This is a genomic window from Flavobacterium degerlachei (genome assembly GCF_900106645.1).
In the GTDB taxonomy this organism is placed as follows: Bacteria; Bacteroidota; Bacteroidia; order Flavobacteriales; family Flavobacteriaceae; genus Flavobacterium; species Flavobacterium degerlachei.
Genome location: NZ_FNMV01000011.1, coordinates 115,343 through 156,458 on the forward strand (window position 1 = coordinate 115,343; position 41,116 = coordinate 156,458).

The following is a 41,116-nucleotide window of genomic DNA, read 5'->3' on the forward strand; positions in this document are numbered from 1 at the left end:
GGATCGATTAGTATATGTGATTCTAGTGCAACTCCTATTGATTTATTTAGTTTAATTACTAGTGAAGACTCTGGTGGAAGTTGGACAAGAACCTCTGGAACAGGGGGGAATTTTAATGCCGGAGCTGGTACTTTTATACCAGATTCAGGTGCAACCACTAGTACTTTCATATATACAGCAACAGCACCTTGCAGCGATAGTAGTCTGGCAACAATTAATATTAATCCAAACTTACCAGCCAGTGTGATCATCGAAGCATCGGCTACTACAATTTGCGACGGTACTAGTGTAACGTTTACGGCCATACCAACAAATAGTGGTTCCGATCCATTATATCAATGGCAAATTAATGGTTTAAATACTGGGGCAAATAGTTCTGGGAATACTTTTTCATCTTCTAATCTTACCGATGGAAATGTCATATCTGTTGTTTTGACTTCCAATGCAACACCCTGTGTATTGGGAAGCCCAGCTACAAGCAACTATGTTACCCTTACTGTTAGTCCTATCCCTAATGTAGTAGTTACAAACCCGTCAGCAGTATGTGCAACTGCAACGGTAGATCTAACTTTGGCAGCAGTAACATCGGGATCGACAGCTGGCTTAATCTATTCTTATTGGTTGAATGCAGCCGCTACAATATCATATGATACACCTACAGCTACGACTACCGGCACTTATTACATTAAGGGTACGACCGCAGCTGGTTGTTATGAAATAAAGCCTGTAACGGTTACCGAAAGTCCCTTACCTACAGTAGTAACCAATAATCCAACGTCAGTATGTGCACCATCAACCGTTGACTTAACAGTCACAGCGGTAACTGCAGGATCGACAGCTGGCTTAACCTATACTTACTGGACAAATGCAGCTGCAACTATTTTATATGACACACCAACAACAGCGAGTACAGGAACTTATTATATTAAGGGGACAACAGCAGCAGGTTGTTACGACATCAAGCCTGTAATGGTTACTATAAATACCTCACCTACAGTAGTAACCAATGATCCAGCATCAGTATGTTCACCATCAACCGTTGACTTAAGTGTCACAGCGGTAACTGCAGGATCGACAGCCGGCTTAACTTATACTTACTGGACAAATGCAGCTGCAACTATTTCATATGACACACCAACAACAGCGAGTACAGGAACTTATTATATTAAGGGGACAACAGTAGCAGGTTGTTATGACATCAAGCCTGTAACGGTTACAGTCAATCAATCACCAACTGTTGTGATTACCAATCCTCCAGCAGCATGCTCCCCATCAACAGTTAACCTAACGGCCACAGCGGTAACTGCAGGGTCAACAGCCACTCTAACTTTTACATACTGGACTGATGCAGCAGCGACTGTTTCCTATGCTACACCAACTGCAGCAGTTGCGGGTACTTATTATATTAAAGGAATAACAGCTTCAGGTTGTTTCGATATCCAACCTATAACCGTTATTATCAATCCAACACCAACTGTCGTGATCACCAATCCTTCAGCAGTATGTTCGCCATCAACAGTTAACCTAACGGCCGCAGCGGTAACTGCAGGGTCAACAGCCAGTCTAACTTTTACATACTGGACTGATGCAGCTGCAACTATTTCATATGACACACCAACAATAGCGAGTACAGGAACTTATTATATTAAGGGGACAACAGCAGCAGATTGTTACGACATCAAGCCTATAACGGTTACAGTCAATCCATCACCAATTGTTCTGATTACCAATCCTCCAGCAGCATGCTCCCCATCAACAGTTAACCTAACGGCCGCATCGGTAACTGCAGGGTCAACAGCCAGTCTAACTTTTACATACTGGACTGATGCAGCTGCAACTATTTCATATGACACACCAACAACAGCTAGTACAGGAACTTATTATATTAAGGGGACAACAGCAGTAGGTTGTTACGACATCAAACCTGTAACGGTTACAATCAATCCATCACCAATTGTTCTGATTACCAATCCTCCAACAGCATGTTCGCCATCAACAGTTAACCTAACGGCCGCAGCGGTAACTGCAGGATCGACAGCTGGCTTAACCTATACTTACTGGACAAATGCAGCTGCAACTATTTCATCTGCTACACCAACTGCAGCAATTGCGGGTACTTATTATATTAAAGGAATAACAGCTTCAGGTTGTTTTGATATCAAACCTATAACTGTTACTATTAATCCCAAACCAAATGTTGTGATCACCGATCCTGCAGCAGTATGTTCGCCATCAACAGTTAACTTAACAGCCACAGCGGTAACTGCAGGATCGACTGCCAGTTTAACCTATACTTACTGGACTGATGCAGCAGCAACTATTTCATATGCCACACCAACAACAGCGGGAACAGGAACTTATTATATTAAGGGGGCAACAGCAGCAGGATGTTATGACATTAAACCTGTAACGGTTACCGTCAATCCAACGGTAATACCATCAGTTTCAATATCTTCTTCATCAACGACTATTTGTTCAGGTACTTCTGTAACTTTCACAGCTACACCAACTAATGGAGGATCTGCTCCCTCTTATCAATGGAAGAACGGAGCAACTCTCGTGGGAACAAATAGCCCCACTTATACAACCACAACTCTCGCTAACAATGCTACCATATCAGTTGTAATGACTTCTAATGCTATTTGTCCATCCCCTTCCACAGCTACAAGCACCACTATAGTTATGAGTGTTTTTACTGGAAATCCTAGCGGATGGAACGGTAGTACCAGTATAACAGTTTCAAACCAATCTATCTGTCCCCCCGCTACTGTTACCTTATCAGTTCCAGCAGCTTCAAATGCTCAATATTACCAGTGGAATTTACCAACAGGTTGGATAATTACCAGTGGTAATTTGACTAACTCCATTACTGTGTCTGTTTCTTCATCAGCTGCACTAGGAAATCAAGTTATTACGGTCAAGGCAATTAATCCATGTGGTAGTGAAAATACCACAGTATCTACCCCTTCAAATGGCAAAGACCGAATCATTGTAAATTCATTTAATGGTGTAACTGTTTCACCTTCATCTCAGACTGTTTGTGCAAACAGCTCCATTATAGTAACTGGAGTACTAACTGGAAACGCAACTTCAGGCAATTGGACTGCAACAAATGGTAATATTACATTACAATCTCAAGTTGGATCAACTATTACTGCAATCTTTACTCCTACAATTTCCGGAGGCTCTGCCACAGCAACCATAACCACCAATATACCAACAGGAAGTTGTCCCAATACTCCGGCCACCGCAACAGTGGCAGTAACGGTAAATCCTTTACCTCTTGCAGCAGGCATAATAAACGGTTCGGCAACAGTATGTCAGGGAGAAAACAGTATAGCCTATGCAGTTCCCGCTATTACCAATGCAACTGGGTATAGCTGGTCTTTACCCACAGGAGCTACCATAACTAACGGAGCAAATACAAACAGTATTACGGTCAATTATTCTAATACAGCAACTTCAGGAAATATTGCTGTCTATGGAACTAACGCATGTGGTAACGGAACAGTCTCTGCAAAATTTGCTGTAACGCTAAATCCTTTACCTCTTGCAGCTGGTATAATAAACGGTTCGGCAACAGTATGCCAGGGAGAAAACAGTGTAGCCTATACAGTTCCCACTATTACCAATGCAACTGGGTATAGCTGGTCTTTACCTACAGGAGCTACCATAGCTAACGGAGCAAATACAAACAGTATTACGGTCAATTATTCTAATACAGCAACTTCAGGAAATATTGCAGTCTATGGAACAAACGCATGTGGTAACGGAACGGTCTCTGCAAACTTTGCTGTAACGCTAAATCCTTTACCTCTTGCAGCAGGCATAATAAACGGTTCGGCAACAGTATGCCAGGGAGAAAACAGTGTAGCCTATACAGTTCCCACTATTACCAATGCAACTGGGTATAGCTGGTCTTTACCTACAGGAGCTACCATAGCTAACGGAGCAAATACAAACAGTATTACTATCAATTATTCTAATACTGCAGCTTCAGGAAATATTGCAGTCTATGGAACAAACGCATGTGGTAACGGAACGGTCTCTGCAAACTTTGCTGTAACGCTAAATCTTTTACCTCTTGCAGCAGGCATAATAAACGGTTCGGCAATAGTATGCCAAGGACAAAACAGTGTAGCCTATACGGTTCCCACTATTACCAATGCAACTGGATATAGCTGGTCTTTACCTACAGGAGCTACCATAGCTAACGGAGCCAATACAAACAGTATTACGGTCAATTATTCTAATACAGCAACTTCAGGAAATATTGCAGTCTATGGAACAAACGCATGTGGTAACGGAACGGTCTCTGCAAACTTTGCTGTAACGCTAAATCCTTTACCTCTTGCAGCAGGCATAATAACTGGTTCGGCAATAGTATGCCAAGGACCAAACAGTGTAGCCTATACAGTTCCCACTATTACCAATGCAACTGGGTATAGCTGGTCTTTACCTACAGGAGCTACCATAGCTAACGGAGCAAATACAAACAGTATTACGGTCAATTATTCTAATACAGCAACTTCAGGAAATATTGCAGTCTATGGAACAAACGCATGTGGTAACGGAACGGTCTCTGCAAACTTTGCTGTAACGCTAAATCTTTTACCTCTTGCAGCAGGCATAATAAACGGTTCGGCAATAGTATGCCAAGGACAAAACAGTGTAGCCTATACGGTTCCCACTATTACCAATGCAACTGGATATAGCTGGTCTTTACCTACAGGAGCTACCATAGCTAACGGAGCCAATACAAACAGTATTACGGTCAATTATTCTAATACAGCAACTTCAGGAAATATTGCAGTCTATGGAACAAACGCATGTGGTAACGGAGCGGTCTCTGCAAACTTTGCTGTAACGGTAAATCAGCCACCGTTAATAAATACTCAACCAAAACCTTCTCAAACAGTTTGTTCTGGCTTTCCTATTAGTTTTTCAGTAATAGCAACAGGAACAGGGCTTACTTATCAATGGAAAAAAGGAGGGACAAATATTATAGGGGCAACATCTAATACGTATTCAATTCCTAATGTGAGTACAGTGGATGCAGGAAATTATACTGTAGTTGTAAGTGGAACTTCAGCTTGTTCATCAGTTACTTCAAATGAAGCAGTACTAATTGTAAATCAAGATATAGACATAACTAACCATCCAAGTGCTCAGGTAAAATGTGAAGGTCTTAATGCCACGTTTTCAGTAACGGCTATAGGTACTATTTCAAGTTATGTTTGGAGAAAAAATGGAATTCCTATTTCTAATGGTGGTAATATTTCAACAGCTACAACCTCCACTATTACTTTTACTGGGTTGTTACTTAGTAATGCTGGAAGTTATGATGTGGTAGTAAGTAGTCCTGGAGGTACATGCTCACAAACTATTTCAAATCCTGCTATCTTAACAGTTACACCAACAGTAACCATCAATGCATTTTCAGCGGCAACTTCAACACGTTGCCAAGGGGCAGGAACGGTAACTACTACAACGACTGCTAGTAACTCAACGGGAATTACATACAGTCTAGATACAGCAAGTTTAGCAGCTGGAAACACGATTATTGCGGCTACATCTGCAGTAACTTATGCTGCAGGATGGAGCGGAACAACAACCATTACAGCAAGTGCAGCAGGATGTAACGGCCCAGCAACTACCACTCACGTTGTGACAGTAACTCCAACGGTAACCATCAATTCATTTCCATCGACAACTCCAATACGTTGTCAAGGAGCAGCATCTGTGACTACCACAACAACAGCAAATAATTCCACAGGTATTACTTATACACTAGATACTGCCAGCTTAACTGCAGGGAACTCAATTGTTGCCACTACAGGTACCGTGACTTATGTGGCAGGATGGAGCGGTACAACAACCATTACAGCAAGTGCAGCAGGATGTAATGGTCCAGCATCTACTATGCATGTTGTAACAGTTACGCCAACAGTCTCCATAAATTCATTTTCACCGACAACTTCAACACGTTGCCAGGGCAATGGATCTGTGACTACCACAACAACAGCAAATAATTCCACAGGAATTACTTATAGCTTAGACACAGCCACTGCTGCTTTTTCGGGTAATAATATCGATTCTAGCACAGGAGTTGTAACTTATGCGGCGGGATGGAGCGGAACAACAACAATTACAGCAAGTGCGGCAGGATGTAATGGTCCTGCAACTACCATGCATATTGTAACAGTTACACCAACAGTAACCATCAATGCATTTTCAGCGGCAACTGCAACACGTTGCCAAGGGGCAGGAACGGTAACTACTACAACGACTGCTAGTAACTCAACGGGAATTATTTACAGTCTGGATGCAGCAAGTATAGCAGCTGGAAACACGATTATTGCGGCGACAGCTGCAGTAACTTATGCTGCAGGATGGAGCGGAACAACAACCATTACAGCAAGTGCAGCAGGATGTAACGGCCCAGCAACTACCACGCACGTTGTGACAGTAACTCCAACGGTAACCATAAATTCATTTCCATCGACAACTTCAATACGTTGTCAAGGAGCAGCATCTGTGACTACCACAACAACAGCAAATAATTCCACAGGAATTACTTATAATCTAGATACTGCCAGCTTAACTGCAGGGAACTCAATTGTTGCCACTACAGGTGCCGTGACTTATGTGGCAGGATGGAGCGGTACAACAACCATTACAGCAAGTGCAGCAGGATGTAATGGCCCAGCATCTACTATGCATGTTGTAACAGTTACGCCAACAGTCTCCATAAATTCATTTTCACCGACAACTTCAACACGTTGCCAGGGCGCCGGATCTGTGACTACCACAACAACAGCAAATAATTCCACAGGAATTACTTATAGCTTAGACACAGCCACTGCTGCTTTTTCGGGTAATGGTATCGATTCTAGCACAGGAGTTGTAACTTATGCGGAGGGATGGAGCGGAACAACAACAATTACAGCAAGTGCGGCAGGATGTAATGGTCCTGCAACTACCATGCATATTGTAACAGTTACACCAACAGTAACCATCAATGCATTTTCACCGACAACTTCAACACGTTGCCAAGGGGCAGGAACAGTAATTACTACAACGACCGCTAATAACTCAACAGGAATTATTTACAGTCTGGATGCAGCAAGTATAGCAGCTGGAAACACGATTATTGCGGCTACAGCTGCAGTAACTTATGCTCCAGGATGGAGCGGAATGACAACTATTACAGCAAGTGCAGCAGGATGTAATGGCCCAGCTACAAAATCACATACAGTAACAATCACTCCTACTTCCATTGGAGGAACTTTAGCTGGTTATGCAACTGATCAGTCGGGCAATCCATATAATAATCCAATTATTTACAGCAAAAACCTTCTAGCCTGCTTATCAACAGATGGTTTGTTAGTTTTAAGTGGATATACTGGAAACATAATTCGATGGGAATATTCAATCAATGCTGGAATAAATTGGAATACACTTAGCAATACAACTAACAGTTATGCCTATTCTAGCATTCCACAAACAAGAATATACAGAGCAGTTATTCAGAGTGGAAACTGCGCAATTTCATACTCTAATATCGTAACCGTAAGTGTGGTACCACAGGATATTAAACCTACACCTGTTACTACATCAAAAACAACAATGTGTTTAGGTGAAACCACTGTATTTAATGCAACTAGTGGTTTTGCCACAGGACAAAACATAGAAGGAGGAGGTTTTAATACTGGGCAATTTCCTGATAAGACTAATCCTGACAAATGGCGGTTAGATGGAGTTGCTGTGGGAACTGCTTGGACAGCTTCAGCAAACAATACTAAACCTAACAATTGGGCGGGAACAAACGGTCACCCTTTTGGAACATATCCAATTTTTTATGATTCATCAGACAAAAAATTTGCCATATCAAATGGAGATCTATTAAATACATATTATGGTGGAACTAGGGACAACACTACACTAGAAACTCCAAGGTTTAACACTTTCGGACTTTCAACTGCAACTTTTGATGTTCAACTGGCTTGGAATTTAGAAATAAATGATTATGCTAAAATTGAATTATCACTTGATGGAGGTGTAAATTATAATATTATGCTTTTCAGTAAAGTAGGAAAAACAGCCTCTGCAATTTTCAATCCATTGCAACAATTTTCATTTGATTTATCAGACTATGTTGGACAAAAAGATCTGAGAATAAAATTTACATTCAAAGGAACTACAATAAATAGCGCATGGGCTTTAGATGAAATAAAAATACCATCTCCTCCTGCAGGTCCGGGTATTGTATGGACAGATGAAAACCATAATATCATTGGAACCACAAACACTCATTCAGAAACTCCTGTATCTCCAGGGGTTTATAACTTTGCGGTTACATCATTTTTAAATGGATGCATATACGACATTACGCCTAGCAATACTGTCTATGTACCTGTAAATGTTAATTTAGCATATGCTGGAAAAGACGTGGCTATCTTACCCGTTGATTGTGGTAATAATTTTGTGAAGCTTAATGCTTATGACAATAGAGAAACAGCAGATAAAAATATCGCTAATGGTGCTTTTGACAATAATTATCAACCCGGAACACAGCCCGGAACTGGAGCGACAGGAAAATGGACCATTAAATCAACTAGTACATGTGGAACGGGAACTTTTTCTCCAAATGATGCAGACCCTAGAGCGACTTTTACTGGCGAATCTGGAACCTATGTGTTAACTTGGACCACTGGAGGCTGCTCTGATGATGTACAAATTATATTTACAGATTGTAAAAGTATTAATTTTGATGGTGTAAATGACAATATAACCTTTAAAGGCAACTACGATTTAACCAATTCATTTAGTATTGAAGTTTGGGTAAAACCTAATTCAATAACCGGAGCTCAAACTATTTTTTCAAAACGCGATGCCAATAATTCTGCGACTGGATATGATTTAAAATTAGCAGGAAGTATCGTTTCATTTAATTGGAATTCTACTGGAACTATTCAATCAAATTATTCAATTAGTACAAGCAGGTGGTATCATATTGCAGTTACTTTTAATGGTACAACTTATAGATTATATATTGATGGTATAGAGGTGAGTAACCCATCAGGTATCACTGGTACTAAACCAATCGATAATGATTTTGATTGCATTTTAGGAGCAATGGATCAAACAGGAAGTCCACCCAATAAACCCGTTAAATATTTCAATGGGTGGATGGATGAACTTAGAATTTGGAATACATCACTGACACCTGAACAATTGCATCAAATGATGAATCAGGAAATTATAACTAGCCTAACTGTAGCTGGTAATGTACAAGGAGCAATAGTGCCAATAGACGTTAATGGTTTATCTTGGACAACTAATTTATTAGGATATTATCAAATGAATTCTATTAGTTGCGGTTATCTTTATCCAACAAAAGGAACAGCTATAGGTAAATTAAGAAACATAACAACAGTAGAAGATCAGACAGCTCCTATTCCATATACCTCAAAAACAGATGGAAACTGGACCGACACAACTCTAACAACCCCTTGGACCTATGGAAATTCTGTATGGGATTATCCAAATAGCACAGGTTATAATGGAACGCCTATAGATTGGAATATTGTAATGGCATCACATAACATTAATTCTGGAAATAAGGACATAACATTATTGGGATTACTCTCAACTGCTGGAAAAATAACGATAGCAGACCCAGTAGTGACTAATCCTATTGAAAAAAATGATGGTCAATTGCTATGGATAACTTACTACTTAAAATTGAATGGTAACATTGATTTAGTGGGTGAATCACAATTAGTAGAAAAAAGATACACTACAACTCAATTTAGTGAAAGTATTTTAGATCCAACAAGTACAGGATTTATTAAAATTGATCAACAAGGCAAAAAAAACAGTTTTAATTACAATTACTGGTCTTCACCCGTTAGCCTAATTCAAGGGATTTCGAATAATGTGCCGTATATAATTAAAAATATTTTAAAAGATGGAACAATTTCCAATAGTCCAAAAATAATATCTTTTGGAACCACTTTTAATTACGCCGATACGTATTCAGACCCTATAAAAATCACGGACCGTTGGATTTGGTCTTATAACTCTCAAATAATAGACGGAGATGACTGGGGAAATTATTACAAATGGAATCATATTACAAGTAACGGCACGATAAAAACTGGCGAAGGGTTTACTATGAAGGGAACTGGTGGGGCAGCTGACACAACAGCCCTGCAAAACTATGTCTTCGTTGGAAAACCAAATTCGGGAACCATTTCACTCAACCTAATTAAGAACAATAGTTATTTGATAGGAAACCCCTATCCGTCTGCTCTTGATGCAGATGAATTTATAAAAGACAATATCAAAGAAACAATAAATGGTAATATTGGCAGAAACACTGAAAATAGATTCAATGGCGTACTCTATTTCTGGGATCATTTTGGCTTATCAAATAATCATTTATTAGCAGAATATGAAGGCGCTTATGCCACTTATACTTTAATGGGAGGTGCACCAGGAGTTGGCAGCAGTCCTTTAACCGCTGGTGGGACTGGAACCAAAATTCCAGAACGTTATATAGCGGTGGGACAAGGATTTTTTGTAAACGCATCATTAGACTCCGCTGTAGGTACAACAGCAGAAATAGTTCAAGGAGGAACTCTTAATTTTAAAAACAGTCAAAGAAAGTTCGAAAGAGAAAGTTCTGGAAATTCACTATTTATGAAAGCAGCTGAAAACACCAAATTAAAAGAAGACGCAAAAGATACAAGATTAAAAATCAGACTGGGATTTGACAGCACTGTTGGCACACATCGCCAACTATTAGTTGGCGTTGATAAAAATACAACGAATCAATTTGACATTGGTTATGATGCCCCTATGTTTGGTAGTAGTAGCAATGATATCTATTGGGAATTAGCTGATAGTAAGTTTGTAATTCAAGCAGTGGCTAATTTTAATGATGATCAAATAATTCCTTTTGGGCTAATTGTCGCAAACAAAGGTACCGCAACTATCAAACTTGATAAGCTAGAAAATATACCTCAAAGCTTACAAATTTATTTATATGACAACCTGACTACTACTTATTATGATATAAAAAATAATGCCTTTACAATACCCCTCGATGTTGGAGAGTACAAAAGTCGATTCTCTTTACGATTTTCTGAAAAAACACTCAACGTAGATGAATTTAATTTGTCCGAAGGTATTTCAGTTTACTATACAAATAATAATAAAATACTAAACATAGAAAACAACTTTATCGAAGAAACGGTCGATAAGATTTTCCTTTTTAACATGTTGGGGCAATCCATTGCAAATTGGGATGTAAAAGAAAGAAAACAAAATAACATTCAAATCCCGATAAAAAACATGCCTTCAGGGGTGTATATTGTAAAACTCAAAACTTCAAATGGGGATTTTAGCAAAAAAATAATTATCCCCTGAGCTTTCAATAAAAGTTCTTAATAGAAAGAAAACTGTCTAAAAAGGCAGTTTTTTTTTGAGCTTATTTCTAAAAGAAAAAACTATTTTTGTAAGAAACTAAGACTATCAAATCGAGTAGTTCATCGATTAAATATTCATTTTATCGATTAAAAAAAAAAAACAAACAACAACCATTTTAAAAAGCTATCTTTTAGGCAGATAAGCCTTATGATTTATATTTAAAATGTATTAAAAACGCTTTAAATAAATAAAAATTTTATTCCTTTTTAGTAAAAAAAAGGCGTTTAAATAGATTTTCATACTGCTTCATTTTTCCTTAACGGAAATAATATATCTTCAATAAAAGATCATTATAACGATGAATTTATCATAGATTTTCTATGATAAATTCAAGAAAATACTGGTTTTTTTTTAATTCAAAAGTGACACTTTTATGGAAAAAAAATACTTTTTTATACTCTTACTATTTATAAGTTTTCTATACAGCTACGGACAAAATACAGGCGATTTTCGTTCAAACAACAGCATTACTTCCGGTTGGAGTTCCAATACTTCTTGGGAAACTTATGATATTGCAACAAATTTGTGGACGACAGCTTTATCATACCCAGGAGAAAACCCAGGAACTTATTCTGTTACTATATTAATAGGGGATGAAATAACAATTTCATCCAATCTTTCTACGGCGTCTATGGGGGATTTAACTATCAATGGAATTCTAGATTTACAAGGTGGAACAAATCCAAAGCAAATAAGTATTGATACAAAGCTTTTAAATATCTCCTCTACTGGTGTCTTTAATTTTAGTAATCAAAAGACAGAGTTATATTTACCACAGAATGCTGTAATTAAAATAGATTCTGGAGGCGATATTTCAGGAGCATGCTCCAATAACACTAAAATATATATCGATAATGAACTCATTGCAGTATGCAGTGGAGTAGCTGGAAACGTATCAACATTTGGAGAAGTAGGTGCCGGTTCTGGAATACTCAACGCAAACATCACAACTCCAATAGACTATTCTTCAACCATTTGTAATGGAATTGACATACAACTAGATGGAAGAGAGGAAGGTTCAACAACTGGTACCGTAAACTATCTTTGGTCAGTAAAGGACTTTAATTATAATGATGTTACTATCTCCAACAACACTTCAATTTCAACATCTTTTACTCCCTCAATTGCAGGAGAATATTCGATTTCATTTACTGTTAGCGATGGAAACTATTCAAACACCGAAACAAAAACAGTTACTGTACAGGATTTAATAACTGAAGGCGCCATAGGTACCTCACAAAACATTTGCTATAACAGCGCTCCGGGAACACTTTCTTCCGTATCCGACGGTACCGCAAGTGGAACAATATCTTACGAGTGGCAAACTGATGCAAGTGGTAGTTTTACAACAATCCCTAGTGTTTATACAGAATATTACTCTCCCCCAACTTTAACAAAAACAACTAATTATCAAAGAAGAACTATTTCAACACAAAATGGAGTGAGCTGTTATTCTGGGTATACAACTCCTGTAACTATTACTGTTGATGATATTGAACCAGTATTCACGTTATCTCCAGCGAGTCTTACCATAGAATGTTCCGCAAGTACTTTGCCTGCTGACACCAATGGACCAGCTACTGCTACCGATAATTGCGCCACTCCTACCATCGCATCTTCTGATGTCGTTGTTAATGGAACTGGAAACAATAAAACAATCACCAGAACTTGGACTGCTACCGATGACAATTCTAATGTGAGTTCGTATGTTCAAACCATAACTGTTACAGACACAACTAAACCAGTATTCTCTTTATCTCCAGCGAGTCTTACCATAGAATGTTCCGCAAGTACATTGCCTGCTGACACCAATGGACCAGCTACTGCTACCGATAATTGCGCCACTCCTACAATTGCATCTTCTGATGTCGTTGTTAATGGAACTGGAAACAATAAAACAATCACTAGAACTTGGACTGCTACCGATGCCAATTCCAATGTGAGTTCCTATGTTCAAACCATAACTGTTACAGACACAACTATACCAGTATTCACTTTATCTCCAGCGAGTCTTACCATAGAATGTTCCGCAAGTACTTTGCCTGCTGACACCAATGGCCCAGCTACTGCTACCGATAATTGCGCCACTCCTACCATTGCATCTTCTGATGGCGTTGTTAATGGAACTGGAAACAATAAAACAATCACCAGAACTTGGACTGCTACCGATGCCAATTCTAATGTGAGTTCGTATGTTCAAACCATAACTGTTACAGACACAACCAAACCAACGCTTACTGCAATTGCAAATAGAGACGAAAATGTGGGGGCTTCTTGTAGCTTTAGCATTCCTGATTATACTAGTTTAACTACTGCTGCTGACAATTGTACTGCTGTGGGAAGTATAGTTAAAACTCAAGTGCCGATTGCAGGAACTGTGAGTAGTGGTCACAACACGGCGCAAATCATTACCATTACAGCTAATGATGGAAATGGTAACACAGAGACTACAACTTTCACCATTACTTTGAAGGATGCAACGCCTCCTGTAACTCCAACTTTAGCAGATGTGAACGTGGGACAATGCACAGGAACGCCTAATACTCCAACAACTACTGATATTTGCGCAGGAACTATCACGGGTACTACAACAACTTCTTTTCCAATCACTACCCAAGGGACTACCGTTATAACTTGGAATTTTAATGATGGAAATGGAAATTCAACTTCGGCCAATCAAAATGTAATTGTCGATGATACAACTAATCCAACGCTTACTGCAATTGCGAATAGAAACGAAAATGTGGGGGCTTCTTGTAGCTTTAGCATTCCTAATTATACTAGTTTAACTACTGCTGCTGACAATTGTACTGCTGTGGGAAGTATCGTTAAAACTCAAGTGCCGATTGCAGGAACTGTGATTAGTGGTCACAACACGGCGCAAATCATTACCATTACAGCTAATGATGGAAATAGTAACACAGAGACTACAACTTTCACCATTACTTTGAAGGATGCAACGCCTCCTGTAACTCCAACTTTAGCAGATGTGAACGTGGGACAATGCACAGGAACGCCTAATACTCCAACAACTACTGATATTTGCGCAGGAACTATCACGGGTACTACAACAACTTCTTTTCCAATCACTACCCAAGGGACTACCGTTATAACTTGGAATTTTAATGATGGAAATGGAAATTCAACTTCGGCCAATCAAAATGTAATTATTGATGATACAACCAAACCAACGCTTACTGCAATTCCGAATAGAAACGAAAATGTGGGGGCTTCTTGTAGCTTTAGCATTCCTAATTATACCAGTTTAACTACTGCTGCTGACAATTGTACTGCCGTAGGAAGTATCGTTAAAACTCAATCACCTATTGCTGGAACTGTGATTAGTGGTCACAATACTACCCAACTTATTACCATAACAGCTAATGATGGCAATGGAAATACAGAATCTACAACTTTCACAATTACTTTGAAAGATGCAACACCTCCTGTTACTCCAACACTAGCTGATGTAAACGTTGGAGAATGCTCGGGAACACCAACTGCTCCTACTACTACTGATATTTGTGCGGGAACAATTACAGGAACTACTTTAACAGCATTTCCAATTACTACCCAAGGAACTACTGTTGTAAACTGGACTTTTGCCGATGGTAACGGAAATTCAACAACAGTAAACCAAAACGTAATTCTTGATGATATTACTAAACCAACTCTTACTCCTATTGCTGAAAAAGATGAAAATATAGGGGCTTCTTGCAGCTTTAGCATTCCGGATTATACAAGTTTGACTACTGCTGCTGATAATTGTATTGCTGTGGAAAGTATTGTTAAAACACAATCTCCTATTGCTGGAACTGTAATTAGCGGACATAACACAGCCCAACTTATCACCATTACGGCTAATGATGGAAATGGTAATACAGAAACTACTACTTTTACTATTACTTTGAAAGATGTAACAAAACCGATCATAGCTTGCCCAAGTAATTTAACAGCTAATGTTGCTGCTGGTACTTGTATCGCTTCGGTAACGATAATAAGTCCTACAACGGCAGATAATTGTAGCGTAACCAAATTAACTTGGACACTTACCGGAGCAACCACTGGTGCTTCTGCAGCAACTGGTATCAATAATGTAGGAACTAAAGTCTTTAATTTAGGTCTGACAACTGTAAATTATAGAGTTGAAGATGCGGCAGGTAATTTTGCTACCTGTTCCTATACTGTAACGGTACTTGACAATATTATACCAACTATTTCCTGCCCAAGTAATTTAAATCCGAATGTCGGGACTGGAACTTGTACTGCTTCGGTAGCTACATTAAGTCCTACAACGGCAGATAATTGCACCGTAACTAAATTAACTTGGACACTTACGGGAGCGACCACTGGCGCTTCTGCAGCAACTGGTATCAATAATGTAGGAACTAAAGTCTTTAATTTAGGTCTGACAACTGTAAGTTATAGAGTTGAAGATGCGGCAGGTAATTTTGCTACCTGTTCCTATACTGTAAACGTTGCGGATAATATTGTACCAACTATTTCTTGCTCAAGTAATTTAACAGCTAATGTTGCTGCTGGTACTTGTAACGCTTCGGTAGCTACAATAAGTCCTACAACGGCAGATAATTGTAGCGTAACTAAATTAATTTGGACTCTTACCGGAGCAACCACTGGTGCTTCGGCCTTAACTGGTATTAACAATTTAGGAACTCAAATATTTAATTTAGGTCTGACAACTGTAAGTTATAGAGTTGAAGATGCGGCAGGTAATTTTGCTACCTGTTCCTATACTGTAACGGTACTTGACAATATTACACCAACTATCTCCTGCCCAAGTAATTTAAATCCGAATGTTGGTACTGGTACTTGTACCGCTTCGGTAACGACAATAAGTCCTACAACGGCAGATAATTGTAGCGTAACCAAATTAACTTGGACACTTACTGGAGCAACCACTGGTGCTTCTGCAGCAACTGGTATCAATAATGTAGGAACTCAAATATTTAATTTAGGTCTGACAACTGTAAATTATAGAGTTGAAGATGCGGCGGGTAATTTTGCTATTTGTTCCTATACTGTAAACGTTGCGGATAATATTGTACCAACTATTTCTTGCTCAAGTAATTTAACAGCTAATGTTGGGACTGGTACTTGTAATGCTTCGGTAGCTACAATAAGTCCTACAACGGCAGATAATTGTAGCGTAACTAAATTAATTTGGACTCTTACCGGAGCAACCACTGGTGCTTCGGCCTTAACTGGTATTAACAATTTAGGAACTCAAATATTTAATTTAGGTCTGACAACTGTAAGTTATAGAGTTGAAGATGCGGCAGGTAATTTTGCTACCTGTTCCTATACTGTAACGGTACTTGACAATATTACACCAACTATCTCCTGCCCAAGTAATTTAAATCCGAATGTTGGTACTGGTACTTGTACCGCTTCGGTAACGACAATAAGTCCTACAACGGCAGATAATTGTAGCGTAACCAAATTAACTTGGACACTTACTGGAGCAACCACTGGTGCTTCTGCAGCAACTGGTATCAATAATGTAGGAACTCAAATATTTAATTTAGGTCTGACAACTGTAAATTATAGAGTTGAAGATGCGGCGGGTAATTTTGCTATTTGTTCCTATACTGTAAACGTTGCGGATAATATTGTACCAACTATTTCTTGCTCAAGTAATTTAACAGCTAATGTTGGGACTGGTACTTGTACTGCTTCGGTAGCTACAATAAGTCCTACAACGGCAGATAATTGTAGCGTAACTAAATTAATTTGGACTCTTACCGGGGCAACCACTGGTGCTTCTGCAGCAACTGGTATCAATAATGTAGGAACTAAAGTATTTAATTTAGGTCTGACAACTGTAAATTATAGAGTTGAAGATGCGGCAGGTAATTTTGCTAACTGTTCCTATACTGTAACGGTAATTGACAATATTCTACCAACTATTTCTGCTCCCACAAACATAAGCGCAACAACTAACACAGCTTGTACAGCCACTGCTGTAGTACTTGGAACTCCAACAACTGGAGACAATTGCTCCGTTGCTTCTGTGACCAATGATGCCCCGACTGCTTTTCCAATAGGTAACACCACTGTGACGTGGACAGCAACTGATGGAAGTGGAAATACAAAAACAGCTACTCAATTGGTAACCGTAACAGATAACATTCTTCCAATTGCACGTTGCAAAAACATTTCTATTGTTTTAGATAATACCGGTAACGCTTCAATTACTGTAGATCAAATTAATAATAATTCTTCTGATAACTGCGGAATCTCTTCTGTAGTAGCTTCAAAATTACTATTCAATTGTGGAAACCTAGGCAACAATTCGGTAACACTAACAGTTACAGATAACAGTGGTAATAAAGCTAGCTGCATAGCAACAGTGACAATTACAAATCCTGCAGCAAATGCAACTATTAGTATCTCTGCTTCACCTAATACCGCTATATGCGTAGGAACGAATATTACATTCACTACTTCTACTACTAATGCTGGAATTAACCCGCATTACCAATGGTACAAAAACGGAACTCCAGTTGGAACTGATAGCGCTACATACTCTAATACTACTTTGTCAAATGGAGAAACAATATATGTCGAATTAAGATCTGGCCCATGTTCCACCTATGTTACCAGTAATACATTTACAGCTGTAGTTAATGATTTACCAATTGTTAGTGCCCCTTCAAAAATATGTATGGGCTCTACAGGTTCTCTATCACCTACAACTGGTGGAACTTGGGTCAGCAACAATACATCAATCGCCACGGTTAGTAATGGCGGAGTTATCACAGCAGTTGCACCTGGTACAACGACTTTTAGATACACCAAAACCTCAACAACTTGTAGTAATACAACGATTCCAGTTACTATTTATGCTCTACCCATTGTAAGTTCTCCAACACAAATTTGTGTTAATGAAACAAAAGTTCTTTCTCCTACAGCAGGAGGAACTTGGACTAGTAGCAATACTTCTGTAGCTACTGTTAATAATGCTGGTGTTATAAGTGGAGTTGCTGTAGGAAATGCAACTTTTACATTTACAGATGGTATTTCAGGCTGTAGTCGCACAACAACTTCAGTATCAGTAAAAGCAATTCCTGTAATCTTATCAGCTAGTGCAACTCCACCCACGGTTTGCAGTGGAGAACAAAGTACTTTAGATGTTTTAGTCCAAGGAGCATCAAGTCCAGCAACAACTATTGTAAATTATGATTTCAATACTGGAAGTTCCTACGGAGCCTTAGTCTCAAATGCCGTAGCAGGCATTACGAGTGCCATTTCAAGTACTGATATAAGTTTTGGCACTAGTAATACTGGAGTCATTACTACAGGAACTGCATTTACAGCAAATAATACAGCTGGAAAATATCTAATTGCTGATAGGCCAGGTCGATCCTGGGTATTCACTCTTGGTGGTACTGATTTACCAAACTACACTTCATTTAAAATATACTTTCAAGCTCAAAGAGAAGATACTAAAAATACAAAAACAGTCAAGGTCTCCTATAAGAAAAATGGAGCTGCTTCTGCAATTATCGGTTCTGTATCCTTAACTAGCAACAATAGATGGTATGTAGGGACATTTACATTACCTGCGGGAGCAGCTAATCCTAATAGTCTAGAAATCACTTTGGACATTTCAGGAAAAGGGAAAAATAATGTTAGAATCGATAATTTTCAAATACAAGGAATTAAATCGGGAGCAAGTTATTTATATTCATGGGTTGGATCTCCAACTGCTACGGCTGGACTTCCAGCCAATGCGAGCGTACCATCTGTAAGCAACAAAACGATACCTGTCTACCCTACAGTTACTACAGAATATACTGTAACTGTAGCAAATACTGATGGTTGTATAGAAACAAAAAATGTCACCGTAAATGTCTATCCAGACCCTAAATTAGAAATAACAGCCGATTATTGCTATGGTCCAAATCAAGTGAGATTATACGCGAACTCTTCCAGTCCTATCGGAAATTTAGTGTGGAGTACAGGAGAAACAGGCCCAAGCATAACTGTAGATACTGCACAATATGTTGAAATCGTTGGAACCACACCTGAAGGTTGTACTTATGTTGCCTCTTTAGAAGTTGCTCAAGAACTAGTTACAAATGGAAGCTTTACAGATGGAAATACTGGCTTTACATCTGACTATAATTATAAACTAGATGGCCCGGGTAATACTGAATTAGTAAATGACACAGGTAAAAATGGTTATTCCATTACAACAAATGGTCAAAATGTACATAATAATTTCTGGGGAGAAGACCACACCGATAATACAGTTGGAGATAGAAATTTTATGGCAGTGAATGGTCATGGAACCACATTAGTAGTATGGAAAGAAACAGTAACAGTTCAACCAAACACCACTTATTATTTTTCAGCCTATGCGATGAGTTTAAATAGTGCAGGAAATAATGCTCAATTGCGATTTCAAGTTAATGGAACTCTAGTAGGAACTACTGCTGTTTTAGCGAATCATGGTCAAAGTAATTCCTCTACAGATAATTGGACCCGCTTTTATGGTACTTGGACATCTGGAACAAATACCACTGCTGATGTTAACATTAGGGATTTACAAAGTGCGCTCTCTGGTAATGATTTTGGATTAGATGACATCTCTTTCGGTACATTATCGCCATTTTTAACACTCACTTCGGCAACTGGAACAGACTCTCAAACTGTCTGTCAAGACAATTCGATTACAGATATTACCTATTCTGTAGGTAGCGGGATTAGTGCTCCTAATGTTACTGGACTACCTTCCGGTATAACTTCATCTTTTAACGGAATTACTCTTCTATTTACAGGTATACCAACTGCTTCTCCAGGCACATATCTTTATACCATCAAAACAACTGGATCATGTGGTGCGCTAACCGCAACAGGAACAATTAAAATTAATCCCACAGCAACTGTAAATGCAGGGACAGATATTCCAGTTTGTTCTACCGTAACGAATGTTACTATGGCAGCAACACTTGGAGGAAGTGCAACTTCTGGAACCTGGAGCGGAGGTTCAGGAAGTTTTAGTAATAATTTACCAAATGCTATTTACACTCTTGGCACAGGCGATTTAGGAAAAGTCACCCTTACTTATACTTCTAATGACCCTGATAGCACGGGGCCATGTCAAGTAGTTTCTGACACAGTAGATCTTATTATTACCCCAAATTTTGCTGCTTATGCAGGTATAGTTAACACAACTTCAAATTGTGCCGATACCACTGTAACACTAGCCGCAAACGGCGCTATTGGCCAATGGACGGTAACTTCAGGCCAAGCAGCTGGATCATATAGTTTTTCTAACGCAAGCAGTCCAACTTCTAGTTTTACGGGAGAAAGTGGTGAGACTTATACTTTATCTTGGACAATAACAAACCTTTCTCCGTGTCCTCCTTCTGTAGATACTGTAACTTTCACAATTGCGAATTGTCTTAATATCTATTTTGATGGGGTAGACGACAATATAGATTTTGGCAATAATTTTAATTTAACCAATACTTTTAGCTTTGAAATTTGGGCAAAACCAAATGCTCTTAATGGATTTACTAAAACAATACTTTCAAAGAAAGATATAACTGACGTGAGTACTGGGTATGACTTAAGATTAGAAAACAACTCCATATCATTTTATTCCAATAATTCTAAAGTGCTAACCCATAACGGAATCAACAGCGACCGATGGTATCATATTGCCGTAACATTTGACGGAGCTACGTACAAGCTTTATTTTGACGGAATCGAAATGGATTCTAAAAACGGAGCGGTTCCAATTGCAAATAATTACAATTTTCTAGTTGGGGCAGTGAATAAATCAGGTAACAAAGCCGTAAATTATTTTAATGGTTCATTAGACGAATTAAGAATTTGGAATATTAGTTTAACCAATGAACAAATTCGCCAAATGATGAATCAGGAGATTATCAAAAATGGTAATAATGTAGACGGGGCTGTTATTCCTTTACCAATTTCAGGTTTAACTTGGACTAATTTGGCCGGTTATTATAAAATGAATCAAGGAACCTCTGATGTTCTTGGAGGAAAATTAAATGGGACAGGCTTTGTTTCCGGAAGATTACTTAAAATGACACAACCTCAAGAACAAACGGCTCCGCTCCCTTATACAACAAGAGCAGATGACCAAGACTGGAGTACAGACGAAACTTGGACAAATTATCCCGTATGGAATTATCCAAATAGCTTAGGTGTAAATGGAGACCCCATAGATTGGAATATTGTAAAGTTATCCCACAATGTAAAATCTGGAAATAAAGACATTACTTTATTGGGTTTGATAATAGATTCCGATAAAAAATTAACAATAGCTGACCCCAATCAAGCTTTAGACGAAAAAAACAATGGTCAAGGTTTATGGGTTACACATTACTTAAAATTAAACGGGGCAATCGATTTGGTTGGAGAATCTCAACTTGTTGAAAAAAGATACACCCTGACTCAGCCTAGTGAGAGCATATTAGATGAAAGTAGTTCGGGTTATATTAAGCGCGATCAACAAGGCAAAAAGAGCAGTTTCAATTACAATTACTGGTCTTCACCAGTTACTAAACAAAATCGGGCAAATAACGCAGCATACTCAATTACAGAAGTTTTAAGGGACGGTACAGCTTCCGCGACTCCTAAAGCAATAAATTTCGGCGACGGAGCATATTTCGCAGACGGACCGGTAACTGCCCCTATAAAAATAAGTAAACGATGGCTATATTCTTATAATTCGCCGACCCCGGGTTCCAATACGGCTTTGCAAAATTACTACCTCTGGAATTATATTGGAAATAGTATTTCATTACAGGTCGGAGAAGGATTTACCATGAAAGGAACAGGCGGACCTGCTTCTATTTTAGCAACACAGAATTATACATTTATAGGAAAACCAAACTCCGGAACTATCACTCGATATATTCCAATAGGGCAAACCTATCTGCTGGGAAATCCCTATCCATCAGCTCTAGATGCTGATGAATTTATAAAAGATAATTTGGAAGGAAGAGCAGGTCACAACGTAATTAATGGAGTGCTTTTGTTTTGGGACCATTTTGGAACTTCAAATAATCATAATTTAGCACAATATGAAGGAGGTTATTCCACCTACACACTAATGGGGGGTGTTGCAGGAATTAATAATAGTCCATTAACATCAAATAACCTTGCGCAAGGACTTAAAGCACCTGAACGTTATATCGCTGTGGGCCAAGGTTTCTTTGTTACTGCATCTTTAGACCCTGGAATAAAAGGAACAACTGCGACAGTTGATGGCGGAGATATCAGCTTTAAAAATAGTCAAAGGACATTTGAACGAGAAGCAGCTGCAAGTTCGCTCTTTATGAAACTAAAAGCGACCGACAAATCAAGTATCGCCAAAAAAGACACAAGATTAAAAATAAGGCTGGGATTCAACTCCACTGCGGGTGCACACCGACAAATACTAGTTGGAGCAGACGCTAACGCTACGAATCAATTTGATATTGGATATGACGCTCAAATGCTTGACACGAATGACAATGATATGTACTGGCAGTTTAGTGATCGTCAGTTTATTATTCAGGCAGTTCCCAATTTCAACGCTGACCAAATAATTCCTTTTGGCATTAACGCCACTAAAGCAGGTGACGCCACTATAAAAATTGATGCGTTAGAAAACATACCTAATGATCTCGAAATTTATTTATATGACAACGTTAATGGAATTTATCATGACATAAGAAATAATGTTTTCCCAATTTCACTTGCTGCTGGAAGATACGATAACCGCTTCTCTATACGTTTTGCCAATAAAACACTTGATGTGGAGGATTTCAATTTACCAGAAAGTATCTTGGTGTATTATACTACTAAAGAAAAAATTCTAAACATTGAAAACAACTTTATCAACGGAACTGTAAATGAGATATACTTATTTAACATATTGGGCCAAGCAATATCTAATTGGGATGTTAAAGAACGTAAACAAACTAACATCCAAATTCCAATAAAAAATGTCTCATCAGGAGTATATATCGTGAAGCTCAAAGCGACTAACGGGAACTTTAGCAAAAAAATAATCATTCCGTAAGCAAAAAAAAGCAGCTCTTGTTACACCTTGGTATATATTCAAAATACGCAAGTAAAAAGTAACATTCATTTAAGAAAAACACAAATGATTTTTATTTATATTTGATAATAATTTAAAACAAAAAATGATGAAAAAGATAATTACATTAATAGCAATTGGCCTCTTTACAATAAATGCTACTGCACAAGACGGAAAAAAAGTCGTTAAAAAGGAAGCTAAAAAAGAATCTTGTTGTTCTGCAAAAGCTGATGACCACAAAGCAATGACTGCTGATGCGGTAGCTAAATGTAAGGCAAAATGCAAAGCTGAAGGCAAAAAATGTGATGCAAAAATAGTGGCAACTGAAGAAAAAAAGTGCTGCGCTAAGAAAGCATAATTTACTTTTAAAAATATAAACGCCACTAAATTTAGCGGCGCTTATTTATTAAATCCAAGTTTTACTAAAACTAGATTTTATTTTTTATTTAGCTCTGACGCTCCATTCAAAATCCATTTCTGAAACCTGTTCTCCTTTTTCATTTGTTCCAATAGATTTCATCCAGAACGTTTGCCCCTCCCCTGTTGCCAAGGTCTCTTGAATGGCCTTTTCTATTAGATGTCCATCTTTACAAACAAATGTTATTCTTCCCGTTGCTTTTTTTGTAAAAGAAGATTTATTATTGGCAACTAACATCGAAATCTTTTTTCCGCTTTTTTGAATTTGGTATATTACCAAAGCTCCTGTCGACAGTTCGGCAGCCATTGCCTGAACAGCAAAATACATCGAGTTAAATGGATTTTGATTAATCCAGCGGTGCTTTACAGATACCACACATTTATTCTCACCTACTTCCTTTACTCTTACTCCGCATAGAAATGCAGAAGGCAATTTGAAAAATAGGAATTTATTAAGTTTAGATGCTGTAAGATTCATATTCATTGGTTTTTTTGCTAATATACAAAAATATACTATGCGTACATATAAAATATATTTGTTAAAATTATGTTAACTTTCACTACTATGCGATACAAGATACTGTCTTTTAGCCATATATTTGTATAAGAAATTACTATGTAAGCTAATCGGAATTAGTTACGGTTTTTCAATCATCAATCAAAATCAAAAAAAATGGACAAAATCACCGAAAAAAATGCCGCCACTTTTACACACTTAAGCTCTTTAACGCAATATTTTTTCCCTTTTGGAAACTATATCTTTCCAATACTAATTTGGACGGCAAAAAAAGACAAATCAGAATTTGTAGATCACAATGGAAAACAAGTCCTTAATTTTCAACTGAGTTTGTTATTGTATTCTTTAGTACTTATTGCAATAGCAATTCCCATTTTTATTATCACCATTTTTAGAAACGTTCCTTTTGACGCGATAATCCGTGATGATAATTTCGTTATCAATAACTTTAATTTTGACAACGGTATTGGCTTATTAACCGTGGGAACAATGGCATTAGTAATTTTTGGATGTTTGAAAATAGCCGAATTCTTTTTAATCATTTATGCAGCAATCAAAACATCAAACGGAGAACGATTTAAATATCCTATAACTATCCCATTTATAAAATAAAATCCTAGCCCTGATGGAAGCGGCATCTCCCGATTTAGAAAAACAAGGCTTTTTCAGCCGTAGTTTTTATTAATCGGGAATACAGCGGACAGCGGGAATAGCTTCTAATAAAAATCATCATCAATCATCAATCAAAAAATGAACTGTTTAATCCAAAAACAAAAATGAAATTATGAACATTGAAAACACAAAAGCACAGATGCGTAAAGGTGTTCTCGAGTTTTGCATCTTGTCTGTTTTAAAAGAAAAAGATGCATACACATCGGAAATATTAGACACCTTAAAAAACGCAAAATTACTCGTAGTAGAGGGTACTATTTACCCACTACTAACCCGATTAAAAAACGACGGATTACTCAGCTACCGTTGGGAAGAATCGACATCAGGACCGCCAAGAAAATATTATGGCCTTACTGAAATAGGACAAACATTTTTAAACGAACTAAATGGCACTTGGACCGAATTATCTGATGCCGTAAACCTAATCACAAACCAAAAATAAGAGTCATGAACAAAACTGTAAATATAAACCTAGGCGGAATGTTCTTTCATATAGATGAAGATGCATACCAAAAATTGACCCGTTACTTTGACGCCATCAAGCGTTCTTTATCTAACTCATCCGGACAAGACGAAATCATAAAAGATATCGAAATGCGTGTTTCAGAATTATTGAATGAGAAACAAAAAAGCGAAAAACATGTTGTAGGCTTAAAAGACGTAGACGAAGTGATTGCTGTAATGGGACAACCAGAAGACTATATCATTGAAGAAGACAATCAACCAAACCAAAGCTATAGTAGTAATACGACTAGAAAATCAAAAAAACTGTATAGAGATAAGGAAAAAGGAATGATAGGCGGTGTTGCCGCTGGTCTTGGACATTATTTTGGAATTGATGCTGTTTGGATCAGAGTAATATTAATTTTATTAGTTTGGGGAGCTGGAACAGGAGTCTTAGCATATATCATTCTGTGGATTGTAATGCCGGAAGCAGTTACAACATCTGAAAAACTAGAAATGACTGGGGAACCAGTAAATATTTCGAACATCGAAAAAAAAGTTCGAGAGGAATTTGAAAATGTTTCTGATAAAATAAAAAATGCCGATTATGACAAATATGGTAATCAAATAAAATCAGGAGCTGGTAAAATAGGAAGTACATTTGGGGATTTTATTCTATCGGTTTTTAAGGTATTTGCAAAGTTTTTAGGGATTATATTAATCATAACAGGACTAACTACCTTAATCTTTTTACTTATTGGAGTTTTCACTTTGGGTTCATCAACATTTATTGATTTCCCATGGCAAGATTTTGTTGAAGCGGGAAACTTTACTGACTATCCAATTTGGACTTTTGGTTTATTGATGTTCTTTGCAGTAGGTATTCCTTTCTTTTTTCTAAGCATTTTGGGATTCAAATTATTGTCTCCAAATATGAAGTCTATAGGAAACATTGCTAAATATACTTTACTTGCGCTATGGATCATAGCTGTTGCACTTGCTATCTCTATAGGAATCAAACAAGCGTCAGCCTTTGCTATTGATGGAAGAGTTGTTAAAAAGGAGAATATTATGTTACAAGCTACAGACACTTTGCATATTAAATTCGTTCATAATGACTATTATGCAAAAAATGTAGATGACAGAAATAATTTCAGAATAACACAAGATTCAGCGAATACTGATGTTATTTATTCGAATGAAGTGCGTTTTGAAATTAAAAAAACAGACGAGAAATTACCATACATAAAAATTGAAAAAGAGGCCAAAGGAAAATCATTATCAGAAGCAAAACAAAGAGCAGAACAAATTAGATACAACTATAAAATAATTGGAAATCAATTAATTTTAGATAACTATCTTGTATCTGACTTGAAAAATAAATTTAGAGATCAAGAAATTGAAATTACTCTATACCTGCCTGAAGGAACTTTATTTAAAGTAGACTCAAGTGTACAACACTACGATAGGTCTAATGATGAATTTTTTGACTTACATTACAGTTCAGATAAATATCTATACAAAATGATGGATGCCAACGTAAAATGTTTGGATTGTCCAGCTGATGAAAATGAATATGATGATGTTGATAACGATGAAGAAGAACATACCTCAGTAACCATAAACCAAAATGGCGTTTCAATTACAAATGATACTATAATAAATACCAACAATAATATCAAAGAGTTAAAAATAAACAAAGACGGCATAATCATCAAAACTAAATAATCATGCTAAAAATCATCACAATCATCACAAAATTCATATTGGTAGCATTAACTGCACTATTGTTTTCATCCTGCAACTATACGGTTAATTCAAAATCAATAAAAGGCAGCGGTCATGTTACCACTGAAAAAAGAACTGTAGAAGGAGACTTTAAAAGTATTGAAGTTAGCAACGCTATTGATCTGGTAATTGAACAAGCAGACCAAAAGGAAATTATTGTTGAGGCTGATGATAATTTACAAAACAGCATTACTACAAAAGTAGAGAACGGAGTGCTTATAGTCGCCTGTGATTACAATTCTTTTATAAATATTAAATCGAAAAAAGTAACAGTTAAAATGCCTATTATCGAAGAGTTGCAAGCTTCTAGCGCTTCATCAATTACAAGCGTAAATACTTTAAAGGGCGAAAACGTCAGCTTAAGAGCTTCAAGTGCTGCAAATATAAATGTAAAAATAAAATCAGATAATATCACCAGCAAGTCTAGTAGCGCTAGTACCATATCTATGAGCGGTATGGCACTAACATTAGAAGCTATTGCATCAAGCGGAAGTACAATCGACGCATTTGAATTATTAGCAAATGAAGTGACCGCAAAATCATCAAGCGGTTCCTCTATAAATGTTCACCCAATAGTAAGTTTAAAAGCTAAAGCATCTAGTGGTAGTTCTATTGACTATAACAACACGCCCCAATCAATCGAAAAAAAATCTAGCTCTGGAGCCAGTATTGATAGAGAATAGCTTTCCTAATAATCTAAATTATTACCAAAATCATCCCCTTCAAGCGGATGATTTTTTTATATTTGTAAAAACCATTATTTAAAAAAAAATGAAAAAATATACTACAATAGCTCTGCTTTTTTTAACAACAACTTTAATATTTGCTCAGAATAAAGAAAAAATTAAAGGCTCAAAAAATGTTACTACTGAAAAAAGAGAAATAGGACCGTTTAGCAGCATTGAAATTGAAGATAATATTGAAGTATATCTTGAAATGGGTGAAAAACCAGAAATAAAGATTGAGGCAGATGATAACCTCCAAAATATTGTTTCAATTGATATAAAAAACAACAAATTAAACGTGCAGACTTTAAAAGAAGCCATTCGATTTAAAAAGCTAATTGTAAAGATTACCTATACAAAAGATTTGAATATAGTCACCTCAAGAAATGACGCGGCAATTAATGCAATTCAAGAAGTGCAATTAGACTCCATTACTTTTAAGTCTTTTGATGCATCTAAATTATTTTTAAATGTCAATACAAAACATTTTTATTTAGAATCAAATGACAAATCTAAGGTAGAACTTAATCTTAAATCAGAAAAGTCTAAAATTGTATTAAGCCAGAACGCATCATTAAAAGCCTTAATTACAACCACAGATTTAATTACGGATTTATATCAAAAATCAGAAGCTAAAATAGAAGGAACTGCCACAGATGCATTATTCAGAATCGATAGTAATTCAAATTTGACTGCGAATAATTTAACTGTAAAAAACATCGAAGTTACTGCCGAGGGAGATTCTGACTGCTCTGTCAATGCGCTAACCAATATCATCATTATTGCCTCAGGTAAATCGCAAATTGAACTTTATGGTGATCCAAAAATAGAAATGAGAAAATTTACAGATGAGGCCAAATTAATTAAAAAAACGAAATAGAAAAGTCTATTCCTATTTTTACTTAATAAACAAAAAGTCCCGATTTGGAAAAATCGGGACTTTTTATATAGTAGGAAATTGAAAAATATTATTATTCTTTAGAAGCTAAATATCTCTCTGCATCCAAAGCTGCCATACATCCTGTACCTGCAGCAGTAATAGCTTGGCGGTATACATGATCTGCAGCATCACCAGCTACAAAAACACCAGCTACATTAGTTTTTGAAGTTCCAGGAACATTAATAATATATCCAGTTTCATCTAAACTGATATAGTCTTTAAAAATATCTGTATTGGGTTTATGACCAATTGCCACGAAGAAACCTGTTGCTTCGATGACAAAGGCTTCATTTGTCGTTTTATTCAACGCTTTTACACCAGTAACCACTTGCTCATCTCCTAATACTTCAACAGTATCATGATTCATTAAAATAGTAATGTTCTCTGTTTTACGAACACGTTCTTCCATGATTTTTGAAGCACGGAATTTTTCACTTCTCACTAACATCGTTACTTTTTTACAAAGTTTAGATAAATAGTGCGCTTCCTCACAAGCCGAATCTCCAGCTCCTACAATTACTACTTCTTGGTTTCTGTAGAAAAATCCGTCACAAACAGCACAGGCAGAAACTCCCCCACCCATTTTTAAATAATGTTGTTCTGAAGGCAAACCTAAATATTTAGCAGATGCACCGGTTGAAATAATAACAGTTTCACAGTGAAGCTCTATAGTATCATTGATCCATACTTTGTGTACATCTCCAGAAAAATCAACTTTAGTAGCCCAACCATCACGTACATCAGTACCAAAACGTTGTGCTTGGGCTTGTAATTGCACCATCATTTCCGGACCAGTTATTCCTTCAGGATTACCAGGCCAGTTTTCCACTTCGTTAGTTGTTGTTAGTTGACCTCCAGGCTGCATTCCTTGGTATAACACTGGATACATATTTGCTCTGGCTGCATATATAGCAGCAGTATATCCTGCCGGTCCAGAACCTATAATAAGACATTTAATTTTTTCGATTGTATCAGACATAGTAAAATTTTATAATTATTTTAAACAGTACAAAAATAAGTTATATTTAATGGAATACAGAAACACAGTAATCAGTTTTTGTTATTCTCCAATAAAAAAATCCCTTCTGTAGAAACAGAAAGGATTTTTTGTCGGGGTGGCAGGATTCGAACCTGCGGCCTCCTGCTCCCAAAGCAGGCGCGATAACCGAGCTACGCTACACCCCGTAAGCGGCTGCAAATATATAATTATTTTTTGCTTCACCAAAACTATTTTCGAAATAAGATATATTTTTTTTTGAATATAAAACAGATAAGAAAAAACCAGTTGCCGAAGGATAAATAGACACTACGTTTCATTTCAAAAAACCATTTTAAACTTCAAATATCTTTAGCAGCTTTCACATATAAAGAAGAAAAATTCATACTGTGCCCAACTTATTTTTCCTTGACCATACAGATTGCCCCTAAGTGCCTAATTAATTGACATTTGAACAATCCCTGACGCTGCTGTCATTTAAATCAACAGCTACAATTGTACTATAAAATTACCGAAGAGTAAAAAAAAGAGAAAGAGTCAATTCACAACAAATCAAGCTTTAACAAATGTTAACAAAATAGATTTTTAGAAACCATAATAAATTGTATTTTTACGGTTCAAAATTTATAAAATAAATGGGCAAAATCATTGCGATTGCTAATCAAAAAGGAGGAGTTGGAAAGACTACAACATCTGTAAATCTTGCCGCTTCCTTAGGAGTTTTAGAAAAAAAAGTACTACTGATAGATGCTGACCCTCAGGCAAATGCAAGTTCTGGACTTGGGATTGATGTGGATAATGTCGAAATTGGAACTTACCAAATCCTGGAACACAGCAATACGCCTGCAGAGGCAATCATAAAATGTTCTGCTCCTAATGTGGATGTAATTCCATCTCATATTGACCTTGTCGCGATCGAAATCGAATTAGTCGATAAAGAAAACAGGGAATATATGCTTAAGAAAGCATTGGAAAGCATCAAAGATGAATACGATTTTATCATCATCGATTGCGCTCCATCACTTGGACTGCTAACATTAAACGCACTTACTGCAGCAGATTCAGTAATTATTCCTATTCAGTGTGAATATTTTGCACTTGAAGGTTTAGGAAAATTACTAAACACTATAAAAAGTATTCAAAAGATTCATAACCCTGATTTAGATATTGAAGGATTGTTATTGACAATGTTTGACTCTAGATTACGATTATCAAACCAAGTTGTAGAAGAAGTTCAAAAACACTTTAACGACATGGTTTTTGATACCATTATTCAACGAAACGTGAAGTTGAGCGAAGCTCCTAGTTTTGGCGAAAGCATAATAAACTATGACGCAACGAGTAAAGGGGCTGCTAATTACTTGCATTTAGCCCAAGAAGTTATAAAGAAAAACAGTAAATAGTTTTATGGCAAAAGCAATTAAAAAACAAGCCTTAGGAAGAGGGTTATCTGCGTTATTAAAAGATCCACAAAACGATATTAAATCCGTAGACGATAAAAATGCAGACAAGGTAGTAGGAAACATTATTGAGCTTGATATTGAAGCAATTGAAATAAATCCATTTCAACCAAGAAGTAATTTCAATGAGGAATCATTGAGAGAACTAGCTACTTCCATCAAGGAATTAGGTGTGATCCAACCCATTACAGTACGAAAACTAGATTTCAATAAATACCAATTGATCTCGGGTGAGCGTCGTTTACGCGCTTCTACCTTAGTAGGATTGACTACAGTTCCCGCATACATTCGAATCGCAAATGACAATGAGTCATTGGTTATGGCATTAGTTGAAAACATTCAACGCCATGATTTAGATCCTATTGAGATTGCACTTTCATACCAACGTTTGATTGATGAAATTCAATTGACACAAGAACAAATGAGCGAACGTGTTGGAAAAAAACGTTCCACAATTGCGAACTATTTACGACTTTTAAAACTCGATCCGATTATCCAAACTGGTATTCGTGACGGTTTCATTACTATGGGACATGGTCGAGCAATTATCAATATTGAAGATCTGGACATTCAAACCGATATCTATCAAAAAATTGTAAGCCAGAACCTTTCCGTTCGTGACACAGAAGCCTTAGTAAAAAACTACCAAGAAAGCTTAAAGCCAAAACCTGCTACTAAAGCAAAGACCGCTTCATTTGAAATAGATGAATCGCAAAAAAAGGCCTTTTCTAATTATTTTGGAAATAAAGTAGACGTAAAAGTGGCTGGAAACGGTAAAGGAAAAATCACGATTCCTTTTCAATCAGAAGAAGATTTAAAAAGAATCATCGAATTAATAAAGGGATAGTGAATAAACTTATTTCCATAGGAATACTTTTTTTTATTTTAGGAAGCACATCAGTTTTTGCCCAAGCAAAAAACAATGCGGTTCTTATAGCAAAAGATACTTTAAAATCAAATGACATTGATCCATTAACACCTGCAAAAGCTGCTTTTTACTCAGCTGTACTGCCAGGTTTAGGACAAGCCTACAATAAAAAATACTGGAAAATACCCATTGTATATGGCGCAATAGGTACCAGTCTTTATTTTTATTTAGATAGCAATAAAAAATATCATAATTATAGAGATGCTTATAAACGTAGGTTAGAGGGTTATTCTGATGACGACTACAGTTATCTTGATGATGCTCGTTTAATTGCTGGGCAAAAATTCTACCAACGTAACCGAGATTTGTCCGCTTTATTTATTGCAGCTTTTTATGCTTTAAATATCATAGACGCCAATGTTGACGCAGCCCTATTGCAATTCAATGTTGATGAAAACTTATCAGTCAGACCTGTTATTTACCCAAATGATGTAACATTTAAAACAAATGTGGGTCTAACGTTTAATTACAATTTCTAATCACTTACTCAAAAAGTGAGATGAAATGAAAATAAAATCAAAAGAAATGAAAATTGCGCTTTTAGGATACGGAAAAATGGGCCAGGTGATCGAACGAATTGCACTAGAAAGAGGTCATGAAATTGTTTTGAAAAAAGACGAGCACAATTCATACGACGGCCTTTCAAATGCTGACGTTGCTATTGACTTTAGTATCCCAACAGCTGCTATAAGTAATATTTCTAGTTGTTTTAATGCTAATGTTCCTGTAATTTCTGGAACAACAGGATGGTTAGAACATTTTGATGAAATGGTTAGCTTATGCAACGAAAAAAATGGAGCATTCATCTCTAGTTCCAATTTCAGCCTTGGTGTTAATATTTTCTTTGAATTGAACGAATACCTAGCTAAAATGATGTCTAAATTAGACAGCTACACTGTTGGGATGGAAGAAATTCACCATACTCAAAAATTAGATGCGCCAAGCGGAACAGCTATTTCATTGGCCCAAGGAGTAATAGAAAACAGCAATTTCACTAACTGGACATTGGACAACCCAAAAGAAAATGAGATTCATATTGAAGCAAAGAGGATTGGAACTGTTCCTGGAACTCATACAGTAACATACAACTCAGCAGTTGATGCAATAGAAATAAAACACACAGCACACAACAGAGAAGGTTTTGCTCTTGGTGCGGTAATTGCCGCAGAATGGATTGTTGGCAAACACGGTGTTTTCACAATGAAAGACGTATTAAATTTAAAATAAACTTTTACCAGCTTAAGGACAAAATCTCATTGGGATAACCTTAAGCTTCAAACCCTAATCACAAAATTATGACACTATATCAATGGTTTGTATTTTTCTTATTTATACAAATAGTTCACTTTTTAGGAACTTGGAAGCTATATGTAGCTGCAGGAAGAAAAGCTTGGGAAGCTGCAATACCTGTTTATAATGCCATTATTTTAATGAAAATTATTGGGCGCCCAACTTGGTGGACACTTTTACTATTTATCCCCATCATTAATCTAATTATGTTTCCAGTAATATGGGTAGAAACCTTGAGAAGTTTTGGAAAAAAATCTAATTTAGATACTTTCTTAGGAATTGCGACTTGCGGACTATACCTATACTATATAAACTATACACAGAAATTAGATTACGTAGCAGACAGAAATTTAAATTCTGAAAATAAAGCGGCTAGTACACTAAGTTCATTGCTTTTTGCAATCATAGTAGCGACCTTAGTTCATACTTATTTTGTACAGCCTTATACTATTCCAACTTCTTCATTAGAAAAATCTTTGTTGATTGGTGACTTCTTATTTGTAAGCAAAATCAATTATGGAGCAAGAGTTCCTATGACAACTATCGCCATGCCAATGGTACATGATTCAATTCCTTTTGTTAAAACCAAATCTTATCTTAGCTGGCCACAACTACCTTACTTAAGATTGCCCGCAATTGAAGCTATAAATCGGACTGATATAGTGGTTTTTAACTGGCCCGTTGATACCGTTCATTATTTCTTTGAACCAAAAGGAACACCTGGAGTAATAAAACCAATAGATAAAAAATCGAATTACGTAAAAAGATGCGTTGGGGTACCTGGAGACAGCCTATCTATCAAAGACGGACTTGTATATATCGATGGTAAGCTTTTGCAGTTACCAGAAAGAGCAAAACCACAATTTTCATACTCAGTTGCCATAGACGGAACTACACCTATTGATTTTGAATATCTATTAAAGGATCTCGATATCACTGATATGGTTTACTTTAAAGATAACGACAAAAAAGACACTTTACTATTTAGAGCATTAACAGCTGCTGGTGCTGCAAGATTAAAAAACGTTCCTGGAATTACAAGCGTAAAACAAGAAATATCACAGGGATATGAAGACGGTATTTTCCCAAATATCAACAAATGGAATAGAGATAATTATGGTCCTATATACATTCCTAAAAAAGGAGCAACTGTAGCACTTACAACCGAAACTTTGCCTTTTTACAGTAGAATTATCACTGACTACGAAATGAATGATGACGGCAAAAAAAACGACCTAAAAGTTACAGGTAATGAAATTAGACTTAATGGTAAAGTTGTAAAAGACTACACCTTTAAACAAAATTATTACTGGATGATGGGAGACAACCGTCATAACTCTGAAGATAGTCGCTATTGGGGTTACGTACCTGAAAATCACATTGTAGGTAAACCAGTATTTATCTGGATGAGTTGGGACACTAACGGAAAAGGATTAAATAAAGTACGTTGGGATAGAGTATTTACAACTGTAAGCGGAGAAGGACAGCCACAGTCCTATTTCAAATACTTCTTAATTTTCCTTGCAGCTTATTTTTTCGGTGAGTATTTATACAAAAAAAGTAGAGCGAAAAAAGGGTAATCAAAATGTTTAAAGTTTAAGGTTTAAAGTTAGCCGCAACCTTAAACTTTAAACTTTAAACAAATTAAACTAATGAATACTTTACTACAGCCAACCTATTTCCCCTCGATTAGCCACTTTGCAGCCATGCTACAGTCAGAAAAAATCACCTTTGAAGTAGAGGATAATTTTCAGAAACAAACCAATCGTAATAGAGCTTATATCTATAGTCCAAATGGACTTCAGCTTTTGAATATTCCAATTAAACACGCAAAGGGAGCACATCAGAAAACGAAGGACCTTCAGATAGATTCAGATTTTGATTGGCAAAAACAACACTACAAATCACTGGAAACGGCATATAGAAGCTCGCCTTTTTTCGAATTTTTTGAAGATGACATTCGTCCTTTTTTTGAAAAAAAACATAAGTTTCTATTGGACTTAAATTTTGAAACCTTAGACATAGTAAATAAATGTTTAAGAATAAAATTAGACTATACTAATACTACAGAATACATACAAGATATTGACGCCACCCTTACTTCCGATTTTAGATATCTCGTAGATGGTAAAAAAGACACTTCCTCATTTGAAAGATACATACAAGTATTTGAAGATAAACATGGTTTTATTAATAACCTAAGCGTGCTTGACTTACTGTTTAATGAAGGAAAATTCACCGTTGATTATCTAAAAAACCAACGAATTTAATACTTTCAAACAACTTATTATTCTAATGACATTTTTGCCATAATAGGATAATGATCTGAATTTTCGAAGTTAGAAAAACTTTCAAATTTTTTGACAGTCATCTTTTCATCTGCAAAAATATAGTCAATCCTTGTTGGGTAGTACTTAAATTTATAAGTCTCTCCAAAACCTTTACCAGCTTCTTCAAAACTGTCTTTAAGAGTACCTTTTATATTTCTATATACATAAGAAAACGCACTGTTATTCATGTCCCCGCAAATTATGACTGGGTACTCACATTTTTTCTTATGCTCTTTAAATATCTCTGCTTGCTGTTGCTGCTGTTTAAAAGCTTTACTGATTCTAATAAGTAACATCTGAGATTTGTCCTTATTGATAACATCTATATTTTCAGATATCTCATTAACATCTGGGGTGATTTTTATGGACTGCAAATGCATATTATAAACCCTGATAATGTCCTTTCCTTTCTTAATGTCAGCATAAATCACATTGTTGTTGGAGCTTGGAAACACAATATTTCCTTGACTAATAATTGGAAATTTAGAGAATATCGCTTGACCAGTCTTAATTTTGTTCCCCTCCATCAATATATATTTATGGCGATATATTTTCAAGTCGATAACAGTTGATGAAGAAAATTCTTGAATACATAAAATATCTGGATTTTTATCATTGATGAAACCAAGAATAACTCCCGGCACATCCTCTTTGTCCAACCATTTAAACAAATTAAATAGTCGAACATTATAACTCATCACAACAAAATCTTTATCATCCTCTGGATACTCTTTTGACGAAAATTTATAAAACTTATTGATAAAAGTAATCCCCATCAAAAGCACCAATCCTGATAAGAACATCCGTTTTTTGAATTGAATAGCCCAATACAAAAAGAACAAACCGTTTAATAGAAAAAATACTGGCATAAATAATGTCAGAACAGATAATATCGGAAATATTTTAGGTGCCAAAAAAGGCAAAACATAAGCAACAAACGTAACTATTATAAGAACAACGTTCAAACTAAACATCCCTCTGTTGAACCATGAAAGTTTTTTCATATTGTTTTTTATTCAGTTAAAACACTAATGCTTATCTACTTTTTAAACTATCAGAATCGATTGATTACTAGTTTTTATTTACCGGCTTTGAACAAAAATTCTTTTTCAGTTTTGCTCAAACTATCATATCCAGACTTACTTATTTTGTCTAAAATCTCATCGATTTGTTGCTGTGCCTTATCTTTTGTTATAATTTTAGAAGCTCTTTTTTCTACCGGTTTCCTACTGTAATTTTTATGCACTTTTTTGAAAGGAGTCGATGCTGGTTTCTTAAACGAACTTGCAAAAAACGCAATAACCCAAGAAACGATTTTACTCAAGTCAGTCCCGTTTTGCAATAACTTAATATAAACAAATCCAAATAATGCACCTGATATATGGGATATATGTCCACCAGTGTTGTCTAAACGAAACTGCATTAAGTCAAGGATAAGAATTACTGCAGTAATGTGCCATAATTTCACATTTCCAATAAGCAATAGTCTCACATTCATTAGAGGCTGATATGTCGTAACCGCTACCAATATCCCCATAATTGCAGCCGAAGCCCCCACAATTGATGCACTTAAATTTAAAATATAATACCCTCCTACAAATGCAATACCAGCAAATATCGCACTCAAAATATACAAGCCCAAAAACTGCTTTTGTGTAAAAAAAGTTAAAAAGTAAGAGCTGGCAAAATTGAGAATTACCATATTAAAAAGCAAATGAAAAAAACCATCATGAAAAAATGAGTACGTCAAGAACGTCCAGGGTTTTATAATGAAATTTGAAGGTTCCGTAGACAGAGCAACCCAAGTTGGAAAACTAAACGACCCCACACTAAATTGATAGAAAAAAACCAATGAAACTAGAAAACAACCTACATTCCAAAAGATCAGTCTATGAGCAATGCCTCCTAATTTGTATTGTGATTTTAAGTCGTCTAAAATATTCATATCTTGAGTTTAGAATTTGTTCTAAATATATTTCTAATTGTCCTTAATTCCAACGGTTATCATTGAACTGGTTTTTTTTCCAGTACCACATAATCAAAAATCCAAATAACGCCCCACCTACGTGAGCAAAATGGGCAATACCTCCACCACCAAAAATAGATTGACCAGATATCCCTAAATACAAATCCACTAATACCAAACCAGGTACAAAATACTTAGCTTTAATAGGCACTGGTATAAACATTAGAGCCAATTCAGCATTAGGAAACATAAATGCAAATGCAACGATAACACCATAAATAGCACCCGAAGCTCCTACTACCGTCCCTAAATAAGCACTTGTAAAATCTTGGAATTGAGAAACAGTCATAATTTCCTGCCACTGTGTATTGATTTTACCTTCATTTAAAATTTGTAAAACCTCCGCTTTTGGAAATCCATTTGCAACAAGAGTATTCATCCCTTCAACGAAATAATAATAGTTTATTCCCGTATGAAGTAAGGCAGCACCTAAACCACACGAAATATAAAAGAATAAAAACTTCTTGCTTCCCCAAATACTTTCCAAAGCTGATCCAAATGAATACAAAGCGAACATATTGAAAAAGATATGCATATAACCTCCATGCATAAACATGTGCGTAATAGGCTGCCAATATTGAAAATTAGTGTTTTCTGGAAAAAACATGGCCAATAATGCATAAGCACCATCTCCAACTATTTGAGTTCCTATAAAAAATAGGATATTAATTATAATTAACTGTTTTACCGTTTCGGTTACGTTTCTCATATTGCGAATTTTTTATCTAAATCTTCCACACGCATGGTGATGAAAGTGGGTTTTTGAAAAGGGGAAACATTAGGCTCCTTACAGGCAAAAAGGCCATTTACCAAGTTTTCCTGTTCTTTTACTGTTAAAGGTGTTCCTGTTTTTACAGCCAAACTCTTGGCCATAGATTTTGCAATTGAATCATTTTGACTAAAACTACTTTCGGGAATACCGTCCTGCAAATCACTCAATAACTGTTCCAACACTAGGGAAACTTCACTTTCGGTCACATTTACCGGAATTCCTGAAATAACAATATGGTCTTTTTTCGTTTCTTCAAAAACAAAACCAGTATTAATTAGTGAAAGTTTCAACTCTTCAATAAGTTCCATTTCAACAGAGGAAAAGAACAAATCAAGGGGGAATAATAATTGCTGGCTTGAAGCCTGATTAACGGTCATGTTGATTAAAAATTGCTCATACAAAACCCGTTGATGTGCCCGTTGCTGATCCACAATAACCATTCCTGATTTTATCGAGGAAACAATATATTTTTTGTGGATTTGATAAGCGCTATGAACGGTTTGCTCGACTTCTCCATCATTAAACAAAGAACCAGTAACCTCTTCGCTTTCGAACGAAAAATCAGCGCTACCAGTAGTGCATTCAGCATCCTGTTTCAATCCAACATACAAACTCTCCCAATTAGCAGTAGGCTCCGCCTTCTTATAACCTGAACCTGAAGAATAATGTTTATTTACTTTATCATCAGAAAAAGGATTAAAACTACCGTCAACCTGGATTGTGGGCGTCGCTCCTTTTAAATCTTTATAGTGATAAGGTGTATCTAAATTTGAATCTCGATCAAAGTCCAAAACGGGTGCTACATTAAACTGACCCAAACTATGCTTGATAGAAGCTCTTAAAATGGCATATAAAGCATGCTCATCGTCAAATTTGATCTCCGTTTTAGTAGGGTGTATATTAATATCAATTGTATTTGGCGGTACAGTCAAATATAAAAAATAACTCGGTTGTGCGCCGTCTTTCAAAATACCGTCATAAGCTGCCATCACGGCATGATGCAAATAACCACTTTTTATATAACGGTCATTAACAAAGAAAAACTGTTCTCCTCGACTTTTCTTAGCAAATTCCGGCTTACTAACAAAACCCTCAATAGTTACTATTTCAGTTTCTTCTTGTACTGGCACCAATTTTTGATTGGTTTTACCAGAAAATATATTAACAATACGTTGCCTCAAACTAGAACCCGGCAAATTGAACATTTCGCTGCCGTTATGATAAAAAGTAAAGTAAATATTGGGATGTGCCAAAGCCACACGTTGAAACTCATCAACTATATGACGAAATTCAACCGTATCCGACTTTAAGAAATTTCGACGAGCTGGAATATTAAAAAATAAATTTTTGACTGCAAAAGAGGTTCCTTTAGGTAAAACAGCTACTTCCTGCGACACAAACTTACTTCCCTCAACGATAATTTGAGTACCAAGTTCTTCTTGATCCTGCTTAGTTTTCATTTCCACATGAGCGATCGCAGCAATTGAAGCCAATGCCTCCCCACGAAAACCTTTGGTATGCAAAGAAAACAAATCCTCGGCCTTACGGATTTTAGATGTCGCATGACGTTCAAAACATAGGCGAGCATCAGTAACACTCATTCCTAAACCATTATCTACAACCTGAACCAGTGCTTTTCCGGCATCTTTTATAATTAATTTAATATCCGTTGACCTTGCATCAACGGCATTTTCAAGTAATTCTTTGACAACTGAAGCCGGTCTTTGTACGACTTCTCCAGCAGCAATTTGGTTGGCAACATGATCAGGAAGTAATTGAATTATACTCGACATTAAAAGAAATATTTTTAAAATTTTTAAAAAGCAAAAGTGCACAAATTTAATGAAATTCTATTGGGTTTTATTATTAATACAATTTAAAAAAATAAAAAAGCACCAACCAAATTCATTGAAATTTCCACCAATTAAATACAGTTACAGAACGCCCTGCCTTGTCCTTTAGATTGCCCTATAAAAGCATCCATTTTCTATACTTATGAATACCATCGCTAAAAACAATAAGAATTAAAACTTGTTTATTTAGAAACTAATACACCTTGGTAGAGCTACATAAACTACGCTTTTCAAAATAGTAATGTTTAGCTACCTAATAAAAAAACCTATTCCACTTTTATGAGGGCACTGAAAAAGTCTTTTTAGGAATTAATTGTTAATAAAAAGGAGTAGAAAACTATAGTTTTTTGCTCCTTTTTTCGTATTTTTAATGGTA

The 41,116-nt window shown here is 36.4% G+C and carries 20 protein-coding genes and 1 tRNA gene (1 of these 21 only partly in view); 14 read left to right on the forward strand and 7 right to left on the reverse strand.

The window, feature by feature from the left end; genetic code table 11:
• From BLV91_RS12205 to BLV91_RS12215, 3 genes are all read left to right on the forward strand, one after another.
• Positions 1 to 11,436 carry the 3' portion of a LamG-like jellyroll fold domain-containing protein gene (locus BLV91_RS12205; protein ID WP_091433678.1) on the forward strand. It extends 78 nt beyond the left edge of the window, so 11,436 of the gene's 11,514 nt are visible here — the last part of the coding sequence; the start codon falls outside the window, past its left edge; its stop codon occupies positions 11,434 to 11,436.
• Positions 11,437 to 11,869: 433 nt separating this feature from the next.
• Complete coding sequence (locus BLV91_RS12210) at positions 11,870 to 23,563, forward strand: HYR domain-containing protein (protein WP_091433682.1); 11,694 nt, start codon at positions 11,870 to 11,872, stop codon at positions 23,561 to 23,563.
• 127 nt (positions 23,564 to 23,690) lie between these two features.
• Positions 23,691 to 23,939, forward strand: a complete 249-nt coding sequence (locus BLV91_RS12215; protein WP_091433746.1) for a hypothetical protein — start codon at positions 23,691 to 23,693, stop codon at positions 23,937 to 23,939.
• An 84-nt stretch (positions 23,940 to 24,023) separates the two neighbouring features.
• On the opposite strand, the gene BLV91_RS12220 is transcribed toward BLV91_RS12215, so the two are convergent.
• Positions 24,024 to 24,476 (reverse strand): DUF4442 domain-containing protein, encoded by a 453-nt coding sequence (locus tag BLV91_RS12220; protein WP_091433749.1) that lies wholly within the window; start codon positions 24,474 to 24,476, stop codon positions 24,024 to 24,026.
• A 195-nt stretch (positions 24,477 to 24,671) separates the two neighbouring features.
• Between BLV91_RS12220 and BLV91_RS12225 the strand changes: the two genes are divergently transcribed.
• From BLV91_RS12225 to BLV91_RS12245, 5 genes are all read left to right on the forward strand, one after another.
• On the forward strand, positions 24,672 to 25,127 hold the full coding sequence (locus tag BLV91_RS12225) for a DUF4870 domain-containing protein (RefSeq protein ID WP_091433686.1): 456 nt from the start codon (positions 24,672 to 24,674) through the stop codon (positions 25,125 to 25,127).
• A gap of 172 nt (positions 25,128 to 25,299) precedes the next feature.
• Complete coding sequence (locus tag BLV91_RS12230; RefSeq protein ID WP_007136354.1) at positions 25,300 to 25,629, forward strand: PadR family transcriptional regulator; 330 nt, start codon at positions 25,300 to 25,302, stop codon at positions 25,627 to 25,629.
• Between the two features lie 5 nt (positions 25,630 to 25,634).
• Complete coding sequence (locus tag BLV91_RS12235) at positions 25,635 to 27,359, forward strand: PspC domain-containing protein (RefSeq protein ID WP_091433689.1); 1,725 nt, start codon at positions 25,635 to 25,637, stop codon at positions 27,357 to 27,359.
• Positions 27,360 to 27,361: 2 nt separating this feature from the next.
• Complete coding sequence (locus BLV91_RS12240; RefSeq protein WP_091433692.1) at positions 27,362 to 28,102, forward strand: head GIN domain-containing protein; 741 nt, start codon at positions 27,362 to 27,364, stop codon at positions 28,100 to 28,102.
• 88 nt (positions 28,103 to 28,190) lie between these two features.
• Positions 28,191 to 29,024: a GIN domain-containing protein gene (locus tag BLV91_RS12245; protein WP_091433694.1), complete on the forward strand. Its 834-nt coding sequence runs from the start codon at positions 28,191 to 28,193 to the stop codon at positions 29,022 to 29,024.
• Positions 29,025 to 29,115: 91 nt separating this feature from the next.
• Here BLV91_RS12245 and trxB read toward each other — a convergent pair whose 3' ends face one another.
• Together trxB and BLV91_RS12255 are read right to left on the reverse strand one after the other, a co-directional pair.
• Positions 29,116 to 30,063, reverse strand: coding sequence for a thioredoxin-disulfide reductase (gene trxB, locus BLV91_RS12250; RefSeq protein ID WP_091433697.1), 948 nt, complete (start codon positions 30,061 to 30,063; stop codon positions 29,116 to 29,118).
• Between the two features lie 131 nt (positions 30,064 to 30,194).
• Positions 30,195 to 30,269 (reverse strand) — tRNA-Pro (locus tag BLV91_RS12255).
• Positions 30,270 to 30,716: 447 nt separating this feature from the next.
• Here BLV91_RS12255 and BLV91_RS12260 point away from each other — a divergent pair.
• The 6 genes from BLV91_RS12260 to BLV91_RS12285 all read left to right on the forward strand — a co-directional run bounded on the left by BLV91_RS12260 (position 30,717) and on the right by BLV91_RS12285 (position 36,029).
• Positions 30,717 to 31,484, forward strand: a complete 768-nt coding sequence (locus BLV91_RS12260) for a ParA family protein (protein ID WP_007136359.1) — start codon at positions 30,717 to 30,719, stop codon at positions 31,482 to 31,484.
• A 4-nt stretch (positions 31,485 to 31,488) separates the two neighbouring features.
• Positions 31,489 to 32,388: a ParB/RepB/Spo0J family partition protein gene (locus BLV91_RS12265; protein ID WP_091433700.1), complete on the forward strand. Its 900-nt coding sequence runs from the start codon at positions 31,489 to 31,491 to the stop codon at positions 32,386 to 32,388.
• A complete protein-coding gene (locus tag BLV91_RS12270) occupies positions 32,388 to 32,948 on the forward strand; it encodes a DUF5683 domain-containing protein (protein WP_091433703.1) in 561 nt (186 codons plus the stop codon). The genes BLV91_RS12265 and BLV91_RS12270 overlap by 1 nt, the downstream gene beginning before the upstream one ends.
• Before the next feature lie 46 nt (positions 32,949 to 32,994).
• Positions 32,995 to 33,696 carry a 4-hydroxy-tetrahydrodipicolinate reductase gene (gene dapB / locus BLV91_RS12275; protein WP_091433753.1) on the forward strand — a complete coding sequence of 234 codons (702 nt, stop codon included), beginning with the start codon at positions 32,995 to 32,997 and terminating at the stop codon, positions 33,694 to 33,696.
• A 68-nt stretch (positions 33,697 to 33,764) separates the two neighbouring features.
• The gene (gene lepB / locus BLV91_RS12280) at positions 33,765 to 35,339 is read left to right on the forward strand and encodes a signal peptidase I (protein ID WP_091433705.1); all 1,575 of its coding nucleotides are present in this window, start codon (positions 33,765 to 33,767) and stop codon (positions 35,337 to 35,339) included.
• A 72-nt stretch (positions 35,340 to 35,411) separates the two neighbouring features.
• A complete protein-coding gene (locus tag BLV91_RS12285; RefSeq protein WP_091433708.1) occupies positions 35,412 to 36,029 on the forward strand; it encodes a WbqC family protein in 618 nt (205 codons plus the stop codon).
• A gap of 17 nt (positions 36,030 to 36,046) precedes the next feature.
• Here BLV91_RS12285 and BLV91_RS12290 read toward each other — a convergent pair whose 3' ends face one another.
• The 4 genes from BLV91_RS12290 to mutL form a co-directional block, all read right to left on the reverse strand.
• Positions 36,047 to 37,093: an endonuclease/exonuclease/phosphatase family protein gene (locus tag BLV91_RS12290; protein ID WP_091433710.1), complete on the reverse strand. Its 1,047-nt coding sequence runs from the start codon at positions 37,091 to 37,093 to the stop codon at positions 36,047 to 36,049.
• A gap of 74 nt (positions 37,094 to 37,167) precedes the next feature.
• Positions 37,168 to 38,034: a rhomboid family intramembrane serine protease gene (locus BLV91_RS12295; protein WP_091433713.1), complete on the reverse strand. Its 867-nt coding sequence runs from the start codon at positions 38,032 to 38,034 to the stop codon at positions 37,168 to 37,170.
• A gap of 43 nt (positions 38,035 to 38,077) precedes the next feature.
• Positions 38,078 to 38,824, reverse strand: a complete 747-nt coding sequence (locus tag BLV91_RS12300; RefSeq protein WP_091433716.1) for a rhomboid family intramembrane serine protease — start codon at positions 38,822 to 38,824, stop codon at positions 38,078 to 38,080.
• Positions 38,821 to 40,680, reverse strand: a complete 1,860-nt coding sequence (mutL, locus tag BLV91_RS12305; protein ID WP_091433719.1) for a DNA mismatch repair endonuclease MutL — start codon at positions 40,678 to 40,680, stop codon at positions 38,821 to 38,823. The genes BLV91_RS12300 and mutL overlap by 4 nt, the downstream gene beginning before the upstream one ends.
• Between the last annotated feature and the right edge of the window lie 436 nt (positions 40,681 to 41,116).

Coding starts and splice junctions, on each gene's coding strand:
- BLV91_RS12240 (WP_091433692.1), top strand. CDS start 27,362: ATGCTAAAAATCATCACAATCATCACAAAATTCATATTGGTAGCATTA.
- BLV91_RS12235 (WP_091433689.1), top strand. CDS start 25,635: ATGAACAAAACTGTAAATATAAACCTAGGCGGAATGTTCTTTCATATA.
- dapB (WP_091433753.1), top strand. CDS start 32,995: ATGAAAATTGCGCTTTTAGGATACGGAAAAATGGGCCAGGTGATCGAA.
- BLV91_RS12225 (WP_091433686.1), top strand. CDS start 24,672: ATGGACAAAATCACCGAAAAAAATGCCGCCACTTTTACACACTTAAGC.
- BLV91_RS12295 (WP_091433713.1), bottom strand. CDS start 38,034: ATGAATATTTTAGACGACTTAAAATCACAATACAAATTAGGAGGCATT.
- BLV91_RS12290 (WP_091433710.1), bottom strand. CDS start 37,093: ATGAAAAAACTTTCATGGTTCAACAGAGGGATGTTTAGTTTGAACGTT.
- trxB (WP_091433697.1), bottom strand. CDS start 30,063: ATGTCTGATACAATCGAAAAAATTAAATGTCTTATTATAGGTTCTGGA.
- BLV91_RS12210 (WP_091433682.1), top strand. CDS start 11,870: ATGGAAAAAAAATACTTTTTTATACTCTTACTATTTATAAGTTTTCTA.
- BLV91_RS12300 (WP_091433716.1), bottom strand. CDS start 38,824: ATGAGAAACGTAACCGAAACGGTAAAACAGTTAATTATAATTAATATC.
- BLV91_RS12285 (WP_091433708.1), top strand. CDS start 35,412: ATGAATACTTTACTACAGCCAACCTATTTCCCCTCGATTAGCCACTTT.
- BLV91_RS12245 (WP_091433694.1), top strand. CDS start 28,191: ATGAAAAAATATACTACAATAGCTCTGCTTTTTTTAACAACAACTTTA.
- BLV91_RS12215 (WP_091433746.1), top strand. CDS start 23,691: ATGAAAAAGATAATTACATTAATAGCAATTGGCCTCTTTACAATAAAT.
- lepB (WP_091433705.1), top strand. CDS start 33,765: ATGACACTATATCAATGGTTTGTATTTTTCTTATTTATACAAATAGTT.
- BLV91_RS12230 (WP_007136354.1), top strand. CDS start 25,300: ATGAACATTGAAAACACAAAAGCACAGATGCGTAAAGGTGTTCTCGAG.
- BLV91_RS12220 (WP_091433749.1), bottom strand. CDS start 24,476: ATGAATCTTACAGCATCTAAACTTAATAAATTCCTATTTTTCAAATTG.
- mutL (WP_091433719.1), bottom strand. CDS start 40,680: ATGTCGAGTATAATTCAATTACTTCCTGATCATGTTGCCAACCAAATT.
- BLV91_RS12265 (WP_091433700.1), top strand. CDS start 31,489: ATGGCAAAAGCAATTAAAAAACAAGCCTTAGGAAGAGGGTTATCTGCG.
- BLV91_RS12260 (WP_007136359.1), top strand. CDS start 30,717: ATGGGCAAAATCATTGCGATTGCTAATCAAAAAGGAGGAGTTGGAAAG.